Below are 57,671 nucleotides of genomic sequence, written 5' to 3' on the forward strand. Positions count from 1 at the left end.
AGGAGTACCGCATGAAGATCATGGGCGAGGAGGACTTCCGCACCTATGGCCAGGGTGTGCTCGAGACCTTTGAGCAGCGCGCGGAAAAAGCGGGTATCCGCATCGCCAAGCCGTCGTATGAAGGCGTGCGCCTCGTGTTCCCGAACGGCTGGGCACTCCTGCGCATGTCGCTGCATGACCCGCAGATGCCGCTCAACGTCGAGAGCCGCAAGCGCGGCGGCGTGGCCGAGATCGTCAAAGAGGTGGAAAAACTCCTCGCCGGCTTCACGAGCCTTGACATGAGCGTATTCCGCAGCTGATACAGCCTGTACGGATACATAAATACAGATATGGAAAGAAGGACTGCCGCATCGTCACCGATGCAGCAGTCCTTCTTTTTTATGAGCACGTGTCTTTTATCAGGCGTTGAGCAGCAGATTCTTGTGGTCGAGGACGAATTTGCCGTTCGTGCAGGCCGGGCAGAAGCACGTATCACCGCCGGCAGCCTTGACTTCCTGACCTTTCTTGAGCATGGCGGCAGCCTGGTCGGCGCCGAACAGTTCCTTGGCCTTGTCTGAGGCGAAGAATGGCAGGACATCATCGATACTGCAAACGCATTCCTCAAGTGCTGCGATGAGCTTCTGGGCTTTTTCCTTTTCATCGGCTTTGCCAACGGCGGCAAGGTATTCTTTGGCGACATCCTTGAGGCCGGCATAAGCGCTCGGTGCATCAATGACACCCTGTACATGCTGCAGGACTTCTTCTTTCGTCATACTGATCATCCTCCTTCGAGATGTGGTCCTCATGATTGATCATCAGGATCTTCGACAAGTCAAGCATAGCACGCGTTGAATGTAATGTCAATAATTACATCTTTGGATAAGAAAAAAGCAGGCATATGGCCTGCTCGGTACTCTTTCTGGTGGAGACGAAGGGGATTGAACCCTCGACCTCTCGGATGCGAACCGAACGCTCTCCCAGCTGAGCTACGTCCCCAGAACAAGTTAGAGTATACCGCTTTTTCGCTGATTTTTCAAGGATTTTTCGTGATTTCGGTATGACAGATGAAATATTTTTCACAACCTGTGAAAAAATATCGATGAAATGGGCAGGAATCTCATCGATACTCCGTTGGAAATCGGAAAAAAGCAAGGGGATATGAGGGAGAAAACTTCTTTTTATAACTGGATTTGCCTGCTGAATCTTGAACAGATAAATTTCACTTATGTGATAAGATAATGCTGTTTATAATGATAATACGATTAACTAAATTTATCATAAATGTTGCTGGCATAGATGTAGATATTTTGGACATTTCAGCGTATAATGAGAATAAAGAAGCCACAACAATGCGAGGATTCCCGCTGGAATGGAAACGAGCCGCCATTCCTGCGGGGACACCGCGCAGTATCCGCAGGGATATCATGAGGAGGTAACAAAGTGGACAAACGGGAGAGTATGTGGGATGTATATCTCAAAAATGGCATGAGCCGCCGCAGCTTCATCAAAGGCTGCGTAGCGCTGACGTCTCTCATGGGACTGAGCTCAGACAAGCTCACGAAAGTCGTCGAGGCGGCGGAAAAGAAACCGCTGCCGGTTGTCATCTGGATTCACGGCCATGAATGCACGGGCTGTGATGAATCCTTCATCCGTTCCGGCTCGCCGCTGGCATCGGATGTCGTCCTGAGTCAGGTTGCCCTGGAGTATGACCATCTCCTGAGTGCAGCCAGTGGTGAGCCGTTCGAGGCTCATCTCGAGGAAACGATCGAGAAGTACAAGGGTCAGTATATCCTGGCTGTAGAAGGTGCAGTCTGCACGAAGGACAACGGTGTTTACTGCATGTCAGGCGGTCACACGTTTACGCATACCCTGCGCCGTGCCGCCGAGAATGCAGCTGCGGTCATCGCTTATGGCACCTGCGCCGTCTCGGGCGGTATCCAGGCTGCCAGCCCGAACCCGACGGGTTCCTCGGGCATCACGCAGTTCACGGGCAAGACGCCGGTCGTCTGTGTTCCGGGCTGCCCGCCGATTCCGGAAGTCATGACGGGTGTCGTCATGCACGTCGCTCTCTTTGGCACGGTGCCGCCGCTTGATGGCGAAGGCCGTCCGAAGCAGTTCTACGGCAACCGCATCCATGATACGTGCTACCGCCGTCCGTTCTTCGATGCCGGCATGTTTGCCGAGAGCTACGATGATGCGGGCTCGAAGGCCGGCTGGTGCCTCTACAAGCTCGGCTGCCGCGGTCCGGAGACGTACAACTCCTGCGGCAATCTGCGCTGGTTCCAGGGCATGAGCTACCCGATCCAGTCCGGTGCTCCGTGCATTGGCTGTTCGAATGCACATTTCTGGGATGAGGGCTCGATGAGCGAGCGCCTGCCGAAGTTTGGCCAGCCGATCGGCGATATCGATAAGATCGGTGCCGGCCTTGCTGCCGTAACGGCCGTCGGCGTAGCTGCACATGCGGCTGCCAGTGTCGTACAGAAGAAGAGACGGGAAGCTGCCAAGGCAAAAGAGAACGGGGAGCAGGTGAACAATAAATGAAACACGTAGTAGTTGATCCAATCACAAGAATTGAAGGCCATCTGCGCGTCGAGGTGCAGGTCGACGAAGCTTCGGGCAAGGTAACGGATGCGCTGTCCTCCGGTACGGCATGGCGCGGCCTCGAGCTCGTCATGAAAGACCGCGATCCGCGCGACGCATGGGCCTACATCCAGCGCATCTGCGGCGTCTGCACGTCGGCACATGCCCTGGGCAGCCTGCGCGCTGTCGAGGATGCACTCGGCATCAAGATTCCGAAAAATGCACATTATATCCGCAACATCATGGCCGCTACGCTGACGGTCCAGGATCATATCGTTCATTTCTATCATCTGCATGCCCTCGACTGGGTCAGCCCGGTTGAAGCACTGGCTGCTGATCCTGTCGCTACGGCTAATCTGCAGAATACGGTCCTCAACGCCTACAAGCTGCCGTTCCGCGCTCCGGGTACGAGCGTGACGGAAGCGTATGACCATGATTTCCCGGCTGCGACGCCGCAGTACTTCGCGGAAATCAAGGGCAAGATCCAGGCCATCGTTGAGAGCGGCCAGCTCGGCATCTTCGCTGCCAACTGGTGGGATCACCCCGATTACAAGCTGCTGCCGCCTGAGGTTCATCTCATGGCCATCGCGCATTATCTCGAGATGCTCGACAAGCACCGCGAGCTCGTCACGCCGCAGGTCATCTTCGGCGGCAAGAACCCGCATCCGCATTACGTGGTCGGCGGTATGCCGTGCTCCATCTCGATGGAAGACGGCAACGCACCGGTCAACACGGCTCGTCTCGGCATCGTCGACCGCGCCATCAACCTCGGCCGCACGCTCGTCAACAATTACTACATCCCGGATGCACTGGCAATCGGTACGGCTTACGTTAAAGCTGGCCGCGTCGATGGCGGCGGCCTTGCCAAGGAGCGCGTGCTCGGCTATGGTTCGTATCCGATCGAGCCGGTTTCCGGCACGGCGAATGGCGACTTCTTCAACAACCTGCTCGTCCGTTGCAACGGCGTAGTCGAAGACTTCGGCAAGGGCCTGGCAGCAGCCAAGGTTTACGAGATTGACGCCGAGGATGTCAACGATCCGGAAGTCTTCACGGAAGGTGTCGAGCATTCTTGGTACGAGTATCCGGAGAAGGGCGGCAAGGACCTCAATCCGTGGGATGGTGTCACGAAGGCCAAATTCACGGGCCCGAAGGAAGGTACGCCGACGGAGTGGAAGGCACTCAACGAGAATGGCAAGTATTCCTGGCTCAAGACGCCGAAATGGCGCGGCAAGGTCTGCGAAGTCGGTCCTCTCGCACGTTATATCATTGTTTACACGAAGGCAAAGAAGGGCATGCTCGGCGAGCCGACCTGGGCTGAGAAGATGATGCTCGACCAGATCGACGCCGTCTCGAAGGTCCTCGGTGTTGCTCCTGAGGTCTGGCTCCCGACGATGGTCGGCCGCACGGCTGCCCGCGCTCTCGACTGCCAGCTCAACGCGGAAATCAACAAGTTCTTCTTCGACAAGCTCATCGCGAACATCAAGTCCGGCGATACGAAGACGGCGAACATGGAGAAGTGGGATCCTTCGACCTGGCCGAAACAGGCCAAGGGCGTCGGCCTTTACGAGGCTCCGCGCGGTGCTCTCTCGCATTACATCGTCATCAAAGACGGCAAGACGGACAACTATCAGGCAGTCGTACCGACGACCTGGAATGCCTGCCCGCGTGATGATGAGGCCGGCCACGGCGCTTACGAGAAAGCGATGATGGATACGCAGGTCAAGATTGCGGACAAGCCGCTTGAAATCGTCAAGGTCGTCCGTTCGTTCGATCCGTGCATGGCTTGTGCAACGCATATGTTCAATGCCAAGGGCGAGAAGATCAGCATCATCACCACGGATCCGTATTCCGGCACGCACGTTGAGAAGTGAAAAGGGAATACGGTGGAAAGGAAAGGAACAGTAGAATGAAAGAAGAAAAACGGAAAGTCTACTACCTGTTCAGTCCGTTTCTGAGGATGTTCCATTGGATCATGGTGCTCTGCATTATCACGCTGTTCATCACGGGCCTCTTGATCACCAAGCCGGTCACCGTCATGGGCATTGAACCGACGTATACATCCCTGTCGATGGACTGGGTCAGAAATATCCATTTTATCGCGGCCTTCACGTTCTGCGCAGCGTTTATCCTGCGCATCTACGGCTACATCCGCTATCCTGGCGACCGCCTTTTCCCGCGCGTCTGGAAGGGTTTCTTCTATCGTGATGTCATCGATGTCACGCTGCACTACATGCTGCTGAAGCCCGGTCATGACCCGTACCTGCGCAATCCGCTGGCACGTTCTTCATACGCGGCACTCTACGCCATGGTACTCATTGAGATCCTCACGGGCTTTGCGATGTACTACATGACGGAACCGAGCAATGTTGGCGGCGTTCTGTTCGGCTGGGTCAATGTGGTCCTTGGCGGCGAGATGGTCACGCATTGGGTTCACCATATCTTTGCCTGGCTCATCATCCTCTTTGCCATCGGCCATGTCTACATGGTACTGCGTGCCGATGTCATGGAGGCCGAAGGCGAGGCTTCGAGCATGTTCTCCGGCGTGAAGTTCCTGGAGCATGTGCCGCTGGATGCGCCGGAAATCGGTGAGGAAGGCCAGCAGAAAAAGAAATAAGAAATTTCCCGTCACGGGAATGAAGGAGAAATGACATAATGTGTAAAGAATGTGGTTGTGGCGAGACGAACGGCAATACGCGTCTCCAGTTCACGGTCAAAGGTTATACGGATGAAAGCGCAAAAGAAGTCGAGAAGGCTCTGCTGGGCCTCCCGGGCGTACTCTTTGTTCACATCCATGCACACGATGGTGAGACGACGGTAGACTACAGTCCTGCCAAGACGAAGCTCATGGACATCCTGGGCGTCCTGCAGGCACGTGGCCTGGAAGCCGCTTTGTGATCGAGCCGTAACATGTCATACAGGAAACGCCTTCCCGGCTGTCGAGATTTCAAGATGGCCGGGGGGCGTTTCTTGTCATGTGGGGGCATCCCCCCTGGGAGGTTTTTATGCATGAAATGGCGATTGCCGAGGGTGTGCTCGATATCGCGCTCGACTATGCGAAGAAGAACAACGCGCAGCGCATTTCAGAAATCGGCCTGCTGATCGGTGAGATGTCCGGCGTTGTCGTCGAATCCCTGGAGTTTTCGTTCAACATGATTGCGAAGGGGACGATTGCCGAGAATGCCAAGATCGTCGTCAAGCGCACGCCGCTCATCGGCCGCTGCACGAAATGCGGCAAAGAGTTCCATGTGGAACATTACGATTTCTGGTGTCCGGAATGCAAGGATGGCGTCTTGTCCATCCTTTCGGGACGCGAAATGCAGGTAGAATATCTGGAGGTGGATTAAGTGGCTGAAATTCAGGTCATGAAGAATATACTGGGGGAGAACGACCGCATTGCGGCCGAGAACCAGGCTTTGTTTGAGGAAAAGGGCGTCTACGTCATCAACCTCATGGGTTCGCCGGGAGCCGGCAAGACATCGGTACTCGAGAAGACGATGGAGAAGCTCAAGGACAAACTCAAGATGGCTGTCATCGAGGGCGATCTCTTCACGAGCAAAGATGCGGACCGCATCGAGAAGCACGGCGTGCCGGTCATCCAGATCAACACGGCCGGCGGCTGCCATCTCGACGCGCCGATGGTGCAAAAGGTGGCGCAGAAGCTCGACCTCGACCATCTCGATCTGCTCGTCGTCGAGAATGTCGGCAACCTCGTCTGCCCGGCGGAATTTGCCGTGGGCGAAGACGACAAAGGCGTCGTGCTTTCCATTACGGAGGGCGATGACAAACCCATGAAGTATCCGCTGATTTTCAAGGAATCGGCGATTGCCCTGCTCAATAAAGCGGACCTTCTGCCGTACTGCAATTTCGATATGGTTGCGGCCAAAGACGACATCACGACGCTGCATCCAGGCATGACGGTCGTCGAGGTTTCCTGCACGCAGGAAACGGGCCTCGACACCTGGTGCGACTGGCTGCTCGCACGCGTCAAAGAAAAGAAGGAGAGGTGCGCAAAATGAAGGATGCATTCGGTAATGGCAGCGAACCGGGCGTAACGCCTGATAATGTGCTTCATCCGGCTGAGGTCACGATCCTCGGTGTCGGCAACGTCATCCTGCGCGATGAAGGCTTCGGCGTGCGCGTCGCGGAGTATCTGGACCGCCATTATGAATTTCCCGAAGAGGTGCAGGTCATTGACGGCGGCACGCTCGGCATCGAGCTCACGCAGTATGTGACGGGTACGAAGAAGCTGCTCGTCATCGATTCTATCAATGGCGGCGCCGAGCCCGGCACGCGGTTCCATCTGCACAACGATGAGGTCATGGTACATTTCCAGGACAAGCTCAGCGCGCATGAGGTCGGCATCCAGGATGTCCTCGCACTCCTGACGGTCACGGGCCACAAGGTCCCGGAAGTCGTCGTGCTCGGTGCACAGCCCTTTGACCTGGAGGCCGGCGTTGAGCTCAGCCCGGGCATGATGGATCTCTTGCCGGCTGTGGTGGAAGAGGCCATTGGCGTCCTGAAGGACTGGGGCATCACGCCACGTCCGCGTCAGGAGGTCCGCGCAATGGATTACGACATCGTTGCGGAAGAAGATGTCAAGAATCAGATGGAATGATCCGCACATGGAGGTTGATGGAAAATGTGTTTAGCCGTTCCCGCTAAGGTAATTGCAGTGGAGGATTCCGTGGGCAAGGTGGATATCGCAGGCGTTACGCGCGATATCAGCCTGATGCTCCTGCCGGAAACGAAGGTGGGGGACTTCGTGCTCGTCCATGCCGGATTTGCCATCCAAACGGTCACGCAGGAAGAAGTTGAGGAGACGAATGCACTGCTCGCGGAGATGAATGGTGCACCGCGCACGGTCAACGATATCCCTGAGGGCGCTGCCGGAGGTCAGGTATGACGAAACAGGAAGAACGGGAACTGGCGGCCCGCCTTGTTAAAGAAATCGGCCGCATGGCAGAGCAGGCGGATCATACCCTGCGCTTCATGGAAGTCTGTGGCACGCATACCGTCGCCATCTTCCGCGCGGGACTGCGCCAGATGCTGCCTCCCAAGGTGGAACTCGTGTCGGGCCCGGGCTGTCCGGTCTGCGTGACGCCCGATGATTACATGGACAAGGCCATCACGTATGCCAAGCGCGACGATGTCATCCTGACGACCTTCGGCGATATGCTCAAGGTTCCGGGCTCGACGTCGAGTCTGATGGAAGCCAAGGCGGAAGGCGCGGACATCCGCATCGTTTACTCGCCGCTTGACAGTTTGCAGGTAGCGAAGGAAAATCCTGATAAGAAGGTCATTTTCCTGGCTGTCGGCTTTGAGACGACGGCTCCGACGGCGGCGGCCACGGTGCTGGCTGCCAGAGAACAGGGCCTCACGAATCTCTACATGTTGTCGGCGCAGAAGCTTGTGCCGCCGGCGCTGCGGGCTCTGCTCGATGATCCGGAGGTCCGCGTCGACGGCTTTATCCTGCCGGGCCATGTCTCGGTCATCACGGGTACGGAAGTCTTTTCGTTCCTTGTGGATGAGTATCACATGCCAGGCGTTGTCACGGGCTTTGAGCCGCTGCAGATCCTGCGCTCGCTCTATCGCCTCATGAAGCAGGTGACAGAAGGCGCTGCACGCATCGAGAACGAGTATGGCAGCGTCGTCCATCCGGGTGGCAGCCCTGCGGCCCGCAAGGCCACGGAACTCGTCTATGAGCCCGCTGATGCGGCCTGGCGCGGCATTGGCGTGATTCCCGAATCGGGTCTGCGCATGCGGGACGCCTTTGGCGCGTACGATATCGAACGTCTGCTGCCGCTCGACGTACCAATGGGGAAGAACAAGCCGGGCTGCCGCTGTGGCGAGGTCCTGCGCGGCATCGTGACGCCAAAGGAATGCCCGCTCTTTGGCAAGGTCTGCGTGCCGACGCATGCCGTAGGCCCCTGCATGGTGTCGGTGGAAGGCGTCTGTGCGGCCTGGTATAAATATGGACAAGGGAGATTTGAATATGGCAGATGAATACATTACCCTGGCGCATGGCGCCGGCGGCAAGATGAGCCAGGAACTCATGCAGGAGGTCATCCTGCCGGAGTTCTCGAATCCGCTGCTCGATGAACTTCACGATGGAGCCCAGGTCAAGATGAGCGGCAATGTGGCATTCACGACGGATTCCTACGTCGTGCGCCCGCTGTTCTTTGCCGGCGGCAACATCGGCAAGCTCGCCATCTGCGGCACGGTCAATGATTTGTCGATGACGGGTGCTGTACCGCGTTACATCTCAGTCGGCATGATTCTTGAAGAAGGTTTCCCGATTGCAGATCTTCGCAAGATTGCCCACACGATGCATGAGATGGCGGCAAAGGCCGGCGTCGCCATCGTCACGGGCGACACGAAGGTGGTAGAGCGCGGCAAGGCTGACGGTATTTTCATCAATACGGCCGGTATCGGCGACATCATTCCCGGCACGCATATCTCGCCGCGTCGCGTGCAGCCCGGCATGAAAATCCTCCTGTCCGGCTTCATCGGCGATCATGCGGCCACCATTCTGGCCGGCCGTCACGGACTTGAACTGCCGGATACAATCAAGACGGACTGTGCGCCGCTGAACTCCCTGACGAAGGCCATGCTGGACGCGGCACCCGATATCGCGGTGCTGCGCGATCCGACGCGTGGCGGCGTGGCAGCGGTGCTCAATGAGATTGCGGAAGCCTCGCACTGCGGTGTACTCATTGAAGAGGATGCCCTGCCGGTGCGTCCAGAGGTCCGCGGCGTCTGCGACATCCTGGGCTTCGATCCGCTTTACCTGGCCAACGAGGGCAAATGCATCGCCTTCGTGCCGGCTGAGAAAGCCGATGAAGTCCTCTCTGTGATGCGTGATAATCCGTACGGCAAAGATGCCTGCCTTATCGGCGAAGTTACGTCCGAGGCGCCGGGCCAGGTCGGCCTGCGTACGGGTATAGGCGGCATCCGCATCGTCGATATGCCGCTCGGCAATCTGGTGCCGCGCATCTGCTGATTGTGAAAGCCATTCTCCGCTTGAACAAGCCTTTTGTTTTTTTATCTGTTTCGTTGTATACTATAAGATGTATGTGCTGATCGTGTGGCCATACGCTGAAGATATGAAGATAGAGAGATGACGTCACGGACGTTCAAGAAAGAAGAAAGCGGGATTATAGGATGAACTTTCGCAGGATTGCTTGCCTGCTGGCCGTCTGCATGGTGCTTTTGAGCAGTATTTGCCTGGCCGAGGAACATATGGAATTTGTCGATGCGAACGGTTCGACGGGTTACTATGTCGATGTCGATACCATCGCACCGGAAACCATCGTTGAGAACGATGCGCAGCGCACGCTCTGGAATGCCGATGTCGCTGTAGTGCGGGCGGATCTCAACCGCCGCTATCTCTACGCGATGCGTTTCGATCCGGATAAGAGGACCTATCAGATCTTCCATTCGGAGGTACAGCGTTACGATACGAAAGATGTCCTGCAATCAAGCGATACCGTGGAAGCGCCGCGTGCTTACGCGTCGTCTTCACCCATGAATGAAATCGTACAATTCATCATCAGCACGGCGTCATCGTCGTCAAATGAATAAAAGCCAGCCCGTAAGGGCCGGCTCTTTTTTCTAAGAGAATGAGCCTCATTTCTTTTCCATATCCCGGAGGGAGGCAGGGAAATGGGCAAAAAAAGAAGGGCACCAAGAGGTGCCCTTAAAGCAAGAACATAGTATAAAATATAAGTGCTTTTGAGTAGGTCGATCACTCGACAAGTTCATTATAGCGGGGCGGAGTTTCTTTGTCCAGCTGTTTTTCGTTTTACGCTGCTATTATTTTTAGGGGGAAATCCATATGTCCAAAAGCGCTGCTTTAAAACAGCGGACCGCTTATTTATCCATATTTTCCAATACGACGCTGGTGCTCCTGAAGCTGGCGGTCGGCATCTATGTCGGAGCGGTCAGCCTCATTTCGGAAGCCCTGCATTCAGGCGTCGACCTCATTGCCGCACTCATTGCATTCTGGGCAGTGAGGAAGTCTGTGACGCCGCCGGACACCGAACACGATTACGGCCATGGCAAGTACGAGAACCTGTCGGCGGCCGTCGAAGCCCTGCTAATCGTGGCGGCGGCCATCGGCATCCTGTATGAATCCGTGATGAAGTTTGCGGAGAGCCGGGTCCCCGAGATGCTCGGCTACGGCATTGCCATCATGGGCATATCCATCGTTATCAATTTCTTTGTCTCACATCGCCTGATCCGGGTGGCCAGAGAAACGGGCTCGCAGGCACTCGAAGCCGACGGACTGCACCTGCGCGCGGATATCTGGACTTCTGTCGGCGTACTCCTGGGCCTCGTGCTCATGCAGATCACGGGCTGGGCCTGGCTCGATCCGCTCATCGCCATCTTTGTCGCCGGCATCATCTTTCGCGCCGGCTGGCGCATGGTCGTCGATTCGACGATGCAGCTCACGGATGCGAGCCTGCCGGAAGAAGAGGAGGAGCGCATCCGCAAGATCATCGAGAGTGTGCCGGAGGTGCGCGGCTGCCATTGCCTGCGGACGCGCCGCTCGGGCTCCTATAAGCTGCTCGACGTCCATGTGCTGTTTGACGGTACGATGCATCTCTCTCAGGTACACGCCATCTGCGATGAGCTCGAGCAGCTTATCCGCAAGGAATTCGGCACCTTTGACATCATGATCCATCCGGAGCCTGATGGCTATCACAATAAAGAGACGAAAGTCTCGCTTTATGAAGAATCACAGGGGTTCGACCCGAAAAATTGATGGGTTTTCGTCTTGCCTTTTTATTCGAACTATGCCAGAATAAGAATCATGAACGAAACAATACCAGCACAATACGGCGTAATGCCAGATGAATGGAGGTTCAATCTATGAAATTTCACAAGCTCCTCAGCGTGCTGCTGAGTGCCGTCCTCCTGGTGTCTTCCATGGGAATCACGGCGGCAGCTACGCCCGAAACCGTACAGGATAAGCTCGGTGCAGTCGAGAAGGACACGTATGGCACGGAGCAGACCGGCGCGCTGATCGACCGGATCAACAGGCTCGAGAAGGACTATGACGGCACGCACCGTACGGGCAGCATGATGGCCCGCGTCAATGCCATCTATAATGAAGTCTATACGAACAGCACGAAGCCGTCGCTGCTCGCGGACCTCAATGCCGTGGAATGGAATATCGGCCATGAGGTCAGCATGGACCCCGTCGATACGCGCGTGGCCAATCTCGAGATGGATTTGACGGGCAAGACGGGTACAGGGACTTACCGTGAACGCCTGGCAAAGCTTTCGCAGGCCTCGTTCGGCAGTGCAGAACTGCCGCTTTCGCAGGTGCGCGTGCCGTCCGATACGCTCGTGAAGATTGCGCTGGTGACGCCGGTCAACTCGAATAACCTGAAAGTCGGCGATACGATCCGCTATCAGGTGTCGCAGGATGTACTCGTCGATGGCAAGCTCGTCTTTGCCAAGGGCCTGCCGGGCGAGGGCACGGTCACGAAGGTAAAACAGGCACGCAACTTCGGCCGCAATGCCGAGGTGCAGATTGACTTCAATAAGACGAAGTCGATTGACGGGACGTATGTCGATACGTATATCGGCGAAGAGGCCAAGAAAGAGATGAAGAATCTCGCGATGGCAGCAGGTGCGAGCATCGCGGGCATTGCGATCCTCGGGCCAATCGGTGTGGTCGCCGGTGCATTCGTGCACGGCAAGGATGTGAACCTGCCGGCGGGTACGGAGCTCTTCATCCAGACGAAGGGCGATGCGGTGCTGTACGGCGTCGCGACGACACAGGTCAAATAAACAGATACAGGAAGCTGCCATGTCAGATTGAAGTGCGTTTGATATGGCAGCTTTGTTTTGTTGGTGATGCATAGCCGGGGGTAGCCGGGCAACGGTCGGCGCTGCGGCATGTATTTTGGCTTCGTCGCTCCGCTGAATGTGACCCAACTTGCGACAAGCATAAACGGATCCTCGCCGCATACCGCGGCGTTTTGACATCGATGCGCTATGATATGTTGTATCGGGTCCCATCCCTGCGGGCAATCGCTGCGCTCCTGCAGGCAAAATACATGCCTCCGCTCGGGCCAGTGGCGTCAACAGGCCAATGCCAGTATGCTGGACGGGGAGGGGAGAAATGGGCATAAGTGGAGCGTTTGGCAATCTGCGTTAAGAAGCTATTTTTCCCAAACCGGACTCCTGGCAAAAGAGCGTCCGTTCAAGCGTAAGCGCGTTTAGCTCTTTTGTCAGGCTTAATTCTGCGGGGAAAAATAGTTTTAGCAGATTGACTTCGCGGAGCGTTGCCCGTTTCTCCCCGCCTTTTCTGCTGCTCATCCCTATATTGCAGCCCCGCCTTTTTGTTAGTACCAGCTTGCAAGACAAGGTCTTTTTTATCTGGTATAATGGAGAATAGCCTAAAATAAGGAAAGGATGAAGAAATGACTTCCTATAGACTCAAGCCCTTGACAGAAAGCAGCCTGCTTTCTGCTTTGACTGTCATCCTGGCGCTGGCCGCCGTCTACCTGCCTGTCATCGGTATGGTGGCGGCACTCGTGTGGGCTTTGCCCATCATTGTCCTGGTCGTTCGCCATGGAATGCGCTGGGGCATCATGGCCGTTCTCGTATCCGGCATCATCATGGCCCTGCTCATCGAGCCTCTGCTGTCGCTGCGCATGGTCATTTCCTTTGCCCCGACGGGGCTCATGCTCGGCGTGGCCTTTCGCAGACAGTGGTCGGGATCGAAGACCTTTGGCTCGGCACTGCTCGTTTCGGTCGTGGCCAAGCTGTTGTCTTTGGGGATTTTGTTCCTCATAACGGCTGTCAATCCACTGACCTTGGAACTGAATGCTCTGCAAAGCAGCGTTAATCAGAGCCTCACGGTGTACGAACAGATGGGAATGGATCCGGCGGCCTTGGATAAGAGCCGTGCGGAAATAACGCACAGCTTGGAATTTTTGAGCTTGCTGATGCCACTTATTGTTGCTGCCATGGGGCTGATGGATACCGCAGTTGGTTATCTGATCGGTTGCCGTGTCCTGCATCGTCTTGGGTACCAGGTACCGCATCTGCCTCCCTTTTCTGAGTGGCACTTGCCACAGGTTTTTCTCTATATTTTTGGCTTTGCCCTGGTGGGCCTTTACTGGGGAGGCACGCGGGAGCTTCAGTGGCTTTATCAAACAGCGATGAATTTAAATATGGTGGCGATGTTTGCCGGCATTGTTCAGGGGCTTTCTCTCATGAGTTACGTTTTGTTACGATATCGTGTGCGGCGTCCTCTGCGTTTGATGTTGTACATACTGGTCCTTATGGGAGGACCGCTTTCGCAGGTCCTGGCCTTTACGGGCCTTTTCGACATGGTCTTTGACTATCGGCGCCGTTTTGGCGGCCGGTCATAAGGGATTGTCGGAATAGAAATGAGGTGAGAAAAATGCCGCGAAATCTCTCGGCATGGATCGATCTGACGATACACCTGCTCATCATGCTGGTGCTCATCGGCATATTATCGTATTACAACCAGTTCATTGCGGCCATTGCCTTTGTCGTCTGGCTCTGCCTGGCATCCTTTGCACGGGAGCGCTGCTCCGACCGTTCACGCCGGTTTCAGCGTTACTGCCGCAACGTCGTGCGCAACCTCAATGAGATGATGAATTATGCCATCGAGGATCTTCCTCAGGCCATTCTGATCGTCAACGAGGAGGGGCGCATCCAGTGGTGCAATGACCGCATCAAGGAGTATGCCGGCGAGAAACCCGAGCAGGATACGGATGCCAAGGATATATGGCCGGGCCTCATCATAGGACCGGTCTGGGGAACGGTGGGCGAGTACGTCTTTGCACATGAAGACCATTACTATCAGGTGCGCTACCGGCCGGTACCAGTGCCGCCGCATCAGCAGCCGCTGATGGCGCTCTACGTTCAGGACATCACGAGTTTTGAGCAGCTGCGCAATACCTTCAAGGGCAGCCGCACGGTTCTCGTCTACATCCAGATTGACAATTACGATGAGGTCATCCAGGGTCAGGATGAGGCGGAACGCACGGCACTGCTGCTTTCGGTCAACCAGCAGCTCGATGCCTGGATGAAGAGTCTTGGCGGCTTTATGCGCCGCGTTTCCGATGATCTCTACATCGTCATATTGGAACGACAGTCGCTCGACAAAGCCATTGCCGGCAAGTTCGACATCCTCGACAAGGTCCGCCAGCTTCAGAGTACGAACCGCCTGCCGGTCACGCTCTCTATGGGCGTGGCGGTTGCGGATACGCAGAGCATGGCGGAGCTCGGCGCACAGGCTCAGGCCGGCCTCGATCTGGCACTTGGCCGCGGCGGCGACCAGGTGGCTGTGCAGATTGGCGGCAAGACACAGTTCTTTGGCGGCCGTGCCAAGGCTGTGGAGAAGCATACGCGCGTCAAGGCCCGCGTGGTCGCACATGCCATCCGTGAAATCATGGACGGTGCCGACGAGATTTACGTCATGGGCCATCACAACGAGGACTTTGACTGCTTCGGCGCAGCCATGGGCGTGGCCAAGATGGCCCGCCAGCTCAACAAGCCGGTGCATCTCGTGCTTTCAGACATGAATGAAGGCATTGATAAATTCGCGGATATTATGAAGGATGATGAGAGTTATCGCCATATCATCGTGCGGGCCAATGAGCTTGTCAATATGACAGCGCTCAATCCGGTGCTCATCGTCGTCGATACGCATATCCCGCATCTCGTGGCGGATCCATCCCTCTTGGAACGCATTCACCGCGTCATCGTCATCGACCACCATCGCCGCAGCGAGCATTTCATCAAGAATCCGCTGCTCGTCTACATCGAGCCGGCTTCGAGCTCGACGAGTGAGCTCGTCACGGAGCTCCTGATGTATTTTAGCGAGAATCTCGTGCTTTCGCGCGTCGAAGCGACAGCTCTTTACTCTGGTATTGTCGTCGATACGAAGAATTTTGCCGTGCAGACGGGTGTGCGCACCTTTGATGCGGCGGCCTATCTGCGGCGCAGCGGCGCCGATCCCGTCATGGTACGCCATCTGTTCCGCACGGATTACGAGACGACGGTGGCCCTGGCGCGCACGAAGGCGCGTTCGGAGTATTATCCGGGCGGGCTCATCGTCTCGACCTGTCCCGAGATCATGTCGAATGGCCAGGTCATTGCCGCACAGGCAGCCGATTCACTGCTGCGCATCGAGAATGTCTGCATGAGCATCGTGGTCTTCCAGCTTTCGGAGGATACGGTGGGCATCAGTGCGCGCTCGACGGGCGACATGAATGTACAGGTCATCATGGAGGCCTTTGGCGGCGGCGGTCATCAGAATGTGGCCGGCGCGCAGATCAAGGGTGCCAAATTGGAAGATATCAAACAGCAGGCGATCGAGATCGCCCGCAAATACATAGAGGAGTCTGATAAAGATGAAAGTAATACTTCAGCAGGACGTTAAGAAACTGGGCAAGAAAGGCGATATCGTCGAGGTATCGGAGGGCTACGGCCGCAACTTTCTGCTGCCGCGCAAGGCAGCAGTGCTCGCAACGGCACAGAATCTCAATGTGGCAACGGCGCAGGCTGGTTCCAAGGCCCGCAAGGAAGCCATGGCGACCGATGAGGCCCGCCTCATGGCCAAGCAGCTCGAGAAGGTTGAAGTGACGATCCCCGTCAAGATTGGCGAGGGCGGCAAGCTCTTCGGCAGTGTCACGGGCAAGGATGTCGCCGCTGCACTCAAGGCACAGCACATCGAGATCGATAAGCGCAAGATCACCCTGCAGGGTGAAGTGACGGGAACGGGCGTCTATGAGGCCGTTATCAAGGTTCATCCGTCCATCACGAGCAAGATCAAGGTCAATATTGTCGCAGAATGACCACAGGCCACTGCGGTATGATCTGAAACCTTTTCCTGCTGGCGGGCGCGATGGCCGAGGCCATCACGTCTCTGCGGGGAAAGGTTTTTTACTATAGAAATTTATAAGGATTTAAGCAAGGCATATGAGTATTTTTGATAAATTATTTTCCCATAAGCAGCACAAGCCGGAATCCCCACAGGAGCCGCCGGCACTGCAGCCTATCGATCGCGAGATCGATGCACTCTACCAGTCGCTGGCGACTCTGCTCGGCACGGAGAATCTCGTCATCCGGGCCGGCCGCATGAATGCCATGCAGCTCCTGCGCTCGGAAGACCGCTGCGAACGGGTGCTCGCACTGCAGCGCATCCTGGAGGAGGATCCGCTCATCCAGCCGGTGCCGAAAGAATCGGAGCTGCCGGACATCCTTTTGCAGCTATCCGAACGCATTGCGGACATACGGGCGCGCCGTACGGTCGAGGACAGCATTGAGAAGAAGGTCAACGAGAAGCTCGAGAAGGAACATGAGGATTACGTCGAGGATATCCGCCGCCAGGTCATCAAGGAAGAGAAACAGAATGCCGAGACGCCGCAGGATGCCAAGAAGCGCGAGAAGCTCGAGCAGCTGGAATCCATCCATCTGACACAGTCCGTTATGGAACTCCTGCGTCCGCAGTCCTTCTCGGAAATCGTGGGGCAGGAGAGAGCCGTCAAGGCCCTGCTCTCGAAGCTCAGTTCTCCGTATCCGCAGCATCTCCTGCTCTACGGGCCCCCGGGCGTCGGCAAGACAACGGCGGCCCGCCTCGTGCTCGAGGCTGCCAAGAAAAAACCGGAATCGCCGTTCCGTGAAGATGCTCCGTTCGTGGAGACGGATGGCACGGTCCTGCGCTGGGATCCGCGCGAGATCACGGATCCCCTGATGGGTTCCGTTCACGACCCCATCTATCAGGGAGCGCAGAAGAGCCTGGCGGACAGCGGTGTGCCGGAGCCGAAGCCCGGTCTTGTCACCGAGGCTCACGGCGGCATCCTGTTCATCGATGAGATTGGCGAGATGGATCCCATGCTCCAGAACAAGCTCCTGAAGGTTCTCGAGGACAAGCGGGCTTACTTTGAGTCGTCGTATTATGACCCGACCGACCCCAAGGTTCCGCCCTACATCAAGAAGCTGTTTGAGGAGGGAGCGCCGGCAGATTTCGTGCTCATCGGTGCGACGACACGCGATGCCAGCCATATTAATCCGGCCCTGCGCTCGCGCTGTGCTGAGATTTACTTCGAGCCGCTGACGCCGAAGCACATCGAGGCAATCGTCGAGAATGCGGCCGCAAAGCTCAAGGCCCATCTCGCTGACGGCGTGGCCTCGCTGATTGCCGAATACACGATTGAAGGCCGCAAGGCCATCAACATCCTGGCCGATGCTTACAGCCTGGCCCTGGAGCAGGCCGCGGACAAGACCGCTGCGGACGGCCTCGTCATCAGCAAAGAGGCTGTCTACGAGGTGGCACAGGTTTCCCGCCTGTCTCAGTTCGTGACAAAGAAGGCACGCAATACGGCGGAGATCGGCCACATCTTCGGCCTGGGCGTCGCCGGCTTCTTGGGATCGGTCATCGAGTTTGAGGCCGTGGCGTTCCCCGCACGTGAGAAAGGCAAGGGCACGGTGCGCTTCAATGAGACGGCCGGCAGCATGGCCAAGGATTCGGTGTTCAATGCGGCTTCCGTCATGCGCCAGCTGACGGGCAAGGATATCCATGACTACGATGTCCACATCAACGTCATCGGCGGCGGCAATATCGATGGACCGAGTGCCGGCACAGCCATCCTGGCCTGTATCGTCAGTGCCGTCACGGGCCGCAGGATTCGTCAGGATGTCGCGGTCACGGGTGAGATTTCGCTGGCGGGACGCGTGCGCCCCGTGGGCGGCGTTTTCGAGAAGGCGTATGGTGCGCGGCAGGCCGGCATCAGGACGCTCGTGATCCCGAAGGAAAACGAGAAGGATATCCCGCCGGATCTTCTGGGCCTTGATATCCATGCCGTTGCCACGGCGGAAGAAGCATTCCGTTTGATTTTTGAGGGGGAAGCATAAATGGCATTACCAGATCGCGTGCCGCCGCAGAATATTGAGGCGGAGCAGGCCGTATTGGGCGCCATGATGATCAAGAAAGAGGCCATCGTCGAGGTGCAGGAGATCCTGCAGCCCGAGGACTTCTACCGCGAGGCGCACCGTCATGTGTACGAGGCCATGCTTGACCTTACCGAACATGACGAAGCCGTGGATCTCGTCACGCTTACCGAGCAGCTGCGCAAGACGGGCGAGCTCGAGAAGGTCGGCGGCCTGCCGTTCATCACGGCTATCGCAAATGCCGTGCCGACGGCTGCCAACGTGTCGTATCACGCCAAGATCGTCAAGGAGAAAGCCGAGCTGCGCCGTCTCATCGATGCGGCTACGGAAATCGCCGGCGCAGCCTATGAAGATGCGGATACGGTCGAGAACATCATGGATGCGGCCGAGCAGAAGATCCTCTCCGTGGCGGGTTCGCAGGGGGGCGGCGGTTTTGAGCCCATCAAGAAGATTCTCATGCGCACTTTTGAGCGCATCAATGTGCTGTACGAATCAAAAGGAGGTATCACGGGGCTGTCGACGGGCTTCAAGGACCTCGATAAGCTGACGAGCGGTCTGCAGCCCTCGGACCTCATCCTCGTCGCAGCCCGCCCGTCCATGGGTAAGACGGCCTTCACGCTGAACATCGCCTCGTATGTGGGCCTGCACGGCGGCAAGGTTGCCTTCTTCTCACTTGAGATGAGCAAGGAACAGCTCATGCAGCGCATGCTCTGTTCCGAAGGCGGCATTGACTCCCAGCGCCTGCGCACGGGCCAGCTCGATGATGAGGAGTGGAACAAGCTTGTCACCGTGGCTGACCGCCTGAACAAGGCGCCCATCTTCATCGATGATACGGCCGGCATCACCGTCATGGATCTGCGTTCCAAGGCACGCCGCCTCAAGGCCGAACACGGCCTCGACCTCATCGTCATCGACTATCTGCAGCTCATGCAGGGACGTCCGAGCAAGAATGGCGACAATCGCCAGCAGGAGATTTCCGAGATCTCTCGTTCTCTCAAGGCGCTGGCGCGCGAGCTCAACGTGCCGGTCATCGCGCTTTCCCAGCTCTCGCGCTCCGTCGAGTCGCGCCAAGTCAAGCGCCCGATGCTCTCTGACCTGCGTGAATCCGGTTCCCTTGAGCAGGATGCCGATATCGTCATGTTCCTCTATCGCGAGGATTATTATGATAAAGATACGGAGAACAAGAACCTCACGGAAGTCATCATCGCCAAGCACCGCAATGGCCCGGTCGATACGGTCAACCTGTTCTTCCAGAAGGAGTATACGAAGTTCCGGGACCTCCTCGTGGAGTGATGTTTTTGCTTGACAAACGGGGTCCTGTGCTATACACTAGAACTATGAAAACGGTTTCACAATAAGCCGCAGGGATTCCCGGTCAGGCGTCAGGGGGCACCTGGATTTTTGGTGATTTGGAGCAGTAAGGAAGGAAACGGAATGAGAAAAGGAGGAACCATCTCATGAAAGAGATTCGCTTGGACAGTCCGCTCAATGGACAGCTCATCGAATTGAAGGATGTCAAGGATCCGGCTTTTGCCAGCGGTGCCATGGGAAAGGGCGCGGCTGTCAAGAATCCGGACGGCAAGGTTTACTCGCCGGTCGACGGCGAAGTCACCGTGCTGTTCGATACGAAGCATGCCATCGGCATCCATGCCGATAACGGCGCGGATATCCTGATTCACGTCGGCATCGATACGGTCCAGCTCGGCGGCAAGTTCTTCGACGCCAAGATCGCTCAGGGCGATCGCGTCAAGCGCGGCCAGCTGCTGCTGGAGTTCGATCCGGAAGGCATCAAGGGCGCCGGCTACGATACGACGACACCGGTCCTCGTGACGAATGCCTTTGAGTACGGCAAGGTGACGGTGGCTCTCGGCGACAAGGAAATCACGACGGTCAATGAAGAGGCAGCAGAGGAAGCGCCAGCTTCGTCCGAGCCGGCAGCAGAGACTCCGGCCGAACCGGAGGAAGACCTCAGCGGTTTGTCGAAGGAAGAGCGCGTCGCAAAGCTCATCTGGAAGTATGTCGGCGGCCGTGAGAATGTCCGCAGTGCTGAGCACTGCGCCACGCGCCTGCGCCTCATCATCGTCGACAAGACGAAGCTCAACGAGAAAGCCATTGAGAATATCGACGGCGTCAAGGGCCAGTTCTTCGCCGCTGCCCAATACCAGATCATCCTCGGCACGGGCTTTGTCGACAAGGTATACGATGTCTTCGTTGCCGGCACGGATCTCGCCGGTGCCAGCAACAACAAGGCGGAAGCCTACGCGCAGATGTCGGTCGCACAGAAGATTTCCCGCACGCTCGGCGATGTCTTCGTGCCGATTATTCCCGTTCTCGTCGCAACCGGTCTTTTCATGGGCCTGCGCGGCGCCTGCCTGAGCATGGGCGTCCAGTTCAGCGACAACGTTCTGCGCATGAGCCAGATCCTCACGGATACGGCCTTTGCCTTCCTGCCGGCACTCGTCTGCTGGTCCACGACGAAGCGCTTCGGCGGCACGCCGGTCATCGGCATCGTCCTCGGCCTCATGCTCGTTGCCCCGCAGCTGCCGAATGCCTACGCGATTGCCGCCGGTCAGGCTCAGCCCATCATGATGGACATCTTCGGACTCAGCGTGCCGGTCGTCGGCTATCAGGGCTCCGTACTGCCGGCTCTCGTGCTCGGCATCTTTGCGGCCAAGTTGCAGAAATGGCTCAAGACCTTCATCCCGGATGTCATTGACCTCATCGTCACGCCGTTCCTGACGCTCTTCATCTCCATGATTCTCGGCCTCCTGATCGTCGGCCCAATCATGCACTGGATCGAACTTGCTGTCTTCGGCGCCATCCAGACCTTCCTCGCTTTGCCGTACGGCGTCGGCGGCTTCATCGTCGGCGGATTGCATCAGGTCATCGTCGTCTTCGGCGTCCATCACGTCTTCAATGCCCTGGAAGTCCAGCTGCTCGCCTCGACGGGCGTCGATCCCTTCAACGCGATCATCACGGGCGCCATCATCGCTCAGGGCGGTGCTGCCGCAGCCGTGGCTGCCCGCACGAAGAACAAGAAGAAGCGTGCACTCTACATTTCTTCCATCGTGCCGGCCTTCCTCGGCATCACAGAACCGGTCATCTTCGGTATCAACCTGCGCCTCATGAAGCCGTTCCTCTACGCACTCGCGGGCGGCGCCTGCGCAGGCGGCATCGCGGGTTTCCTGCATCTTGCCGGTACGGGCATGGGCATCACGGTCCTGCCTGGCACACTCCTCTACCTTGACCATCTGCCGCAGTACATCCTCGTCAATGTTGTTGGATTTGCCGTAGCGTTTGCGCTGACGTTCACGCTGTTCAACCCGGAAAAAGAGGACGAACAGTAAGAAGTAATCAGGGCTGCCGCAACGGCAGCCCTTTTTCTGTATCGGGAGGAATTTTCATGGAACATTTTGACAAGAAAGCCATCGATGCGAGGGTCGCGGCCGGTTTCCCGCTGACGGACCGCTGGCACAACCGCTTCCATCTCGAAATGCCGTTCGGCCTCATCAATGACCCGAATGGATTGACGTACGCCGATGGCGAATACCATATCTTCTATCAGTGGAACCCCTTGGGCTGCGAGCACAAGAACAAGTGCTGGGCTCACGTCCGGACGCGTGATTTCGTGCATTATTCTCTGCCGGAACTTTCGCTCTGGCCGAGTGACGAACACGATAAGGACGGCTGCTATTCCGGCTGCGGCTTCACGGAAAAGGGCAGGGTCCATGTTTTCTACACCTGCAATGCCAAGAATGACGGCATCCGCACGCCGGCGCAGCGCTTCGGCACGCTGCAGGAAGACGGCTCGGTGGAGAAGGGCGTGATTGCCGTGCCGGACAGCCCCGCAGGCATCACGGGTCATTTCCGTGATCCGTATCTCTTCCACCGTCATGGCAAGCGCTACTTCGTCATCGGTGCGCAGGCCGACGAACAGGAACCGCGCGGCACCGTGCTCATCTACGAGGAGACGAAAGAGGGCTGGAAGAATCTCGGCGAGCTCAAGACGCGTCTCGGGCACTTCGGTTACATGTGGGAATGCCCGAATCTTCTGCATTTCGGCGCTTATGACGCGCTGATTTTCTGCCCGCAGGGCCTTGAAGCGCGCGAGTTCGACCGCCAGAACATCTATCAGGCCGGCTATATCGCAGGCCATCTCTCCCTCGACAGCCTCGATATGATGCAGCATTCGAAGTTCCAGGAACTCGACCACGGCTTTGATTTCTATGCGCCGCAAGTCTTCCAGCACGAGGGACGTCATATCCTGCTGGGCTGGATGGGCATGCCGGACAAGGACGATGAATATCCGACGCGTGAGAAGGGCTGGATGTTCAGCCTGACGCTGCCACGCGTGCTCTCCCTGCGTCAGGGGCACATCTATTCACGTCCGGCCCGTGAGCTCAAGGCCCTGCGCATCGAGGAGACGGCCATCGACATCGATATGGACATGGAGCAGAATCTCACCGAGCAGCTCTTTGACGGCACGGAAGCCCTGCTCGACCTCACGCTGGGCAAGGCGCAGCACATCAGCCTGACGCTCGCTTACGGCCTGGAGACGACCGTCTTTTCCTATGACCGCACGACGCAGGTCATGACGATCGACCGCACGGGCATGAAGCATGGCGGCCGCGGCGTGCGCCGCTTCAAGCTCTTTGTCGACCGCATGCTCTCCCTGCAGCTCTTTGTTGACCGCACGGCTGTTGAAGCCTTCTTCCAGCACGGTGAGGAAGTGGCGAGCATGCTGGTATTCCCCGAGAAGAATATCCGCCCGGAACTGCGCATTCATGCCGATGCTCCGCTCGAATCCGTCACGGGACGCCTCTGGGAGCTCGATTCCTTTCACTTTACCCGCTGAGCCTGATTTTTTCATGACAAAAGCCCCGGAACCAGATGGTTCCGGGGCTTTTGCATGCCACAGGCTGCTATCAGTTGTTCACCGCGCGGCGCTCTGGCAAATCGGCTAAGGGGATCCGGCGAATACGCTCGAAGGGGATATCGGCAAACGAATAGCGGATATCCAGATACGTATCGGTGCGGGTAAACGTCACTTTCTTCAATGTAAACTTCGTTTTCGATTTGATACGTTCGATGTAGTACTGCGCGTCTTCCGCGGAGAAGGGACCCTTAGCGATGATAACACGAATGTCATCCATCATCATGGGAAAACACCTCCAACAAAACCATGGTACGGCGTGGCCATACCGTCGAGAATGTGTTACGGGTTGTTGTCAGCGTTGGGAAGGATAGGGGCGTATCCTCAACAACTACCGAGTATTATACTATATCTCAAGTGGCTTGTGAAATAGTATATTCCTGCAGACTCGCGGAAAACAGCGGATTTTGTGGATTTATTTCCAGTGAGAGAACGTTTTCTATAGGAATGATTCCATATCGTTCATAATTTTAACGGTTTTCGCCGCTTCCTGCGCATAAAATGCGAGTATTTGCGACGATGTTTGGCAGAGTTGATGGGTTTTGTTGATTGAATCTGGAGTTTATTAAGAGTACGTTAATGTTTCTTTGGTGCTTCATTAAATGAAGTACATCAAACTGTCCGCGTCCTTCTCCTGGTCAATGGCCGTGAGGATGTTGTCAAGCGAAACAGCGGACAACGTGTTCTTGATTGCTTCGTCGAGCGGATCGAAGACGCGTGCGGCGAGTGCCCGGTCGAGCTCCGGCATCTTGTCGGGAGCGGCTGCCGCCGTCTTTTCCATCAGCGAGAGCTCGATGGAGGCGAGGATATCGTAGGCTGTGATTTCACGCGGTGCCCGGGCCAGTTGATAGCCGCCCTGACTGCCCTTGATGGAATTGACGAGGCGGGCGCGCTTGAGCAGGGAGAAAACCTGCTCAAGATAAATTTTGGAGATGCCGAGCTTCTCCGAAATGCTGATGATGGTGATGGGCGTGCCTGCCTCGTAATTGCGGGCAAGGTACGTCATGGCGGCCAGCCCGTAGCGTCCTTTCGCAGAGATCTTCATGGATAAATACCTCATTTCATACTTTTATACTATGTCATTCTTGTTTACTATATGGTAGTAAATTTATGCGAAAAAGTCAATCCCTGTTGACAAGTGGCAGGGCCTGTGATAATATATAAACATATTAATCATATATGTTTTAACTAAGCAAGTGTTTCAGATGACAAAAGATAAATGGAGGTATTCACCATGAGCAAGGTATACAACAGTGTTACGGAACTGATTGGCGGTACGCCGCTGCTGAAGGCCAACAACTTCATCAAGGCCAATGACCTCAAGGCCAATGTCTTCGTGAAGCTCGAGTATTTCAATCCGGCCGGCTCCGTCAAGGACCGCATCGCCAAGGCCATGATCGAGCAGGCTGAGAAAGATGGCAAGCTCAAGCCGGGTGCCACGATCATCGAGCCGACCTCCGGCAATACGGGTATCGGCCTCGCGAGCGTTGCTGCGGCCCGCGGCTACAAGGCCATCCTGACGATGCCGGAGACGATGAGCGTTGAGCGCCGCAACCTGCTCAAGGCGTACGGCGCCAAGATTGTGCTGACGGATGGTTCCAGGGGCATGAAGGGTGCAATCGCCAAGGCTGAGGAACTCGCCAAGGAGACGCCGAATTCCTTCATCCCGGAGCAGTTCGCCAACCCCGCAAACCCGGCTGCGCATGAAGCGACGACGGGCCCGGAGATCTACAATGATCTCGACGGCAAGGTCGATGCGTTCATCGCAGGTGTCGGCACGGGCGGTACGCTGTCCGGTGTTGGCCACTATCTCAAGAAGCAGAACAAGGACATCCGTGTCGTAGCCGTTGAGCCTGCGACGAGCCCGGTCCTCTCGAAGGGCCAGGCCGGCCCGCACAAAATCCAGGGCATTGGCGCCGGTTTTGTGCCGGAAACGCTCGACACGAAGGTCTACGATGAGGTCATCGCCGTTGCCAACGAAGATGCCTTTAAGTATGGCCGCCAGTTCTCCCATGTTGAGGGCGTACTGATTGGCATTTCCTCGGGCGCGGCTCTGGCTGCTGCCATCGAGCTCGCCAAGCGTCCGGAGTTTGAGGGCAAGAACATCGTGGCGCTGCTGCCGGATACGGGTGACCGCTATCTCTCCACGGAACTTTTCGCAGAATAACCCCTGTTGAACATGGAAGCTCCCGCTACGGAGCGCCCTCGCGGCGTTTCCGTACCGGGGGCTTTTTGTGTTATAATGAAGCATGTGATTTTTTAGGAGGGATCGTCGTGCGTATTGTCGTAGTGGGTGCGGGCAAGCTGGGGTACAGCATTGCGGAACTGCTGTCGAAGGAGCAGTTCGATGTCGTGGTGATCGATCACGATGAGAGCCAGCTGGAGGCCGTAAAAAACACGCTGGATGTATTGACCATCTATGCCAACGGTGCGAGCCCAATCACGATGGACGATTCCGACGTGCGCGGTGCCGACATTCTCATCGCCGTGACAGCCAGCGACGAAGTCAATATGGTCTGCTGCATCCTCGCGAAGAAGCACGGCATCAGCCATACGATTGCGCGCATCCGCGACATGCAGTTCATGAGCGAGGCGCGCGAATACCTCAAGAAGAATTTTGACATCGACCTCATGCTGAATCCGGAGCTCATCACGGCCAACGAAATCAACCGCATCCTGATGACGCCGGCCGCACTCGACGTCGAGGACTTTGCCCATGGCAAGATCCGCCTGTTCGAGACGAAGGTGCAGCGCCATTCACCGCTGGCGAATATCCCGCTCAAGGATATCCGGCTGCCGAAGGGCGTGCTGGCCGGCATGATCTTCCGCGATCACCGCATGATCATCCCGCACGGCGATGACTGCCTGCTGCCGCATGACAATGCGTATTTCATCGGCATTCCTGAGGAAATCGAGAAGTTCAGCAAGAATTTCGTGCAGCGCGACGCGCGCAAGCTGCATCGCGTCATCATCATTGGCGCGGGCCGCGCGGGGCGGGCCCTCGCGCCGATGCTCGAGAAGCAGGGCGTCAAGGTCAAGGTCATCGACAAGAACCGCGAGCGCTGCCGCCTGATGGCCGACAAGCTCGTCGATGGCATTGCCATCTGCGGCGACGGCACGGATATCGATCTCTTGACTGAAGAAGGCGTGGCCGAGGCCGACGTCGTCGTTTGCCTGACCGAGGATGACAAACTCAATCTCATGCTGGCCCTGCTGGCCCGTCATATGTCCGAGAACCGCACGAAGACGATTGTGCGTGTTTCGCGCAACGAATACGTGGAACTCATGGAAAAGGTGGGCGTCGATATCGTTCTTTCGGCCCGTCTGCTCTCTGCAAGTGAGGTGCTGGCTTTTGCACGCCGCGGCGGCGTCGTCTCCGTCTCACTGCTCGAGGGGGCGAAGGCCGAGGCCGTCGAGGTCATCGTGCAGGAGGGAGCGCCGGTCGCCGGCAAGCCGCTCTCTGCGGCCAAGCTGCCGCGCGAGTGCCTCGTCTGCGCGTATGTCCGCGAGGGCGAAGCGGCCATCCCGAACGGCACGACGGTGCTGCAGCCGGGGGATAGGACCATCCTGTTCATCCAGACGCAGTATTCCAAGAAAGTCATGAAGTATTTCAAGGGCAGGGAGTAAGTATGAAGAAATCCAGTCGCGGCGTCTGGGAGCTCGAGCTCTTCTGGCTGCTGATGGGCCGCGTGGCCGAGATCATGGGCGGCGCTCTGCTCATTCCCGTGGCGGACGGGCTGTTCTGGCACGAGACGGACATCTGGGTCTTCCTCGTGCCGTCCGTGCTGGCCTTTGCGCTCGGCGGAGCCTTCTGCTATCTGGGGCGGCATCACATGCGCCAGCTCAATGTCTGGGAGGGCGCGCTTTTCATGGTGCTCGTCTGGCCCATGCTTTCCGTCTTCGGCATGATGCCCTACGTGCTCGCGGATGTCATACGCGATCCGCTGACGGCGCTCTTCGAGAGCGTGGCGGCCGTCACGACGACGGGAATCTCATGCTATACGTATACGGATTTTGTCATGCCGCACAGCCTCGTGCTCTGGCACAGCCTGCTAAACTGGCTCGGCGGCCTCAACTTCATCCTCATCCTGACGACCGTTCTGCCGCAGGTCAGCGGCTGCTTCGGGCTCACGCTCACAGCACGCCAGAGCATCTTCTTCAGCCCGCTGTGGAACAAGATGGCTTCTTCGGCCTGGCAGGGCTTCCGCATCTACGCGGTCCTGACACTCCTTTCCTTCGCGCTCTTCCTGCTCGCGGGCCTCATGCCCTTCGACGCCGTCACGAGTGCACTCGTGACGCTTTCCTCCAGTGGTACGGCGGATCCGTCGCTCTTCATGCCGTATGACCTCTGGCCGCTGGAACTCGCGGCCGGCATCTCGATGGTGCTGGCCGCGCTCAACCCGCTGCTCTGCTGGAAATCCTGGCAGCGGCGCAGCATCCGCCTCTTCCTGCGCGATACGGAATGGCAGGTGTACCTCATGATTCTCGTGGCCGGCGGCGTGCTGATTGCGCTGAATCTTTCGCGCAACGGCCTCTGCGATGGCGTGACGAGCCTGCGTTACGGCTTTTTCCAGGCAGCGTCCTTCCTGTCGACCTGTGGCTTTGTCTCAGCGCCCTGCTGGGACTGGCCGCCGTTTTCGCGCCTGCTGCTCTTCATCTTCGTCTTCATCGGCGGCTGCATCGGCTCGGCGGGCGGCGGCATCAAGGTCATCCGCTTTCTCGTGCTGCTGCGCATGGCTCTGGCGGAAGTCCGTCACACGCTGCATCCGCATATGGTCGTGAGCATCAAGGTGGACGGGCTGGCCGTGCCTGCCAAGGTCGTCGGACGCATCCTGTCCTTCTTTTTCCTGTTCATCGCCATCTTTGCTCTCTCGGCGCTCGTGATCTCGCTCTCGGGCGTCTCGATGATGCAGGCCATGGGCGTGGCGGCCGGCTGCCTGACGAGCGCGGGCAGCACGGCCGCGCTCTTCGGCAGCGGGGACTTTTTATGGACGCCGTACTGGCTCAAGATGTTCTGTGCCTTTCTCATGGTGCTTGGACGCATCGAGATCTTTTCGTTCTTCGTGCTCATTGACCGCGGCGTGCGCTCTTTCGGCAAGAACTGGTAAAGGGGTATCTTATGAACTACAATCTCATATGCTACATCCTCGGCCGCCTCGTCATGGCGGAAGCCTTGATCCTGATGGTGCCGCTGGCCATGGCCGTCTGGAATCAGGAACCGAGCATCTTGGCCTTTACCGTCTCGATGCTCGTCTGTTTCCTTGTCAGCGGGCTCCTGCAGCTGCGCGGACGGTCGGGCAAGGGACAGATGACGATGCGCGAGGGCGCGGCCATTACGGGCCTCGGTTGGCTGCTCGCGACGGGCCTCGGCATGCTGCCTTATCTCCTGAGCGGTTCGCTCGGGCTTCTCGACGGCTTATTTGAGAGCATCTCGGGGTTTACGGGCACGGGCGCAACCGTCATGACGAGCATCGAGGCGCAGCCGCTCAGCATCCTGTTCTGGCGCATGATGACACATTGGTTTGGCGGACTCGGCATCATCGTCATCTTCATTGCCATCCTGCCGCAGGCCGGTCAAAGCACGGTCTACATGTACAATGCAGAAACCTCCGGCCCTACGCAGGATCGCGTGCTGCCGCGCCTGCGCGACATGACGAAGGTCCTGTTCTTCATGTATCTGATCTTCACGGTGACGGCCTGCTTCGTTTATCTTTGCTGCGGGCTTCCCCTCTTTGACGCCATGACGCACGCGATGAGCACGATCGGGGCCGGCGGCTTTTCCATTTACGACGACAATGCCATGCATTTCGACAGCCCCCTCGTCGAGGGATGGATGACCTTTTTCATGATCCTGTCGGGCGGCAATTTCGCTCTCTACTACAGGGCATGGCAGAAAGGGCCGCGCGTCTTTCGCCGCAATACGGAATTCAAGGCATATCTCGGCATCCTGTTTGCCGCGATGCTGCTCATTACGGCAAATCTCGTGGCGGAGTTCGGCCTCGTTCCGTTCGAGGCGTTTCGCTACGCGAGCTTCCAGGTCGGTTCGCTCTCGACGACGGGTTTTGTCTCGACGGATTTTGACCAGTGGCCGTCGTTTTCCAAGGGGCTCCTGATGCTCCTGATGATCAGCGGCGGCTGTGCGGGCTCTACGGCCGGCGGCATCAAGATCTCGCGCGTCGTGCTGCTCGTCAAGAATGCCTGGGCCGTCGTGCATCAGAAGCTCAGCCCGCGGCGCGTCATCCGCGCGAGCATGAACGGCGTGGAAGTTGAGGATGATGTACTCGTGCGCGTCGAGCAATTCTTCTTTCTCTACATGCTGTTCATCGTCCTCTGGGCGCTGCTTTTGACCTGGGATGGGTTTGGCGTTTTCGATGCCATCGGCATCAGCGTCACGACGATGGGCTGTGTCGGCCCGGCCTTCGGCGTGGCCGGCGCCACCTGCACGTATGCGGGGTTCTCGGATTTTTCGAAGAGCATCCTCTGCATCTCGATGCTGCTCGGCCGCCTCGAGATGTTTACGCTGCTCGTCATGCTGAGCCCCGAGTTCTGGAAGATCCGCCATCGCTGGTAATGACGGGCAGGACAAACTCCTCACTTTTGAGCCTGCGTCAATTGTGATATACTTTTTGTAGGATACGCATTGCGCATTCATGTTTGATTCACGCGACGTGGTTGGCTGTATGCTGAATATGCCGGCGTGAATCGGAATACACGGAATAAATTCAGAGCCGTTTTAGGAAGGGTGTATCGCGTATATGGTCAGCAATCTGCTTGTGGCGATTGGCGCTGTCGTGCCGATGTTCTGCCTGATGTTCATCGGTGCCATGGTCAAGCGCATGAAGCTCCTGACGGATGAGGAGCTCGTCCATGTCAATCGCATGGTCTTTCGTATTTTCTTCTTCTGCATGATGTTCTACAACATCTACACAACGGATATTGCCACGACGTTCCGTCCCAATCTCATCCTGTTCGGAGCGGGCGGTGTTCTGGCAACGGCGCTCATCGCTGGCATCATCGTCTGTGCAATCGAGCCGTCGAACAAGCGCCGCGGCGCCATGATCCAGGCTACGTTCCGCAGCAACTTCGTGCTCATGGGCATCCCGCTCATTGCCAATATCTTCGGTGACGACCAGCTGGCCATCCCGACGATGATGATTGCCATCATCGTGCCGATCTACAACATCGTCTCGGTCTTCATTCTCGAGACGTTCCGCGGCGGGCATTTCTACCTGCCCGGCATTCTCCTCGGCGTGCTCAAGAATCCGATGATCCTCGGCGCAATCTTGGGCGCAGCCTTCCTGATCCTCGGTATCCCCATCCCGAAGCCCGTGCTCAAGCCGATCGGCCAAGTCGCGGCAGCCACGACGCCTGTCGCCCTCATCATCCTCGGTGCCTCGTTCAAGGGGGGCAGCTTCCACAATCATCTGCCGCAGCTCGTGGGCTGTGTGCTCGCCCGTCTCATCATCGTGCCGACCATTATGCTGGGGCTGGCAATCTTCTTGGGCTTCCGCGGCATCGAGCTCGTGACGCTCGTCGCCATCTTCGCCACGCCGTGTGCTGTCGCCGGCTTTGCCATGGCGCAGCAGATGAACAGCGACGCGGAGCTCGCGGGCAACTGCGTCGTTTACACGAGCGCGCTGTCGTGCTTCACGATCTTCGGCTGGATTTTTCTGCTGAAGACGCTCAGCCTGTTCTGATTTTCCCTGTTTACACGTTAGATGGAGGACTCCCTTATGCGTCTCGACGAACTCATCAATACCAACCGCCAGGCTCTGAACGACACGGATATGGTCATCTGGAAGTACATCCTGCAGCATCGTGCGGCCGCTCGCCATATTTCCATCCATGAACTCGCGCGCGCCTGCTGTGTCTCGAGCACGACCATCGTGCGCTTCTCGCAGAAGCTTGGGCTCGACGGCTTCGGTGAGCTCAAGGCCATTCTCAAGATGGAGGAGGTGGAGCAGCCGCATTACAACTCCAATGTGCTCGACGACCTCAGCGACTTCTACCTGAAGACGGGCGAGAAGATCTTCAAGCGCAACTTCGACAGTGCCAGCCGCCTCGTGCACGAGGCGAACCGCGTCTTCACGTTTGCCTCGGGCTACGTACAGGCCAATGTCTTGCAGGAGCTCAAGCGCCTTTTCTTTTACGACAACGTCTTTCTCTACGACATCCCGGCTCGCGAGGAATTCTATTCTGTGCTGCCGACGCTGACGAAGGACGACCTTTTCATCATCGTCTCGCTCTCGGGGGAATCTCCCTCTGTCGTCGAGATTGCGCGGGAACTCCAGCTGCGCGACATCCCGCTCATCTCCATCACAAAGCTCCATGACAACACGCTCGCGAGCCTCTCAACGGTCAATCTCTACATCTCACCGGCCGAATTCCAGCTTTACGATGCCGATGATGGCAAGCACATCTCCTTCAAGTCCATGATGCCGTATTTCATGCTGATTGAAGTCTGGTACGTCAAGTATCGCATTTACGTGCATCGACTGAAACAGAAGAATATTCAATCAACAATATAAACAATAAATAATGGTGAAGGGCCTTGAGCCCTTGATATTGCTGAGGTGTATCAATATTCTCAGAATGTACCAAGGTACACGAGAGGGGCAATGTGCCTGAAGCCCGCGAAACTATTGCGTTCGCGGGCTTTTTCTAGTATTCTTTAGGTACAGGATATCCAAGGAGATGGATCGGGGGATTGCGAATCCACCCTCTTGGATGACACGCCGAATCGATACCAACCAATCGAAACGGTAGCAATCATAAAGGGTAATGAGAAATAGGGGGAATGAACATGTCGATCAAGAAAGATCGCGTCATGCAAGAATTGCAACGGTTCGGCGGCGCCATGTACACGCCAGTCATCCTGTTCGCATTCTTCGGTCTCACGGTTGCCATCTCGATTGTCTGCAAGAACACGATGCTTCTTGGCAGTATCGCAGACAAAGGCACCGTCTGGTATGATTTCTGGTTTGTCGTAGAACAGGGTGCCTGGACGGTATTCGCCCAGATGCCAATCCTCTTCGCCATCGCCGTGCCAATCGGCTTTGCGAAAAAGGAACCTGCGCGCTGCGCAATGGAATCCTTCGTCATCTACATGTGCTTCAACTACTTCATCTCCGCTTTCCTGACACTGCACGGTGACTTCTTCGGCGTGGATTACAGCCAGGCAGCTGGTGCGGGCACAGGCCTCGCGATGATCGCAAACATCAAGACGCTCGACATGGGCATGCTCGGTGCTATCTTCATTGCCTGCTGCTCCGCCTGGATCCACAACCACTTCTATGATACCGAGATTCCGGATTGGCTCGGCATCTTCAAGGGTCCTGCCTTCGTCGTTGCCGTCGGCTTCGCTGTCATGATTCCGATGGCCCTGATCTTCTGCTTCGTATGGCCGGCTGTCCAGCACGCCATCGAGCAGTTCCAGTTTTTCCTCAAGACGAGCGGCATCATCGGCGTATGGTGCTACACCTTCTCCGAACGCATCCTGCTGCCGGCTGGTTTGCATCACTTCATCTACCTGCCGTTCATCTTTGGCCCGGCCGTCTGCGATGGCGGTATCCAGGCTTACTGGCTCCAGCACCTCAACGATTTCGCTACGAGCGCACATTCTTTGAAAGAAATGTTCCCGGAAGGCGGCTTCGCCCTCCACGGTATGTCCAAGGTCTTCGGTCTGCCGGGCGCTGCCCTCGCTATGTATTTCTGCGCTAAGCCGGAGAAACGCAAGAAGGTTGCTACGCTCCTGATTCCGGCGACGATTACGGCTGTTCTCTGCGGCATCACTGAACCGCTTGAATTCACCTTCCTCTTCGTCGCACCGCTCCTCTACGCTGTGCATGCAGTCCTCGCTGCAACGCTTTCCGCAACGCTTTACTTCTTCGGTCTTTCCGGTAACTTCGGCGGCGGCCTCATCGACTGCTTCGTCCAGAACTGGATTCCGCTGTTCAAGTACCATGCAGGTACTTACATCATGCAGCTCATCGTAGGTTTCTCCTTCACGGCAATCTACTTCTTCGTATTCCGTTATCTCATCCTCAAGAACGATTATAAGACGCCGGGCCGCACGGACGACGATGAAGAGGATAAGCTCTTCACGAAGGCCGAGTACAAAGCCAAGAAAGAAATGGAAAAGAAAGGCCTTGCCAACAACCCGGATGCTCTGAAGGCTCAGGTATTCCTCGATAACCTCGGCGGCCCGTCCAACATCAAGGAAGTCACGAACTGCGCAACGCGTCTGCGCGTCACGGTCGCAGATCCGGATAAAGTTGCTTCGGCAGGCAAGTTCACGAAAGCCGGTGCTTTCGGCCTCGTCAAGAACGGCCATGCCATCCAGGTCATCGTCGGTCTCTCCGTACCGAATGTTCGCAGCTATTTCGATGCTCTCCTGAAGGGTGATCTTGCTGACGTAGCTGTTGAGGCGAAGGCAGCAGCCAACCCGAGCGAACCCGTTCAGACGGATCTTTCCATGAAACTCACGGCATTTGCTACCGGCAAACTCATCGATATGACGGAAGTACCGGATGATGTGTTCTCCCAGAAGATGATGGGCGACGGCGTTGCCATCGAACCGACGACGGAAATGGTCGTAGCTCCGGCTGACGGCGAAGTCACCATGATCATGGAAGGTTCCTATCACGCCATCGGCATGCGCCTCGACAACGGTGCCGAGATCCTCATCCACATCGGCCTCGATACGGTCAAGATGGAAGGCAAGGGCTTCCGCTGCCTGACGAAACAGGGTGCGAAAGTCAAGGCCGGCGACGACCTCATCGGCTTCAGCCGCGATGCCATCAAGGCTGCCGGCTACAAGGATACGATCATCCTCGCTGTGACGAACAGCAATGAGTATCCGCAAATGAAGAAAGCTGCTGACGGCGACGTCAAAGTCAACGAAACCCCAATCATCTCCTTCTGATTCAACATATGTGAATGTGAGAGTGGAGCGTGGATCTCTCCACACTCCACTCTCGTATTTCACGGGAACCGGAAGAAAGGAGTATTCTCATGAGCAAGTTAAAATGGTGGCAGAAAAGTATCGTCTACCAGGTCTATCCGAAGAGCTTCCAGGATACGACGGGCAGCGGTGTTGGTGACATACCCGGTGTCACGCGTCATCTCGATTATCTCAAATCTCTCGGCACGGGAGCCATCTGGCTCACGCCGGTCTATCCCTCGCCGATGGTTGATAATGGTTACGATATCTCGGATTACTGCGGCATCGACCCGTCGTACGGCACGATGGAAGACATGGAAACGCTGATTGCCGAAGCGAAGAAGCGCGACATCCGCATCGTCATGGATCTCGTCTTCAATCACAGCTCCGACCAGCATCCCTGGTTCCTCGAGTCGAAGAAGGACCGCACGAATCCCAAGGCCGACTGGTACATCTGGCACGATGCCAAACCGGACGGCTCGGCACCGACGAACTGGCGCGCCATCTTCGGCGGCTCGGCCTGGACATGGTGTGAAGAACGCCAGCAGTACTACCTGCACACATTCGCCGAAGCACAGCCGGACCTCAACTGGGAGAACCCCGAAGTCCGCAAGGCCCTGTTCGATGCTGCAAACTTCTGGCTCGACAAGGGTGTCGGCGGCTTCCGCATCGATGCGATTGTCTACATCAAGAAGCCGGAATTTGCAGATGGGACGCCGGACGGCCCGGACGGGCTTGTCGGCATCCATGAGATGACGGCCAATACGCCGGGCATCCTCGATTTTCTGCATGAGTTCCGCCGCGAAGTCTTCGACGGCCACGACATCTTCACGGTCGGCGAAGCCAACGGCGTCAGCCCCGAGGAACTGCCGCAGTGGGTCGGCGAGAATGGCGTCTTCTCGATGCTCTTCGAGTTCAGCCATCTCGAACTCGCCTATCCGGAAGGTGAAATCTGGTGCAAGCGTTTCCCGTGGAAAATCACGCAGCTCAAGCAGGCGCTTACAGCCAGCCAGAAGGCCACGGCCAAGGAAGGCTGGTATCCGATCTTCTTCGAGAATCATGATCAGAACCGCTCGATGCACCGCTACTTCCCGGAAGGTACGGATCCAAAGACCGCAGCCAAGGCGCTCGCGACGATCCTCTACACGCTGCGCGGCACGCCTTTTGTCTATGAAGGCGAGGAAATCGGCATGACGAATGTAGCATTTCCGCACATTGAGGACTATAATGATATCTCGACGCATGGTCAGTACGAATACGCGCTCAAGAAAGGCTTTACGCCTGAGGAAGCACTCAAATGCGTGCAGTTCCAGAGCCGTGACAACGCGCGCACCCCGATGCAGTGGACGTGTGAGCCGAATGCAGGCTTCACGACCGGCAAGCCATGGCTGCCCGTCCATGAGGACTTCATGGACTGCTGCGTCGAGGCCGAGGCTGAGGACGGCGATTCCGTCCTGAGCTATTACCGCCGTTTGAACCGCGAGCGCACGACTGGTGCAGCCGCCGAGATCCTGCAGCAGGGTACCTATGAGGAACTGCTGCCGGATGATGAACGCGTTTACGTATTCGAGCGTTCGCTCGACGATCATGCGACATATACCATCGTGAATTTCACGAATGAACCCGTTACATACGATGCAGGATTCCTCAAGGATGCCAAGCCGCTGCTCGGCAACTGCAAGAATCCTGAAAAAGGAAAGCTTAGACCGGCTGAAGCCGTTGTCTACATGGATTGAGGAGGAAGCAGCATGAAAGTAGCCGCTAGTGATTATGATGGAACGCTGTTCCGTCAAGATGTGATTGCCAAGAGTGATGCGGAGGCCATCCAGAGATGGCGCGAGGCGGGCCATAAGTTCGGCATTGTCTCGGGGCGCGACCATGGCATGCTTGTCCCGCAGCTCAAGCATTACGGTGTCGGCTACGATTATCTTGCCTGCAATAACGGCGGCATTATCTGCAAGGCAGATGGTACCGTCCTCTGGGAAGCCAGGATCGAGCCGCACATGCTCAAGGCGCTGACGAAGCTGCCGCTCGTACGCAAGTCGTTCCACTTTGCACTCTCGGCAGCGGACCGCACGTACCTCTGTCATGCTTTTGAAGGCACCTGGGTGCTGCGCGAGGCGAAGCAGTGGGATTTCCCCATTGTTCGCATTGAGGAGGATGAGGTAGACAAGCTGCCGCAGACCATCCATCAGTTCGCGCTTGGCTTCACGAATCCAGAAGATGCTCTGGCGGCCAGTGCTGCTGTCAATGCCACGTTTGGCGATACTGTCCACGCATATCCCAACCGATGCGCGGTCGATATCACGCCGAACTGCATCAGCAAGCAGCAGGCCATCGAGCATACCTTGTCCCTGATGGGCTGGGAAGGTGCGGAGATCTTCGCCATCGGCGATGAGATCAACGACCTGCCGATGATTGAGGCATTCAACGGCTTCACCGTCGACACGGCCCGTGAGGAAATCAAGCAGAAGGCCCGCTGTGCATATGCCAGTGTCGGCGCGATGCTCGACGATAATATCTGACGGTTGCTTCTGGGGAGCAGCAAGCGTCAAGCTTTGGGAAAGAGACAAGAGAATAGCGGCCGATGCCGCTGTTCTCTATCTCTATATATTAATATAGGATTATATGATGTGGTTTTCATATCGGAACATGGATAGATAGGGAGACTCATCATGTAAGAGATAAATTTTGAGAATCTTTAGAGGGAAAGGAAGTTTTTCAAATGAAGCTCAACAAGAAAGCCCTGGCTATCCTGGCCGGCCTGACGGTCGGTATGTCCACGACGGCATTTGCCGCAACGGCGGACAGCTTTACCGATGTCCCGAAAGATCACTGGTCGTATGAAGCACTCGACTACCTCGCCAAAGAGGGCGTCATTGAAGGTATGGGGGATAATACCTTCCAGGGCGGCCGTGCGATGACGCGTTACGAGATGGCTTCCATCGTCGCCAAGGCCATGCAGAAGAACGATTTGAACTTTGGCGACAAGACGGTTCTCGATAAACTCGCTGCCGAGTATTCGGGTGAGATTGACACGCTCAAGAAGCAGGTGGATCAGAATACCAAGGATATCCATGATCTCAAAAACGGCATTGCTGGCAAGTTAGAGCTTAACGGTTTTGTTCGTGTCCAGTATGACCATGATAGATATAACGGTACTACAGAAATGTCGGATGGTTCCACGAAACCAGATGATCATTTAGGGACAGACAATAATCGTTTTTATATGAATCTCAATGGCGCCTATAAGGTCAATGACTACTGGAAAGCGAAGTTCCAGCTCGAGAAAAACTCTTTCTATAACAATGGCCATGACCATGAAAATGAATCGGGTTCGTGGGAAGATGGTGCTACGCATACGCGAGCAAAACGTTGGTCGGGTCATGATGGTGATATCCAGCGCATCTGGGTGGAAGGTGTAGATCCGAAATCCGGAGACTGGATCAGCATCGGCCGTGCATGGCGTGGTCTTGGCCAGCAGAATGTCCTGTTCGGCACCGAGTCCGACGGCTTCCAGTTTGGCGTTCCTCTGAAGGGCACGGGTCTGACGGCTAGCGGCTTCTGGTTCAGCTCCACGGGTGCTGGCAACCACGAGAGTTGGTACGGCGTCGGCACTTGGGGCAAAGTTGGCCACAGTGCAGGAATTAATCTTGCTTATGCACAGAATTCCAGAGATAAGGGCGATGTTTACGAACAGAATACAAGTCATCTGGATTCTTGGGGCGATCATACCGTCTATTATGATAAGGCTTACGTGCTCAGTGGTTGGGCTGATCTTGCCAAGAATGTCCGCTTTATCGCAGATTATGTCAAGACGAATGCTTCGGATTATGCAAACGCAGTTGCCAATACAGCGACTGGTAGAAAACATGGCAATAACCAGAACAATAGCTTATTCCTGCGCTTGAACTATCGCGATACGGATCTCCAGAAGCCAGGTACGTATCAGGCATATGCCCGTTGGTATCGCTACGGTGCAAACGGCACGATTTCCGGCGATGATGAGTGGGGCTCGCTGTTCTACAACGGCTCTGCTGGTAGCAAGGGCTGGATTATTGGTGCAAAATACGTTCCTTGGAAGAATGTGGAATGGGAGACGTTCTTCTCGAAACAGAAGCAGATTGAGAACACCAGCAACAAACGCACGCTCGTCCGCACGCAGATGGACTTCCACTTCTGATTTGAGCAATATACTGGTATAAAAACGAACGATAAACTGGAATACTGCTGTCCGCTGGGCAGCCGGGCCTTTGGCCCGCTCCCGGTTTATCGTTCTTTTTCGAGGGGGATTTTGCATGGAACGTAGAACGTTTTTGCGGCGTGCCGTCGGCATGTCGCTGACACTGGGCCTGATGACGGCACCCTTTGCCGCATGGCAGGCAGAGGTGCTGCCCGTCTTCTCGCAGAGTGTGGCCGAAGCCGCTGCTCCGGCTGCCGGTGCGGTACAGAAGGATGATGTCGTGCTCGTCGGCTCGCTTCAGGATGAGCTAGGCGCGGCCAAAGAATGGGACCCGGCCGATGCCAAAACCATCATGGAGTCCGATGGCAAAGGTCATCATGTCCTTGTCGGCCACCTTCCCAAGGGAAATTATGACTTCAAGGTCGCCGTGGGCGGTTTGTGGGATGTCAACTACGGTGCTAATGGTGAAGCGGGCGGCAAGAACATCCCGCTGCGCCTGCTCAAGGATCACGATGTCACGTTTACGTATGATGATGCCACGCATGCCGTGACGTATGATTACGCGGGCAAGGATGCCGAGGAAAAGGCGCTGGCCGCAGAAGGCCGCAGCATCGTGCTGACGGGCACGGTGCAGACGAAGGCCGGTGCGGCGAAAGACTGGGACCCAGCGGACACGACGACGCGCATGAAGGCCATCGGTCATGATTTCTATTCGTACAAGATGAAACTGCCGGCCGGTACGTATTACTACAAGATTTCCGTCAATGGCAGCTGGGCCGAGAACTACGGCCTCGGCGGCAACTTCGACGGCGCGAACGTGCAGCTGACGCTGCCGAAGGCCCAGGAAGTCACGTTCTACTACAACGACAAGAGCCATCATATCGCGGACAGCACGAGTTACACCTTCCTGTCGGACGATGCACTGCCAGTTATCTCGGGCAGCTTCGGCGACGTCAAGGACCCTCTGATGCAGGATCAGATGCTCGACCATCTCTTCCAGAAGACAATCCCGTTGAACAAGGGAACGTATACGGTTACAGTCCGGATGCCGGGGGCGGACGCGCTGACGCAGACGGTTGATGTCGCCAAGGATGGTGATGTCACGTTCTATTACGACAGCCAGGCACGCCATCTGATTGCCGACGATGGGCGCATTCGGGCGGACAAGGTCTATCACGACAGCTGGAGTACGGATTATCGCGCGCCGTTTGAAGCCGTCAGGGAGGGCACGCCCTTGAGGCTCTCGCTTGCCACGGGAGCAGGGGATGTCACCAATGCCAAGCTTGTTGTTTACAAAGCGAAGGTCACGGCCAACGGCGGCGATGAATACAATCCGGATTATGCCGACGGCACGGTCACGACGTATGCGATGACAAAGACGGGCACGAAGGATGGACAGGACATCTGGTCTGTCGCCTTCACGCCGCAGACGTATGGTCTTTACGGTTATAAATTCGTGCTCAATGACACGAAGGAGTACGGCGATGATGCCAAGCCGGGCAGTACCGGCGAGCTCAAGCTGCGCGGCGTCAAGCCGTATCAGGTTACGGTTTACCGCAGGGACTTCAAGACGCCGGACTGGGCCAAGGAAGCCGTCTGCTATCAGATTTTTCCGGACCGCTTCTTCAACGGCGACAAGAGCAATGACTATGCCCGTGCCAATGCGCGCGGCTATCAGCCCGTACAGCACCGCAAGTGGAGTGAACTGCCGGCCAACTACAGCAAGACGCCGGCAGCCGACGGCGACAAATGGGAATGCAACGATTTCTTTGGCGGCGATATCGCCGGCATCACGCAGAAGCTCGACTACCTGCAGGGCCTGGGCGTGACGGCCATCTACGTCAATCCGATTTACAATGCCTGCTCGAATCATCGCTACGATGCCGTCGATTACGGCACGATCGACCCGTTCCTCGGCAATTTCCAGGACCTTGAGACGCTTTCGGCAGAAATGAAGAAACGCGGCATGCATCTCATCATGGACGGCGTCTACAACCATGTCGGCGACGATTCCATTTACTTTGACCGCTATGGCAAGTACAAGACGGTTGGTGCCTATGAGTACTGGAGCCGCATCTATGACCTTATGAACGACAAGCATCTGACGGAAGCGGCGGCCAAGGCTGAAGCCCGGAAGGAGCTCGAGGCCGAGGGACAGGTTTTCAGCCCGTGGCATTGGGAGAACTGGTTCGAGATCAAAAACGAGAAAACTCAAGACATGATGGGCAGGAAGTACGCGTATCACGACTGGCAGGGCTATGACAGCCTTGTGCCGTTCAAGGATGCCGATTATCCGGGCTCGGAACAGGGAACGGTACAGTCAGACCTCGGCGACTATCTGCTCTATGGCCGCAACGGCCAGAAGGGCGTCATCATGAAATGGTTCGATGAGGGCCTTTCGGGCTGGCGCCTCGATGTGGCGAAGGAGGTGCCGCCAGGATTCTGGGCCGATGTCCGCAAGGAGGTCAAGTCCATCAAGAATGCCAACGGCGACGATCCTCTGCTATTGGGTGAGATTTGGCAGGATGGTTCTCAATTCTTCACGGGTGATACGTTCGATTCCGTCATGAACTACAAGCTCTCGTTTGCACTCGGCGATCTCTTCCTCAACAAGGGTGACGCCAAGGCTGCCGACGATGAGCTCAAGGTCCTGCGCCAGAATTATCCGAAGGAAGCACTCTACGACCTCATGAATATCGTGGACAGCCACGATACGGTCCGTGCGCTCTATAAATTCGGCGGCGGTTCCGACGGCGTGTCCCAGCCGACGAAGAAGGATTTTGACTACAAACTCGGCAAGGAACGCCTCAAGCTCGCGGCGACCTTCCTCATGGGCTACCCGGGCATGCCGACCATCTATTACGGCGATGAGGCCGGCCAGTACGGCAGCGGCGACCCCGACTGCCGCCGCACGTATCCATGGGGCAGGGAGGACAAAGACCTCATTGCCTACTACAAGAAGGTCATCGGCGTCCGCAACGCCCATAAGAACATCTTCTCGTACGGCGATGTGGATACGCTCAAAGCCGACGGCGACATCTACGTCTTCGCGCGCACGGCCGTCGACGGCAGTCACGATGCTGCCATCGTCGCCCTGAACCGCGGCGCAGCGGCTCAGACCGTAACCGTGCCGGCAGCAGGCTTCGCTGACGGCACCTCTTTCCAGGATCAGCTGACCGGCAGGGAAGCCGTTGTCAAAGATGGTCAGCTCACCCTGAACCTTGGTGCAAACCAGGGCATGATGCTCGTCAAAGCATAAGGCGGCATCGAAGCAAACCCCTATTTTATTCCCCTATATTTGCTGTGCCGGTCTTTCCGGCACGGCATTTTTTTGCTTTTGTGCGACATTGACAGCACATCAATCATCATGATACGCTATAAAAAGTGATTGGAGGGAATTTTATGAATTTTAGCAGAAAATCAAGGATGATACTGGTGCCGGCTATGCTGGCTTCGTTTGGAGTATTGAACTTTATGCCGCCGCAGGCGGAGGCATGGACGGATCAGACGCATATGGCCATTGAGCGGGCGGCGGGACTCTCGAGCTATCAGAATGCCTGCGCGCCGGATGTGTCGAAGACGGTAGCGGCCATCAATCGCCTTAAGAAGAACGATGGCCAGGCGCATTTCTTCGATGCGTCGAAGCCGCCGACGCGCGAGGATGTGACGGCACAGCTTGAAATGATTGGCATGAGCCGGGATGACTGCCCGGAGGGCTATATCCTGGGCGCCATCGTCAATGCGACGCGCAAGGCTAAGGCCTGGACGGAAATGGGCAAATTCGATGATTACAACTATGCGATTCTCGGCCATTACTGCGGTGATCTCTCCATGCCGCTGCACATGTCCGTCTACGACGATTTCAATCGCAAGCATCATCTGAACATCGACCAGACGCTCACGCGCAAGGATGTCAAATGGGATGTCGATGCCGTGCCGCTCATTACGAAGGAAATGACGGTGGATGACAGTGTGCGTTTCCACAACGAAGATGAAATCATCGATTACATGCTGCAGATTGCCAACGAATCGTATGATCTGGCTCAGACCATACGCAAGGAAAACCGTGAGATCACGCATGACGAAGCCATTCAGCGCGTCAACCGTTCGGCCACATTCTTCCGCGCGCTCATGCGTTACTGTGGCAAGAACATCACATCGGATGAAGCCGTTCACTATGTCGTGAACCACTGAAGCCATAAAACACCTGATTGAAATCATTAATAGACAATAAAATGTTCATTAAAATTACAGAATATAATCAAAAATAGTATTTATGCGTGTACTAATCAGGTCATGTGACCCTTTTGGTCCATTCTCAACTTCTTATAATAAAAGATGTGGGAAAACAAATATCAGAAAACTCGCAAGAAAAGTGTAATGGGACAATTGTCGCATGGGGCCGTTTCCTGTGAGGCGATATTTGTCAGGAATATGTTGATCAGAAGTAAGAATAGAGAAGAAGACATGAAGAAAACCATCGCATCCGCACTTGTTACGGCTCTGGCTGTTGGTGCTGCATCCACGACGTTTGCAGCGGCCAACCCGTTCAGCGACGTGCCGTCTGACCATTGGGCCTATGATGCTGTGACGACGTTGGCACATGATGGCGTCATCGAAGGTTATGGGGAAATTAAACTGTTACCAAATATTTATATAAATCAATAAATATCTGGATAAATTTATCGACAGAATATCCTTCACACTAGGAACGAATGAGGAATCGTGTTAAATGGTTTCAATTCCAATATCCCTGTCATACTGCGAACGGATAAATCTATATAAATATAATTAAATATTGTAAACCTATTCGTCTTTTGGTAAAATAATACTAGGAGGTGAATGAGATGAAACTCATAAGCATCGGTAAATTTGCACGAGCAGTTGGATTGACTCCAGAAACATTGCGAAGGATGCAAAAGACAAAAGAATTGTTACCCGCTTACGTATCCAAAGGCGGGACACGTTACTATTCTGAAGAGCAGTTAAAGCAATTCTCAAACGCGCAAAGCAGAAGCAAACATGTTATTGGATATTGCCGCGTATCAACTCCGGCTCAGAAAGACGACTTGGAGACACAGGTTCGGAACGTCAAGACCTATATGTATGCCAAAGGCTATGATTTTGAAATCATAACCGATATAGGGTCTGGCATCAACTACAAGAAAAAGGGGCTGCGCGAACTTATTGAAAAGATAGACAATCAGGAAGTGTCGAAAGTGGTTGTCCTGTACAAAGACCGGCTCATCCGCTTTGGCTTTGACCTGATTGAATATCTGTGTACCATCAATCATGTAGAAATCGAGATAATTGATAAGACCGAACAAAGCAAAGAGCAGGAACTGACCGATGATCTGATACAGATCATCACGGTATTTGCCAACAGGCTTTACGGCCAACGATCCAAGAAAACGAAAAAGCTGGTTGACGAGGTGAAACAAAATGCTTCGAGGAAAGAAGATTCGCCTGCTCCCGACACCGAAGCAGGAAGTCCTGTTCTGGAAAAGTGCAGGGACAGCTCGCTGGGCGTATAATTACTTCTTAGGTGAGAACCAGGCAGTCTATAAGGCGTACCTTGAGCACGGCAAAGTTGGTCCCAAACGCATTTCTGAGGGTGCCATCCGGAAGCATATCAACAATGAATTGAAAAAGACAACGCACCAGTGGCTGAAAGAAGTCGGCAGCAACGTCATGAAAATGGCGGTCAAGGAGGCAGACAGGGCGCTCAAGCGTTTCCTCAAGGGAATAGCTGGCAAGCCGAGATTCAAGACAAAACACAAGACGAAGCCGAGCTTCTACGTCAACTATGAAAGCCTTGTCCGCAAAAACGGTGGCTTCCACGGCGAGAAGATTGGCTTCGTCCGGACAAGAGAGACATTGCCGAAACTTCCAAAGGGAAACCATTACTGCAATCCCTGGATTTCCTTTGATGGGAAGTACTGGTATCTGAGCTTCAGTTACGAAGTGCCGGAACAGGAAACCGAAAAGCTTACCGGTGATTCCATGGGCATCGACCTTGGCATCAAGGTGCTAGCGACCTGCTATGCGAGCGGCGAACGTAAAGCGACGGTATTCAAAAGCGTCAACAAGACGAAGGAAGTCCGTCGCCTTGAAAAGAAACTGCGACGAGAGCAGAGAAAACAGAGCCGTAAAATCCTTGCCAATACCGCGCGGTATGAAACCGTGCAGCGTAAAGGAAAGAAGCCTGGGCGAAAGCCAATCTGGAAGCGCCCCTTAAGGGAATGCCAGAACATCGAGAAGGGGCGCCGCAAAATCGCCTTGATTCATCGGAGACTGGCCAATATCCGCCAGAACCACATCCATCAGACAACTGCCGCAATTGTGAAAACCAAACCGTCGCGCATTGTCATGGAAGATCTGAACGTCAAGGGCATGATGAAGAACAAGCACCTTGCCAAGGGGATTGCCGGTGAGAAGTTCTACGAGTTCCGCCGCCAGATGACCTACAAATGCGAAAATAACGGCATCCAGCTTGTCTTTGCCGACAGGTTCTACCCGAGCTCAAAGACCTGTTCCTGTTGCGGTCATGTCAAAGAAAACTTGAAGTTAAACGACCGCAAGTATGTCTGTCAAGCCTGCGGGACAACAATTGACCGTGACCTTAATGCAGCAATCAATCTTGCAAATTATTTTCAATCTGAGACCGCTTGAAATACAGAGAAGCACTCAGATATGTACCTATCGCTACTGGGGAATTCAAGCCTGTGGAGCGTTACATCAAACGCGAGTAGCCATCGAGCTTGCTCGGGGGCAAAAACGGACGCAATGAAACAGGAAGAAAATATCGTGAGAATTTTCATCGTATAAATTTGTGCGAATTATATTATATTTATACAGATTTATCGTAGCGGGATACGACCTTCAAGGGCGGTCAGAATATCACGCGTTACGAGATGGCGCAGATGGTCGCGAAGGCCATGGCGAAACAGGACGTATCGGCTGCCGACAAGGCACTCATCGACAAGCTTGCCGCGGAGTTCGCGACGGAGCTCGACAGCCTCGGCGTGCGCGTGGCCAATCTCGAGCGCAATGCGGATAAGGTCAAATTCACGGGCAAGCTGCGCTGGCAGTATGACAGCGAGCGCTACAAGCACAACCATCCGTGGAATAAGGCTGCTGACAAGACGACGTATCGCGATGGCAGCAATGGAAACTATGTGATGTTCCGCCTGACGCCGACGGCACAGATCAACAATCATTGGCAGGTCCGCGCGCGCATCGATGCGAAGGATTTCACGAATTCGGATTCCACGGGGACTCCGACGCTCAAGCGTGCCTGGGTGGTCGGCAACTATGGCAATACGAGAATCCAGATCGGTAAATTCCATCCGTATGTCGATACCGAGCTCATCATGGATAACGTCATCTCGGGTGCACAGGTTTCGTTCGGCAGCAAGGTATTCAAGACGATTGCGACGGCTGGCCGCTTCGATCTCTACAATGCCTGGCCGTACATGTACACGCTGGCCAAGGAGTCGCCGAACGACAACGTGTCGAACTATCAGTCCCTGTCCTTTGATTACAACAACCAGAAGAATCTCGAGCTCACGGCGACGTACCATCATTACAACTCCAGCCTGTTCAATTCGGATCGCTTCGGCTATAAGAATGCCGGTGATACATCGTTCGTTGATGATGCGAACATCTTCTGCTTATGGGGCGATTATCGCTTTGCGAAGCAGTGGGGTGTGACGGCCGGTTATGCTGTGAACACGGAAGCGGCCAATTACAATAAGTCCTACACGATGCTGCTTGGCTACGGCGATTATCACGGCTGGGATCACACGCATGCTGGTACCTGGGGAGCATACGTCGCCTATCGCAACCTCGGACAGAATGTCTCGCTGTCCTCGACGTACACGCTCGATGCCGGTGTCCGCGGCTGGGAGTACGGCATGTATGTCACGCCGCTGCGCAACATCCAGGCTCAGATCATGTACGTCCGCGGCAAGGATCTCATGTATCACGAACGTGCCAGCGAGCTCTGGTCCCGTGTTGAGATGTTCTTCTGATGCTTCTGTGTTTTCACGGATTTGTGATAACATGCCAATCTTGTTATAATATTGACAATGATGTTTTACCAGTACCTTGGCGGATGGTGCAGCTGTCCGCCGGTAGGGAGGAGGAGTTTTCATGAAAAAGATCCTGGCGGTGCTGACGCTGGTCTTTGCCTGCCTCTGGGGCTGGGGCACGGCATTTGCCGCGGATTTCTCGTATCTCGTCATCATGCACACGAACGACACGCATGGTTACGACCGCCGCGCAGACGGTGTCAACGGCATGGCAACCGTCGCCGCACTCAAGAAGGACTACGAGGCCAAGGGCTACGATGTCCTGCTCGTCGATGCCGGTGATGCCATCCAGGATAATAATCTGGTCAATTTCAGCAAGGGCAAGACGGCCATCGACTTCATGAATGCCGTTGGCTACGATGCCATGACGCTCGGCAACCATGAATTCGATTACGGTTCCAATGTGACGCAGGCTCGCATCAAGCAGGCGAAGTTCCCGATTATGTCGGCCAACATCATCGTCGATGCGACGGGCAAGTCCTTTACGCCGAAAACGCACACAATTGTCAAAAAGGGCGGCCTCAAGATCGGCATCTTCGGCCTGACGACGCCGTCTACGGTGACGACGTCGAATCCGAAGAGCACGCGCGGCCTGACGTTCCTGTCGAAGGATGCGATGTACAAGGCTGCGCAGAAGGAAGTCGACGCCCTCAAGGCGCAGAAATGCGACCTCATCGTCGCCATCGGCCATCTCGGCAGTGAGCCGGATGCTTCGGGCGACCGCTCCAACGATATCCTTGAGAACGTCAAGGGCATCGACGTCTTCATCGATGGCCATGATCACACGGTCAAGAATCTCTACATCAACGGTGCCCTGCTGACGGAAACGGGCGCGCACCTCACCAACATCGGTGCGGTTCTCTACGAAAATGGCAAATGGACGGAAGACCTCCATGCCTATGGCCGCTTCAACCAGGAGGATGCCAAGGTAAAGGTTATGGTCGACAAGGCACAGGCCGATATCGACAAGCAGCTCTCGACGGTAGTCGGCAAGACGACGGTGGAGCTTAACGGTTCCCGTGACCCCGGTGTGCGCACGGAGGAGACGAATCTCGGTGATTTCATCGCCGATGCCTATCTCTGGCAGGTCCGCAAGGCAAGCGTCCTCGACAAAGTCACGATTGACGGCGCCATCATGAACGGCGGCAGCATCCGTGCCGGCATCGCCGCCGGTGACATCACGCAGAACGATATGCTGCGCGTGCTGCCGTATCACAATTACCTACAGTACGTGACGATGAAAGGCTCGACGCTGCTCGAGGTCCTCGAGGCCGCTACGTGCACGACGCCGAAGGCCATTGGTGCCTTCCCGCAGGTCGCCGGCATCGCGTACACGGTGGATACGACGAAGCCGTTCGAGAAGGGCGAGCTCTATCCGCATTCCACGTATTACAGCCCGGCAAAACCCGGCATGCGCGTCACAATCACGAGTGTCGGCGGCAAGGCCTTTGACCCCGATGCCACGTACAACATCGCTGTGCCGGATTACCTGACGTCCGGCGGCGATACGTACTATCCGCTGACGGACCCCAGCAAGGTCACGGTACACGATGTCGATTATCTCGATGTTGATGCTGTCCGCAACTACCTCAACGAGGAACTCGGCGGCAGCGTTGGTGCAGCCTATGCTCAGCCGCAGGGCCGCATCACGGTTCTCCAGTAAGATCAGGCGGATTCTTGCGCCTTGCAACAGGCAGTCATACTGGCTTTATGCTAGAGTGGCTGCCTGTTTTCTTTTATTAAAAAGAAATTATAAAATGGGTAAATGAAAACCGAAAACGCGTTTGAAAGCGATAAAAAAATAAAGAAAATAGGGCAAAATGGTAATAATACATGTACTAATAGAGACATGTGGCCTTTAATTCCCTTTTAATCCGGTGCTATCATAAAAAGCGAGGGAAACAGATGTCAGAAAACTCGTAAGAGATATAAAAAGACAATTGTCAACGGGTTCTGATGTTTGCGGAAGATATTGTTCAGTAGGAATGGAGAGAGAAACATGAAGAAATCCATCGTATCTGCATTGACCACGGCTCTGGTAGTCGGCGCCGCTTCGACGACGTTTGCTGCTGCCAACCCGTTCAGTGATGTACCGTCTGACCATTGGGCTTACGATGCCGTGACGACGCTTGCTAAAGACGGCGTCATTGAAGGTTACGGCGACACGACCTTCAAGGGCAATCAGAACATCACGCGTTACGAGATGGCTCAGATGGTTGCCAAGGCCATGGCCAAGCAGGATGTATCGGCTGGCGATAAGGCACTGATCGAGAAGCTTGCAGCAGAGTTCGCTGATGAGCTCAACAATCTCGGCGTGCGCGTGGCGAAGCTCGAGAAGAATGCCGATAAGGTCAAATGGGGCGGCATGCTGCGTTACGATTACGGCAGCGTCCGCTACGACAAGGCTCCGGTGGATCTTTACATCAACGGTCAGAAAACGCATGATATAGGCGCCCTTAAGACACGTGATAACTCGAACGGCTACACCTTCCGCTTGACGCCGTCGGCTGAAATCAACAAGAACTGGAAGCTCAAGTCGCGCATCGATGCCTACGGTGACCTGACGAAGGATACGGCGGGCACACTTGGTCTCAAGCGCATCTGGGCAGAAGGCAAGTATGGCAATGCCACGTACCGCTTCGGCCGTATGCCGGTCGGTATTGATATGGACATCATGTTCGATACGCAGTTCTCTGGTGCACAAGCTGAGTTCGGCAACAAGGCCCTGACGACGACAATCAATGCTGGCCGCTTTAATCTTAAGAGCGGCAATCAGTACTATCTGTACGGCCTGGCCCAGAATGGCAAAGCAGATGATGCGGCGAATTATCAGGCCATTGGCTTCAAGGGCTGGCTCGGCAAGCTCAACTACGGCACAGCTTACCATCACCTTAATAGCAATGTCTTTACAAAGATGATTGGTTACGGCGCTGACAATGATGACATGAATACCTGGACGGCCAAGGGCACGTACCACTTCTCGAAGAACATCGCGCTGCAGGGCAACTACGGTCATAACTTTGGTGCAGACGATTATAACACGTCCTGGAGTGCCGTTATCGGTTATAAGGAGTTTGAGAACTTCAATGCGACGAATGCCGGCCAGTGGGGCTTCTCCATTGCTTACCGCAACATCGGTCAGAACGTAGGTCCGACGCCGACGTACACGAGCGATGCTGGCACGAAGGGCTGGGCACTGAGCCTGCTCGGCAACATCATGCCGCATACGTACACCTGGCTCCAGTACGCGCAGGGCAAGACGCTCATCGGCAACGAGAACTATAAAGAGCTCTTCGGCCGTGTCGAGTGGCAGTTCTAAGCAATCTCGGGATACATAAGGAAAAGCGGCTGCTTCCGGCAGCCGCCTTTTCTGGAATAGGAGTACATCATGAAATTCAAACACAAGGGCAAACGGTATCTTTTGGGCTGCTTGGCAGCCGCCATGTCCCTCTCCTTTACATCAGCCGTGGCCTTTGCCTCGGCACCTTCGGCGGATGCCGTGACGGTCACGGTCCTCGGCACATCGGATGTCCATGGCCGCTTCATGCCATGGGATTACGCAACGGATACGGAGGACCGCTCGGGCAGCCTGACGCAGATTAGCACGGCCGTTAAGGAAATTCGCCAGGAAAATCCGAATGTCATCCTCGTCGATGCGGGTGATGCCATCCAGGATAACAGTGTTGAGCAGTTCAACAAGGCGCCGCATCAGCCGATGGTCGTCGCGATGAATGCGATGGGCTACGATGTCTGGGAGATGGGCAACCATGAGTTCAACTTCGGCCTCGATGTGCTGCGCCATGTGACGAAACAGTTCAAGGGGCAGGCACTCTGCGGCAATGTCTACTGGGAGAATGGCCGCCGCTATCTGCCGGCCACGAAAGTCATCACGAAAGACGGCGTGCGCATCGGCATCGTCGGTATGGATACGCCGATGATCGCGGAATTTGAAAAGGATTCCGATCACCTCAAGGGTGTTGTTGTCAAGGACCCGGTGACGGAGACGAAGAAGGCCATCGAGGAGCTTCAGGGCAAGGCCGATGTCATCATCGGCGTCATCCACATGGGCGTGGCCAATGAGAACGAGCGCCCTGACACGAGCGTGACGGACCTCGCCAATGCCTGCCCGGAACTTGCGGCCATCGTCGCCGGCCACATGCACCAGAATGTCAATGCCAAGACGGTAAACGGCGTCCTGATCTCAGAGCCGTACAAATACGGCCGCGCACTTACGCGCATCGACCTGACCTTCAAGAAACAGGATGGCCGCTACGTGCTTACGGATAAGAAAGCACAGACCATCCCGATGGCAAAATATGCCGATGATCAGGAACTCGTCAAGAAGCTCGCGCCGTATCATGCCGAGGCCCGCAAGGCGGCCAATGAGGTCATCGGCGAGGCTGTCGGCATGAACATGGTACCGCCGGATTCGATGCCGGGCATCAGTGAGGTGCAGATTGGCGATACGCCGCTGACGCATTTCCTGCAGGAGGTACAGCTCCATTACAGCGGTGCCGATGTGACCTCGCTGATCATCAGCCGCGACGACGCTCAGCAGCTCGTCGGCCCCATCCGCCGCAAGAACATCGCCTTCAATTATCAGTACACGGGCGGTGAGACGACGGTTTACGAGGTGACGGGCAAGGATCTCAAGGATTACATGGAATGGGCAGCCGCTTATTTCAACCAGAAGCAGCCCGGCGATATCGCACCGAGCTACAATCCGGTGCGCCGCGCTTCGAAGTACAGCACGAATGATATGTTCGGTGGTGTCACGTACACCGTGGACCTGACGAAGCCGGCAGGCGAACGCATCACGGACCTGCGCCTCAAGAAGACGGGCAAGGCCATCGCCGATGGCGACAAGATCAAACTCGGCATGAATGCCTATCGCATGAACCAGCTCATCGCGAAGGGCGGCGCGCTTGAAGGCCGCCAGTTCCCGCAGGTCTGGACGTCGCTTGAAGCCTTCGGCGAGACAGAAGGCACGATCCGCAACATGACGGCACGCTATATCCGCGAGGTCAAGCAGGGCAGGGTCGAGGTCCAGCCGGTCGACGACTGGCATGTGACGGGCTTTGACAAGGATTCGGCCGATTACAAGAAGGCAGCAGAACTCCTCAAGGCCGGCAAGATTTCTCTGCATAACTCTGCCGATGGCAAATATACGAATATCGCTTCCATCAACCAGAAGGATCTTGAGAACGTCGCTTCATCGACCAAGTGATGACGGCCTCTCCTGAAGTTCCACACATAAGGATATAAGGAAAGGAAACACGTTATGAAAACAAAACGCTCTTTGAAGGTCATGGTACTCGCAGCCCTGACAGCAGCTCTTTCAGCCGGTACGGCTTTTGCCGGCGACCTGACGGTTTTCTCGACCTCCGATGTACACGGCAGTGTCATCGGCTGGAACTACTTCAAGGCACAGTCTGCTGATGTGGGCCTGGCCAAGATCAGCACGATCATCAATGAGGCACGCGCGCAGAAGGGCAAGGACGACGCAATCCTCTGCATTGATGGCGGTGATATTCTGCAGGGCACGCCGCTCGATACGTACATGGTTCAGCACCCGGATGAGTGGAAGGCTGGCCAGCATCCGATGTTTGTCGCGTTCAACCAGATCGGCTATGATGCCATTGAGCTCGGCAACCATGAGTTCAATTTCGGCCTCGACTATCTCAAGAAGGCAATCGGCAAGAACAAGAACGTGCTCGGTGCCAACGTCATCGACGATAAGACGGGCAAGACCTGGAGCGGCGTTCGCCCGTATCTCATCAAGACGGTCAAGATTGATGGCGAGAATGTCAAGGTAGGCATCGTCGGCACGGATACGCCGGCCATCCCGAACTTTGAGGCTCCAGCGCATTTTGCTGGTGTCCGCTTCGAGGATCAGGTGCCGGTCATGCAGAAGTACGTCAAGGAACTCAAGGACAAGGGCGCGGATATCATCATTGGTGTCACGCACTCCGGCGTCCCGCGCGGTGACCGCAACTCCGTGGAGAACCAGGTCGTCGCAATCGCCGAGGCCTGCCCGGATCTCGATCTCCTCATCTGTGCCCATAATCATGTTGTCATCGACAATAAATCCGGCGTAAAGGGACCGGATGGAACGGTGTATGCCGATGCGGTCATCAACGGTGTGCCGGTCGTCGAATCCGGCAAGGACGGCAAATTCGTCGGCAAGAGCAATCTGACGATCCACAAGGTCGATGGCAAGTGGAAGGTCGAGAAGGTTACGACGCAGGCCATTTCCGTCAAGGGCGTAAAGGATGACCCGGCCATCGTCAAGCAGGTAAAGCCATGGCATGAGAAGACCCTGCAGTCCCTGCAGCAGATCATCGGTGAGGCGACGGATACCTTTGCCGGCGCAGAGTCGAATCATCAGGATTCGGCCATCGTCGACTTTGTCAACGACGTGCAGCGCCATTATGCCGGCACGCAGCTCTCGGCCAGTGCTTCCTTGAATACGAGCCAGGATATCGATAAAGGGCCCATCACGCTGCAGGAGATTTCCGGCCTCTACATCTACGAGAACTACTTGTTCGGCATCGAGATCAACGGCGCCGAGCTGCGCAAGTACATGGAGCATGCCGCTTCGTTCTACGGCACGAGCCCCGATTACAACTACGATATGGTCCAGGGCATCGACTACACGATCGATTTGAATCAGCCGGTCGGCCACCGCATCACGAAGCTCCAGTATCAGGGCAGGGATGTCAAGGACAGCGATACGTTCACGATGGCCATTAACGATTACCGCATGAACGGCGGCAGCGGTTACATGGCAGCCATGGGCTACACGGATGGCCGCAAGCCGAAGGTGGTATTCGACTCCATGAAGCTCTACGGCGATGATGGCCAGGTCCGCAGCCTGATCACGCGCTACATCCAGGAAAAGGGTACGATCACGCCGGCTGTCGATCACAACTGGAATGTCATCCCGAAGAAATAATCAGTCCCCTCTAAAATCCTACATAAAGCCGTTCTTGGCAAGCAAAAGGCCCGTCCTCACCGGACGGGCCTTTTGCTGTATGCTGATTTGCGGCTCAGAAAGCCGGAACGACAGCACCTTTGTATTTGTTGTTGATGAAATCCTTGATTTCCTGGCTGTGCAGGACCTTAATAAGAGCCTGGATTTCCGGACGGTTCTCGTCACCTTCGCGTACGGCGATGATGTTGACGTACGGGCTCGTGCTGTCCTCGATGAAGAGGGAATCCTTCGTCGGATCGAGCGGAATCTGCATTGCGAAGTTGGAGTTGATGACGGCAGCGTCGACATCTTCAAGCGTACGCGGCACCTGGGCAGCTTCGACTTCCTGGAACTTGAAGTTCTTCGGGTTCTCGGCAATATCCTGCAGCGTTGCCTTCTCGTTGACGCCGTCCTTGAGCTTCAGCAGGCCGGCCTTCTGGAGCAGCAGCAGTGCGCGGCCGCCGTTCGTCGGGTCGTTCGGGATGGAGATTGTAGCGCCATCCTTGAGATCCTTGAGGTCCTTGACCTTCTTGGAGTAGATGCCCATCGGCTCGATGTGGATGCCGCCGGCATTCACGAGCTTGACATCCTTGTGCTCTTCCATGAAGTTCTTGAGATATGGCTCGTGCTGGAAGAAGTTGGCGTCGAGCTCCTTGTCGTTGAGGGCGAGGTTCGGCTGGACATAGTCGTTGAATTCGACGATATCAAGCGTGATGCCTTCCTTCTCAAGCAGCGGCTTGGCAGCTTCGAGAATTTCGGCATGCGGGACGGCCGTGGCGCCGACCTTCAGCGTCTTGGCACCGCTCGACTGAGCAGCACCCGACGAAGAGGACGACGAGGACTGGCTGCCGCCGCAGCCGGCGAATGCCAGCGTCGCAACGACGAGCGCAGCGATGAGTGCGAGTACTTTTTTCATATGGATTTCCTCCTTTTTTTTATCTCTTGTCCAGGCGTTTGGCAAGCGTGTTGCCGACGAACTGGACGAGCTGGACGAGTACGATGAGGATGATGACGGTGGCCAGCATGATTTCCGGGCGGAAACGCTGATAGCCGTAACGGATGGCGAGGTCGCCGAGGCCGCCGCCGCCGACAGCGCCAGCCATGGCCGATTCGCCGACGAGGCTGATGATGACGGTCGTGAGCTGTGCGACAATCGAGGACATCGATTCGGGCAGCAATACCTTCCAGATGATCTGAGCCGGCGTCGCACCCATGGACTGAGCAGCCTCAATCAGGCCGAACGGCACTTCCTTGAGACTCGTTTCCACCTGGCGCCCGATGAACGGGATGGCCGCGATGACAAGTGGTACCATGGCCGCCGTGGTGCCGATGGCCGTGCCGACGAGCAGTCGCGTGAACGGGATGATGGCGACGAGCAGGATGATGAACGGGATGGAGCGGACGGCATTGACGACGGCTCCGACCGTGCGGTTGAGCACCGGGGACTCGAGAATCTGTCCCTTGCTCGTCGTATGCAGCAGCACGCCGAGCGGCACGCCGATGACCGTGGCGACGATCATGGAGACGACGACCATGTAGACCGTCTCGCCGAGTGCCTTACTCAGCAGTGGAATCATGTCTGCGGACATAACCGATCACCTCCTCCTTGAGATCTTTGCTGCGCAGGTAGGCGATGGCTTCGCTGACCTTTGCCTCCGGCCCCGTGATGCCGATGATCATGCGTCCGAACGGCGTATTCTTGATCTGGTCGAGATTGCCGAAGAGCATTGTGACCTCGATTTCCGGGAATTTGCGGATCATGCCCGCAAGTACCGGATCGTCGGCTGATTCACCGATGAAGGTCAGGCGCAGCAGCAGGTAAGCGCCGGGGACCGGCACCTTCGAGATGGCGCCGCCGCGGAAGGCCGTCGGCAGTTCATTTGAGAGCAGCACGCTGATGAATTCCTTCGTGATGGGCTGCTGCGGGTTCGTGAAGACTTCAAGCACCGTGCCCTGCTCGGCGATGACACCGTTCTCGATGACGGCGACCTTATCGCAGATATCCTTGATGACCTGCATTTCATGCGTGATGACGACGACTGTCAGCGAGAGCTTGCGGTTGATGCTCTGGATGAGTTCGAGAATGGATCGCGTCGTCTGCGGGTCAAGGGCGCTCGTGGCCTCGTCGCAGAGCAGCACCTTCGGCTCGCTCGCAAGTGCTCTGGCGATGCCCACGCGCTGCTTCTGGCCGCCCGAGAGCTGAGATGGATACTGATGGGCTTTGTCGGCAAGTCCGACGAGCTCCAGCAGGGGCTCCACCTTCTTGCGGATTTCTGCTTCCGGCGTGTGCGACAAGCGCAGCGGGAACGCGATGTTGTCGTAAACCGTGGATGTGCTCAGCAGGTTGAAATGCTGGAAGATCATGCCGATGTTCTTGCGAGCCTTGCGCAGCTCCTTATCGCTCATGGCGGTCATGTCCTGTCCATCCACGATGACCTTGCCGGCCGTCGGGCGTTCCAGCATGTTGATGCAGCGGATCAGGGTGGACTTGCCTGCACCGCTGAGGCCGATGATACCGTATATCTCACCGCGCTCGATTGTCAGGTCGATGCCCTTGAGGGCTTTTACCGGGCCTGAGGGGCTGTCGTACGTTTTTTCGATATGAGACAGCTGAATCATATAGCGCCTTACCTCCTAATCATAGTATTTTTATATGTTTTGATACTAGCATATGTAGAATGGCTTGTCAATAACAGGCTGGCACATTCCATACACCATATGAAACATTATATCATCAAATGTCTTCGACTCCTAGACACCTGTCACACATTCCTGAAAAATTTCTCGCGATATATTGCAAATAAGAATTATTTGCAATATAATACAAACAGGGAAAATCCTGGCTGATGATTGGCTTTTGCTGAGGAGGGATAATTTTGGGGCGGAAAGGATTCGAGCAGCTGCTCGGCTTTCATGCAGCACCGTTGTTTGTCGGTATCAAGGCAGCCTGTCTGCTGTCGTTTCGCCGCAGCGCCTTTGAGGACTTCGATGCTTTGCTGGCCGAGTATGAACCGTGCCTGAACTGCAAGGGCATTGAGGTCTTCCGCGTGGTGGAGGGTGAGGAATTCGTGCTCCTGCTGTTCTATCGCCCGGCTGTGCTATGGCGGCGGCTGCAGGATGAAGCGGCCTGGGCCGTGCTCGCGCAGTACGGCTATACCCGTGAGAGCAGCCTTCAAGGCTGTCTCGAACATCTGCAGGCCCGCATGCGCCTGCAAAAATCTTTTCCGCATGAAATCGGGCTCTTCCTCGACTACCCAGTCGAAGATGTTGTAGGATTTATCACATACAAGGGAAAAAATTTTTGTTATAGTGGCTATTGGAAGGTTTACGCGAATGAACAGGAAACGAGAGCGCTCTTTGCGCGTTACGCCCGCTGCAGCGAGGAATTCTGTTCCCGCCTTGAGAAGGGGTGTGCATTTCCGGATCTCGTGCAGGCCATTTCGTAGAAAACAGTCAAAACAGGAGGTTTTACCATGAGCAAAGTAGCAGTCATCTATTGGAGCGGTACGGGCAATACGGAGGAAATGGCGCAGTCTGTCAAGGCTGGTGCAGAGAAAGCCGGTGCTGCGGTGGATCTTTTTGAGGTCGAATCGTTCCCGGTAGAGAAGTTCGGCGAATACGACGGCTTCCTGTTCGGCTGTCCGGCAATGGGCGATGAGGTCCTTGAAGAAGGTTCCTATGAGCCGTTCTTTGCATCCGTTGAGGATAAGCTCTCTGGCGTTCCCGTCGGCCTGTTCGGCTCCTACGGCTGGGGCGGCGGTGCCTGGATGGAGGAGTGGGCCGAGCGCGCGCGCGGCGACGGTGCCAAACTCGTAGGCGACGGCCTGGCCGTTGAGAATTCTCCTTCCGACGAAGACCTCGCCAATTGCGAAGCCCTCGGCCAATCCCTCGTCGCAGCTCTTTAAACTGCATATGTTATTTCTAAAAAGTCCCTGCAAATGTTCGCAGGGACTTTTTTTAGAACATAAATAGGATGGATTTAGAATATACAGGAAAACATATTGACAAAGTATACTTTTGTAAGGTAGACTGATCGTAAGTGTTTA

Annotated in this window: 47 protein-coding genes, 1 tRNA gene and 2 pseudogenes; 43 read left to right on the forward strand and 7 right to left on the reverse strand. The window is 55.9% G+C overall.

Annotated elements, in window-relative coordinates; all coding sequences use genetic code 11:
* Window positions 1-299: pseudogene (locus DWX75_RS02100) on the forward strand (phosphomannomutase/phosphoglucomutase); the annotation flags it as partial.
* A gap of 99 nt (window positions 300-398) precedes the next feature.
* Here the strand turns inward: DWX75_RS02100 and DWX75_RS02105 are convergent.
* Both DWX75_RS02105 and DWX75_RS02110 read right to left on the reverse strand, forming a co-directional pair.
* Window positions 399-752 (reverse strand): heat-shock protein Hsp90, encoded by a 354-nt coding sequence (locus DWX75_RS02105; protein WP_233519435.1) that lies wholly within the window; start codon window positions 750-752, stop codon window positions 399-401.
* Window positions 753-899: 147 nt separating this feature from the next.
* A tRNA-Ala gene (locus DWX75_RS02110) sits at window positions 900-975 on the reverse strand.
* A gap of 444 nt (window positions 976-1,419) precedes the next feature.
* Here DWX75_RS02110 and DWX75_RS02115 point away from each other — a divergent pair.
* The 20 genes from DWX75_RS02115 to DWX75_RS02215 all read left to right on the forward strand — a co-directional run bounded on the left by DWX75_RS02115 (window position 1,420) and on the right by DWX75_RS02215 (window position 23,356).
* Window positions 1,420-2,520, forward strand: coding sequence for a hydrogenase small subunit (locus DWX75_RS02115; RefSeq protein ID WP_118014481.1), 1,101 nt, complete (start codon window positions 1,420-1,422; stop codon window positions 2,518-2,520).
* The gene (locus DWX75_RS02120; RefSeq protein ID WP_118014483.1) at window positions 2,517-4,430 is read left to right on the forward strand and encodes a nickel-dependent hydrogenase large subunit; all 1,914 of its coding nucleotides are present in this window, start codon (window positions 2,517-2,519) and stop codon (window positions 4,428-4,430) included. The genes DWX75_RS02115 and DWX75_RS02120 overlap by 4 nt, the downstream gene beginning before the upstream one ends.
* A gap of 35 nt (window positions 4,431-4,465) precedes the next feature.
* Entirely contained in the window at window positions 4,466-5,173 is a 708-nt protein-coding gene (gene cybH, locus DWX75_RS02125) for a Ni/Fe-hydrogenase, b-type cytochrome subunit (RefSeq protein ID WP_118014485.1), read from the forward strand.
* Window positions 5,174-5,211: 38 nt separating this feature from the next.
* Window positions 5,212-5,454, forward strand: coding sequence for a heavy-metal-associated domain-containing protein (locus DWX75_RS02130; protein WP_118014487.1), 243 nt, complete (start codon window positions 5,212-5,214; stop codon window positions 5,452-5,454).
* Window positions 5,455-5,561: 107 nt separating this feature from the next.
* Window positions 5,562-5,903, forward strand: a complete 342-nt coding sequence (gene hypA / locus DWX75_RS02135; RefSeq protein ID WP_118014489.1) for a hydrogenase maturation nickel metallochaperone HypA — start codon at window positions 5,562-5,564, stop codon at window positions 5,901-5,903.
* An 18-nt stretch (window positions 5,904-5,921) separates the two neighbouring features.
* On the forward strand, window positions 5,922-6,575 hold the full coding sequence (gene hypB, locus DWX75_RS02140; RefSeq protein ID WP_118014713.1) for a hydrogenase nickel incorporation protein HypB: 654 nt from the start codon (window positions 5,922-5,924) through the stop codon (window positions 6,573-6,575).
* Window positions 6,572-7,174, forward strand: coding sequence for a HyaD/HybD family hydrogenase maturation endopeptidase (locus DWX75_RS02145; RefSeq protein WP_118014491.1), 603 nt, complete (start codon window positions 6,572-6,574; stop codon window positions 7,172-7,174). Before hypB ends, DWX75_RS02145 begins: the two co-directional genes overlap by 4 nt.
* A gap of 24 nt (window positions 7,175-7,198) precedes the next feature.
* On the forward strand, window positions 7,199-7,462 hold the full coding sequence (locus tag DWX75_RS02150; protein ID WP_118014493.1) for a HypC/HybG/HupF family hydrogenase formation chaperone: 264 nt from the start codon (window positions 7,199-7,201) through the stop codon (window positions 7,460-7,462).
* Complete coding sequence (gene hypD / locus DWX75_RS02155) at window positions 7,459-8,562, forward strand: hydrogenase formation protein HypD (RefSeq protein WP_118014495.1); 1,104 nt, start codon at window positions 7,459-7,461, stop codon at window positions 8,560-8,562. The genes DWX75_RS02150 and hypD overlap by 4 nt, the downstream gene beginning before the upstream one ends.
* On the forward strand, window positions 8,552-9,559 hold the full coding sequence (gene hypE, locus DWX75_RS02160) for a hydrogenase expression/formation protein HypE (protein WP_118014497.1): 1,008 nt from the start codon (window positions 8,552-8,554) through the stop codon (window positions 9,557-9,559). Before hypD ends, hypE begins: the two co-directional genes overlap by 11 nt.
* A gap of 161 nt (window positions 9,560-9,720) precedes the next feature.
* Complete coding sequence (locus tag DWX75_RS02165; protein WP_118014499.1) at window positions 9,721-10,140, forward strand: hypothetical protein; 420 nt, start codon at window positions 9,721-9,723, stop codon at window positions 10,138-10,140.
* Between the two features lie 253 nt (window positions 10,141-10,393).
* Entirely contained in the window at window positions 10,394-11,323 is a 930-nt protein-coding gene (locus DWX75_RS02170) for a cation diffusion facilitator family transporter (RefSeq protein WP_118014502.1), read from the forward strand.
* A gap of 107 nt (window positions 11,324-11,430) precedes the next feature.
* The gene (locus DWX75_RS02175; protein ID WP_118014504.1) at window positions 11,431-12,357 is read left to right on the forward strand and encodes a hypothetical protein; all 927 of its coding nucleotides are present in this window, start codon (window positions 11,431-11,433) and stop codon (window positions 12,355-12,357) included.
* A gap of 635 nt (window positions 12,358-12,992) precedes the next feature.
* Window positions 12,993-13,949, forward strand: coding sequence for a YybS family protein (locus tag DWX75_RS02185; RefSeq protein ID WP_118014508.1), 957 nt, complete (start codon window positions 12,993-12,995; stop codon window positions 13,947-13,949).
* Window positions 13,950-13,981: 32 nt separating this feature from the next.
* Window positions 13,982-15,991 carry a DHH family phosphoesterase gene (locus tag DWX75_RS02190; protein WP_118014510.1) on the forward strand — a complete coding sequence of 670 codons (2,010 nt, stop codon included), beginning with the start codon at window positions 13,982-13,984 and terminating at the stop codon, window positions 15,989-15,991.
* The gene (gene rplI, locus DWX75_RS02195; protein ID WP_118014512.1) at window positions 15,963-16,406 is read left to right on the forward strand and encodes a 50S ribosomal protein L9; all 444 of its coding nucleotides are present in this window, start codon (window positions 15,963-15,965) and stop codon (window positions 16,404-16,406) included. The genes DWX75_RS02190 and rplI overlap by 29 nt, the downstream gene beginning before the upstream one ends.
* Before the next feature lie 124 nt (window positions 16,407-16,530).
* Window positions 16,531-18,465 carry a Lon family ATP-dependent protease gene (lonC, locus tag DWX75_RS02200; RefSeq protein ID WP_118014513.1) on the forward strand — a complete coding sequence of 645 codons (1,935 nt, stop codon included), beginning with the start codon at window positions 16,531-16,533 and terminating at the stop codon, window positions 18,463-18,465.
* A complete protein-coding gene (gene dnaB, locus DWX75_RS02205; RefSeq protein ID WP_118014515.1) occupies window positions 18,466-19,794 on the forward strand; it encodes a replicative DNA helicase in 1,329 nt (442 codons plus the stop codon).
* Between the two features lie 164 nt (window positions 19,795-19,958).
* Window positions 19,959-21,848 carry a glucose PTS transporter subunit IIA gene (locus DWX75_RS02210; RefSeq protein ID WP_118014517.1) on the forward strand — a complete coding sequence of 630 codons (1,890 nt, stop codon included), beginning with the start codon at window positions 19,959-19,961 and terminating at the stop codon, window positions 21,846-21,848.
* Between the two features lie 56 nt (window positions 21,849-21,904).
* Window positions 21,905-23,356 carry a sucrose-6-phosphate hydrolase gene (locus DWX75_RS02215; RefSeq protein ID WP_118014519.1) on the forward strand — a complete coding sequence of 484 codons (1,452 nt, stop codon included), beginning with the start codon at window positions 21,905-21,907 and terminating at the stop codon, window positions 23,354-23,356.
* A 70-nt stretch (window positions 23,357-23,426) separates the two neighbouring features.
* On the opposite strand, the gene DWX75_RS02220 is transcribed toward DWX75_RS02215, so the two are convergent.
* Both DWX75_RS02220 and DWX75_RS02225 read right to left on the reverse strand, forming a co-directional pair.
* On the reverse strand, window positions 23,427-23,660 hold the full coding sequence (locus DWX75_RS02220) for a ferredoxin (protein ID WP_118014521.1): 234 nt from the start codon (window positions 23,658-23,660) through the stop codon (window positions 23,427-23,429).
* Window positions 23,661-24,032: 372 nt separating this feature from the next.
* The gene (locus DWX75_RS02225; protein ID WP_118014523.1) at window positions 24,033-24,479 is read right to left on the reverse strand and encodes an Rrf2 family transcriptional regulator; all 447 of its coding nucleotides are present in this window, start codon (window positions 24,477-24,479) and stop codon (window positions 24,033-24,035) included.
* A gap of 189 nt (window positions 24,480-24,668) precedes the next feature.
* On the opposite strand from DWX75_RS02225, the gene cysK reads away from it, so the two are divergent.
* The 20 genes and pseudogenes from cysK (at window position 24,669) to DWX75_RS02325 (ending at window position 53,607) form a co-directional block, all read left to right on the forward strand.
* Window positions 24,669-25,601 (forward strand): cysteine synthase A, encoded by a 933-nt coding sequence (gene cysK / locus DWX75_RS02230; RefSeq protein ID WP_118014524.1) that lies wholly within the window; start codon window positions 24,669-24,671, stop codon window positions 25,599-25,601.
* A gap of 107 nt (window positions 25,602-25,708) precedes the next feature.
* Window positions 25,709-27,061 carry a Trk system potassium transporter TrkA gene (gene trkA, locus DWX75_RS02235; RefSeq protein ID WP_118014526.1) on the forward strand — a complete coding sequence of 451 codons (1,353 nt, stop codon included), beginning with the start codon at window positions 25,709-25,711 and terminating at the stop codon, window positions 27,059-27,061.
* 2 nt (window positions 27,062-27,063) lie between these two features.
* Window positions 27,064-28,542: a TrkH family potassium uptake protein gene (locus DWX75_RS02240; RefSeq protein ID WP_118014528.1), complete on the forward strand. Its 1,479-nt coding sequence runs from the start codon at window positions 27,064-27,066 to the stop codon at window positions 28,540-28,542.
* Window positions 28,543-28,553: 11 nt separating this feature from the next.
* A complete protein-coding gene (locus tag DWX75_RS02245) occupies window positions 28,554-30,005 on the forward strand; it encodes a TrkH family potassium uptake protein (protein ID WP_118014530.1) in 1,452 nt (483 codons plus the stop codon).
* A gap of 184 nt (window positions 30,006-30,189) precedes the next feature.
* Window positions 30,190-31,131 (forward strand): AEC family transporter, encoded by a 942-nt coding sequence (locus DWX75_RS02250; RefSeq protein WP_118014532.1) that lies wholly within the window; start codon window positions 30,190-30,192, stop codon window positions 31,129-31,131.
* Window positions 31,132-31,167: 36 nt separating this feature from the next.
* Complete coding sequence (locus tag DWX75_RS02255; RefSeq protein ID WP_118014534.1) at window positions 31,168-31,962, forward strand: MurR/RpiR family transcriptional regulator; 795 nt, start codon at window positions 31,168-31,170, stop codon at window positions 31,960-31,962.
* A gap of 275 nt (window positions 31,963-32,237) precedes the next feature.
* On the forward strand, window positions 32,238-34,358 hold the full coding sequence (locus tag DWX75_RS02260; protein WP_118014536.1) for an alpha-glucoside-specific PTS transporter subunit IIBC: 2,121 nt from the start codon (window positions 32,238-32,240) through the stop codon (window positions 34,356-34,358).
* An 89-nt stretch (window positions 34,359-34,447) separates the two neighbouring features.
* Window positions 34,448-36,112 (forward strand): alpha-glucosidase, encoded by a 1,665-nt coding sequence (locus DWX75_RS02265; RefSeq protein WP_118014538.1) that lies wholly within the window; start codon window positions 34,448-34,450, stop codon window positions 36,110-36,112.
* Window positions 36,113-36,124: 12 nt separating this feature from the next.
* On the forward strand, window positions 36,125-36,901 hold the full coding sequence (locus DWX75_RS02270; RefSeq protein ID WP_118014540.1) for an HAD-IIB family hydrolase: 777 nt from the start codon (window positions 36,125-36,127) through the stop codon (window positions 36,899-36,901).
* Between the two features lie 200 nt (window positions 36,902-37,101).
* Complete coding sequence (locus DWX75_RS02275; RefSeq protein ID WP_118014542.1) at window positions 37,102-38,559, forward strand: S-layer homology domain-containing protein; 1,458 nt, start codon at window positions 37,102-37,104, stop codon at window positions 38,557-38,559.
* A gap of 115 nt (window positions 38,560-38,674) precedes the next feature.
* A complete protein-coding gene (locus tag DWX75_RS02280) occupies window positions 38,675-41,818 on the forward strand; it encodes an alpha-amylase family glycosyl hydrolase (protein ID WP_118014544.1) in 3,144 nt (1,047 codons plus the stop codon).
* A 143-nt stretch (window positions 41,819-41,961) separates the two neighbouring features.
* Window positions 41,962-42,753, forward strand: a complete 792-nt coding sequence (locus DWX75_RS02285) for a hypothetical protein (protein ID WP_147671510.1) — start codon at window positions 41,962-41,964, stop codon at window positions 42,751-42,753.
* 273 nt (window positions 42,754-43,026) lie between these two features.
* Window positions 43,027-43,191: pseudogene (locus tag DWX75_RS02290) on the forward strand (S-layer homology domain-containing protein); the annotation flags it as partial.
* 215 nt (window positions 43,192-43,406) lie between these two features.
* Window positions 43,407-44,093 carry an IS607 family transposase gene (locus DWX75_RS02295; protein WP_233519436.1) on the forward strand — a complete coding sequence of 229 codons (687 nt, stop codon included), beginning with the start codon at window positions 43,407-43,409 and terminating at the stop codon, window positions 44,091-44,093.
* Complete coding sequence (locus tag DWX75_RS02300; protein ID WP_118014547.1) at window positions 44,002-45,231, forward strand: RNA-guided endonuclease TnpB family protein; 1,230 nt, start codon at window positions 44,002-44,004, stop codon at window positions 45,229-45,231. The genes DWX75_RS02295 and DWX75_RS02300 overlap by 92 nt, the downstream gene beginning before the upstream one ends.
* 266 nt (window positions 45,232-45,497) lie before the next feature.
* On the forward strand, window positions 45,498-46,592 hold the full coding sequence (locus DWX75_RS02305; protein ID WP_147671511.1) for an S-layer protein: 1,095 nt from the start codon (window positions 45,498-45,500) through the stop codon (window positions 46,590-46,592).
* 121 nt (window positions 46,593-46,713) lie between these two features.
* Window positions 46,714-48,315 carry a bifunctional UDP-sugar hydrolase/5'-nucleotidase gene (locus DWX75_RS02310; protein ID WP_118014551.1) on the forward strand — a complete coding sequence of 534 codons (1,602 nt, stop codon included), beginning with the start codon at window positions 46,714-46,716 and terminating at the stop codon, window positions 48,313-48,315.
* A gap of 336 nt (window positions 48,316-48,651) precedes the next feature.
* Window positions 48,652-49,971 (forward strand): S-layer homology domain-containing protein, encoded by a 1,320-nt coding sequence (locus DWX75_RS02315; RefSeq protein WP_118014553.1) that lies wholly within the window; start codon window positions 48,652-48,654, stop codon window positions 49,969-49,971.
* A gap of 69 nt (window positions 49,972-50,040) precedes the next feature.
* On the forward strand, window positions 50,041-51,879 hold the full coding sequence (locus DWX75_RS02320; RefSeq protein ID WP_118014555.1) for a bifunctional UDP-sugar hydrolase/5'-nucleotidase: 1,839 nt from the start codon (window positions 50,041-50,043) through the stop codon (window positions 51,877-51,879).
* Between the two features lie 54 nt (window positions 51,880-51,933).
* Complete coding sequence (locus DWX75_RS02325) at window positions 51,934-53,607, forward strand: bifunctional UDP-sugar hydrolase/5'-nucleotidase (protein WP_118014557.1); 1,674 nt, start codon at window positions 51,934-51,936, stop codon at window positions 53,605-53,607.
* A gap of 94 nt (window positions 53,608-53,701) precedes the next feature.
* Here the strand turns inward: DWX75_RS02325 and DWX75_RS02330 are convergent, their stop codons facing one another.
* The 3 genes from DWX75_RS02330 to DWX75_RS02340 are packed head-to-tail and all read right to left on the reverse strand — an operon-like array spanning window position 53,702 to window position 56,244.
* A complete protein-coding gene (locus DWX75_RS02330; RefSeq protein WP_118014559.1) occupies window positions 53,702-54,541 on the reverse strand; it encodes a MetQ/NlpA family ABC transporter substrate-binding protein in 840 nt (279 codons plus the stop codon).
* A gap of 19 nt (window positions 54,542-54,560) precedes the next feature.
* Complete coding sequence (locus DWX75_RS02335; RefSeq protein ID WP_118014561.1) at window positions 54,561-55,214, reverse strand: methionine ABC transporter permease; 654 nt, start codon at window positions 55,212-55,214, stop codon at window positions 54,561-54,563.
* On the reverse strand, window positions 55,183-56,244 hold the full coding sequence (locus DWX75_RS02340) for a methionine ABC transporter ATP-binding protein (protein ID WP_118014563.1): 1,062 nt from the start codon (window positions 56,242-56,244) through the stop codon (window positions 55,183-55,185). The genes DWX75_RS02335 and DWX75_RS02340 overlap by 32 nt, the downstream gene beginning before the upstream one ends.
* A 257-nt stretch (window positions 56,245-56,501) precedes the next feature.
* On the opposite strand from DWX75_RS02340, the gene DWX75_RS02345 reads away from it, so the two are divergent.
* The gene (locus tag DWX75_RS02345) at window positions 56,502-57,071 is read left to right on the forward strand and encodes a DUF3793 family protein (RefSeq protein ID WP_118014565.1); all 570 of its coding nucleotides are present in this window, start codon (window positions 56,502-56,504) and stop codon (window positions 57,069-57,071) included.
* Between the two features lie 27 nt (window positions 57,072-57,098).
* The gene (locus DWX75_RS02350) at window positions 57,099-57,530 is read left to right on the forward strand and encodes a flavodoxin (RefSeq protein ID WP_118014567.1); all 432 of its coding nucleotides are present in this window, start codon (window positions 57,099-57,101) and stop codon (window positions 57,528-57,530) included.
* The last annotated feature ends 141 nt before the right edge of the window (window positions 57,531-57,671 follow it).

Origin of the sequence: Mitsuokella sp. AF21-1AC, assembly GCF_003458855.1 — a bacterium.
Taxonomy (GTDB): Bacteria; Bacillota; Negativicutes; order Selenomonadales; family Selenomonadaceae; genus Mitsuokella.

Excerpts from the sequence above, each read along its gene's own strand:
- DWX75_RS02185 (WP_118014508.1), top strand. The coding sequence starts at position 12,993 with ATGACTTCCTATAGACTCAAGCCCTTGACAGAAAGCAGCCTGCTTTCT.
- DWX75_RS02325 (WP_118014557.1), top strand. The coding sequence starts at position 51,934 with ATGAAAACAAAACGCTCTTTGAAGGTCATGGTACTCGCAGCCCTGACA.
- DWX75_RS02225 (WP_118014523.1), bottom strand. The coding sequence starts at position 24,479 with ATGAAGATCTCTGCGAAAGGACGCTACGGGCTGGCCGCCATGACGTAC.
- DWX75_RS02170 (WP_118014502.1), top strand. The coding sequence starts at position 10,394 with ATGTCCAAAAGCGCTGCTTTAAAACAGCGGACCGCTTATTTATCCATA.
- DWX75_RS02350 (WP_118014567.1), top strand. The coding sequence starts at position 57,099 with ATGAGCAAAGTAGCAGTCATCTATTGGAGCGGTACGGGCAATACGGAG.
- hypB (WP_118014713.1), top strand. The coding sequence starts at position 5,922 with ATGAAGAATATACTGGGGGAGAACGACCGCATTGCGGCCGAGAACCAG.
- DWX75_RS02315 (WP_118014553.1), top strand. The coding sequence starts at position 48,652 with ATGAAGAAATCCATCGTATCTGCATTGACCACGGCTCTGGTAGTCGGC.
- DWX75_RS02120 (WP_118014483.1), top strand. The coding sequence starts at position 2,517 with ATGAAACACGTAGTAGTTGATCCAATCACAAGAATTGAAGGCCATCTG.
- DWX75_RS02215 (WP_118014519.1), top strand. The coding sequence starts at position 21,905 with ATGGAACATTTTGACAAGAAAGCCATCGATGCGAGGGTCGCGGCCGGT.
- DWX75_RS02255 (WP_118014534.1), top strand. The coding sequence starts at position 31,168 with ATGCGTCTCGACGAACTCATCAATACCAACCGCCAGGCTCTGAACGAC.
- DWX75_RS02260 (WP_118014536.1), top strand. The coding sequence starts at position 32,238 with ATGTCGATCAAGAAAGATCGCGTCATGCAAGAATTGCAACGGTTCGGC.
- dnaB (WP_118014515.1), top strand. The coding sequence starts at position 18,466 with ATGGCATTACCAGATCGCGTGCCGCCGCAGAATATTGAGGCGGAGCAG.
- DWX75_RS02330 (WP_118014559.1), bottom strand. The coding sequence starts at position 54,541 with ATGAAAAAAGTACTCGCACTCATCGCTGCGCTCGTCGTTGCGACGCTG.
- DWX75_RS02240 (WP_118014528.1), top strand. The coding sequence starts at position 27,064 with ATGAAGAAATCCAGTCGCGGCGTCTGGGAGCTCGAGCTCTTCTGGCTG.
- DWX75_RS02145 (WP_118014491.1), top strand. The coding sequence starts at position 6,572 with ATGAAGGATGCATTCGGTAATGGCAGCGAACCGGGCGTAACGCCTGAT.
- DWX75_RS02275 (WP_118014542.1), top strand. The coding sequence starts at position 37,102 with ATGAAGCTCAACAAGAAAGCCCTGGCTATCCTGGCCGGCCTGACGGTC.
- DWX75_RS02245 (WP_118014530.1), top strand. The coding sequence starts at position 28,554 with ATGAACTACAATCTCATATGCTACATCCTCGGCCGCCTCGTCATGGCG.
- DWX75_RS02130 (WP_118014487.1), top strand. The coding sequence starts at position 5,212 with ATGTGTAAAGAATGTGGTTGTGGCGAGACGAACGGCAATACGCGTCTC.
- hypE (WP_118014497.1), top strand. The coding sequence starts at position 8,552 with ATGGCAGATGAATACATTACCCTGGCGCATGGCGCCGGCGGCAAGATG.
- DWX75_RS02190 (WP_118014510.1), top strand. The coding sequence starts at position 13,982 with ATGCCGCGAAATCTCTCGGCATGGATCGATCTGACGATACACCTGCTC.
- DWX75_RS02105 (WP_233519435.1), bottom strand. The coding sequence starts at position 752 with ATGACGAAAGAAGAAGTCCTGCAGCATGTACAGGGTGTCATTGATGCA.
- DWX75_RS02270 (WP_118014540.1), top strand. The coding sequence starts at position 36,125 with ATGAAAGTAGCCGCTAGTGATTATGATGGAACGCTGTTCCGTCAAGAT.
- cysK (WP_118014524.1), top strand. The coding sequence starts at position 24,669 with ATGAGCAAGGTATACAACAGTGTTACGGAACTGATTGGCGGTACGCCG.
- DWX75_RS02220 (WP_118014521.1), bottom strand. The coding sequence starts at position 23,660 with ATGATGATGGATGACATTCGTGTTATCATCGCTAAGGGTCCCTTCTCC.
- DWX75_RS02340 (WP_118014563.1), bottom strand. The coding sequence starts at position 56,244 with ATGATTCAGCTGTCTCATATCGAAAAAACGTACGACAGCCCCTCAGGC.
- DWX75_RS02335 (WP_118014561.1), bottom strand. The coding sequence starts at position 55,214 with ATGTCCGCAGACATGATTCCACTGCTGAGTAAGGCACTCGGCGAGACG.
- DWX75_RS02320 (WP_118014555.1), top strand. The coding sequence starts at position 50,041 with ATGAAATTCAAACACAAGGGCAAACGGTATCTTTTGGGCTGCTTGGCA.
- DWX75_RS02165 (WP_118014499.1), top strand. The coding sequence starts at position 9,721 with ATGAACTTTCGCAGGATTGCTTGCCTGCTGGCCGTCTGCATGGTGCTT.
- DWX75_RS02250 (WP_118014532.1), top strand. The coding sequence starts at position 30,190 with ATGGTCAGCAATCTGCTTGTGGCGATTGGCGCTGTCGTGCCGATGTTC.
- DWX75_RS02150 (WP_118014493.1), top strand. The coding sequence starts at position 7,199 with ATGTGTTTAGCCGTTCCCGCTAAGGTAATTGCAGTGGAGGATTCCGTG.
- DWX75_RS02285 (WP_147671510.1), top strand. The coding sequence starts at position 41,962 with ATGAATTTTAGCAGAAAATCAAGGATGATACTGGTGCCGGCTATGCTG.
- cybH (WP_118014485.1), top strand. The coding sequence starts at position 4,466 with ATGAAAGAAGAAAAACGGAAAGTCTACTACCTGTTCAGTCCGTTTCTG.
- DWX75_RS02295 (WP_233519436.1), top strand. The coding sequence starts at position 43,407 with ATGAAACTCATAAGCATCGGTAAATTTGCACGAGCAGTTGGATTGACT.
- DWX75_RS02310 (WP_118014551.1), top strand. The coding sequence starts at position 46,714 with ATGAAAAAGATCCTGGCGGTGCTGACGCTGGTCTTTGCCTGCCTCTGG.
- rplI (WP_118014512.1), top strand. The coding sequence starts at position 15,963 with ATGAAAGTAATACTTCAGCAGGACGTTAAGAAACTGGGCAAGAAAGGC.
- DWX75_RS02175 (WP_118014504.1), top strand. The coding sequence starts at position 11,431 with ATGAAATTTCACAAGCTCCTCAGCGTGCTGCTGAGTGCCGTCCTCCTG.
- DWX75_RS02210 (WP_118014517.1), top strand. The coding sequence starts at position 19,959 with ATGAAAGAGATTCGCTTGGACAGTCCGCTCAATGGACAGCTCATCGAA.
- DWX75_RS02280 (WP_118014544.1), top strand. The coding sequence starts at position 38,675 with ATGGAACGTAGAACGTTTTTGCGGCGTGCCGTCGGCATGTCGCTGACA.
- hypA (WP_118014489.1), top strand. The coding sequence starts at position 5,562 with ATGCATGAAATGGCGATTGCCGAGGGTGTGCTCGATATCGCGCTCGAC.
- DWX75_RS02300 (WP_118014547.1), top strand. The coding sequence starts at position 44,002 with ATGCTTCGAGGAAAGAAGATTCGCCTGCTCCCGACACCGAAGCAGGAA.
- hypD (WP_118014495.1), top strand. The coding sequence starts at position 7,459 with ATGACGAAACAGGAAGAACGGGAACTGGCGGCCCGCCTTGTTAAAGAA.
- DWX75_RS02265 (WP_118014538.1), top strand. The coding sequence starts at position 34,448 with ATGAGCAAGTTAAAATGGTGGCAGAAAAGTATCGTCTACCAGGTCTAT.
- DWX75_RS02305 (WP_147671511.1), top strand. The coding sequence starts at position 45,498 with ATGGCGAAACAGGACGTATCGGCTGCCGACAAGGCACTCATCGACAAG.
- lonC (WP_118014513.1), top strand. The coding sequence starts at position 16,531 with ATGAGTATTTTTGATAAATTATTTTCCCATAAGCAGCACAAGCCGGAA.